At 44.5% G+C, this 57671-nt stretch carries 59 protein-coding genes and 7 pseudogenes; 12 read left to right on the forward strand and 54 right to left on the reverse strand.

What is annotated here, in order from left to right; translation table 11 throughout:
* The 33 genes from DW931_RS10935 to DW931_RS11090 all read right to left on the reverse strand — a co-directional run.
* Positions 1-463, reverse strand: a 463-nt coding sequence (locus DW931_RS10935; RefSeq protein ID WP_243036941.1) for a hypothetical protein, incomplete at its 3' end; no start/stop codon positions are given.
* An 80-nt stretch (positions 464-543) separates the two neighbouring features.
* Positions 544-2805, reverse strand: coding sequence for a glycoside hydrolase domain-containing protein (locus DW931_RS10940; RefSeq protein WP_007884642.1), 2262 nt, complete (start codon positions 2803-2805; stop codon positions 544-546).
* A gap of 170 nt (positions 2806-2975) precedes the next feature.
* A complete protein-coding gene (locus tag DW931_RS10945) occupies positions 2976-4667 on the reverse strand; it encodes a lysozyme family protein (protein ID WP_118626974.1) in 1692 nt (563 codons plus the stop codon).
* Positions 4668-4696: 29 nt separating this feature from the next.
* Positions 4697-5044 carry a hypothetical protein gene (locus DW931_RS10950; protein ID WP_242999577.1) on the reverse strand — a complete coding sequence of 116 codons (348 nt, stop codon included), beginning with the start codon at positions 5042-5044 and terminating at the stop codon, positions 4697-4699.
* Positions 5044-7380 carry a VirB4-like conjugal transfer ATPase, CD1110 family gene (locus tag DW931_RS10955; RefSeq protein ID WP_117739211.1) on the reverse strand — a complete coding sequence of 779 codons (2337 nt, stop codon included), beginning with the start codon at positions 7378-7380 and terminating at the stop codon, positions 5044-5046. Before DW931_RS10955 ends, DW931_RS10950 begins: the two co-directional genes overlap by 1 nt.
* Positions 7367-7807, reverse strand: coding sequence for a PrgI family protein (locus DW931_RS10960; RefSeq protein WP_117739212.1), 441 nt, complete (start codon positions 7805-7807; stop codon positions 7367-7369). The genes DW931_RS10955 and DW931_RS10960 overlap by 14 nt, the downstream gene beginning before the upstream one ends.
* 3 nt (positions 7808-7810) lie before the next feature.
* Positions 7811-8242: a DUF4313 domain-containing protein gene (locus DW931_RS10965; RefSeq protein WP_117739214.1), complete on the reverse strand. Its 432-nt coding sequence runs from the start codon at positions 8240-8242 to the stop codon at positions 7811-7813.
* Between the two features lie 4 nt (positions 8243-8246).
* On the reverse strand, positions 8247-9089 hold the full coding sequence (locus DW931_RS10970; protein ID WP_173689660.1) for a hypothetical protein: 843 nt from the start codon (positions 9087-9089) through the stop codon (positions 8247-8249).
* Between the two features lie 85 nt (positions 9090-9174).
* Complete coding sequence (locus tag DW931_RS10975; protein WP_117739280.1) at positions 9175-9492, reverse strand: glutamyl-tRNA amidotransferase; 318 nt, start codon at positions 9490-9492, stop codon at positions 9175-9177.
* An 88-nt stretch (positions 9493-9580) separates the two neighbouring features.
* Entirely contained in the window at positions 9581-11305 is a 1725-nt protein-coding gene (locus DW931_RS10980; RefSeq protein ID WP_242999589.1) for a VirD4-like conjugal transfer protein, CD1115 family, read from the reverse strand.
* Positions 11306-11328: 23 nt separating this feature from the next.
* Complete coding sequence (locus tag DW931_RS10985; RefSeq protein WP_243036942.1) at positions 11329-11583, reverse strand: DUF4314 domain-containing protein; 255 nt, start codon at positions 11581-11583, stop codon at positions 11329-11331.
* Positions 11584-11623: 40 nt separating this feature from the next.
* Positions 11624-11935, reverse strand: coding sequence for a hypothetical protein (locus DW931_RS10990; protein WP_117468885.1), 312 nt, complete (start codon positions 11933-11935; stop codon positions 11624-11626).
* Positions 11936-12017: 82 nt separating this feature from the next.
* Positions 12018-12992: an ArdC family protein gene (locus DW931_RS10995; RefSeq protein ID WP_181977198.1), complete on the reverse strand. Its 975-nt coding sequence runs from the start codon at positions 12990-12992 to the stop codon at positions 12018-12020.
* Positions 12993-12997: 5 nt separating this feature from the next.
* The gene (locus tag DW931_RS11000; RefSeq protein ID WP_117468888.1) at positions 12998-13804 is read right to left on the reverse strand and encodes a PcfB family protein; all 807 of its coding nucleotides are present in this window, start codon (positions 13802-13804) and stop codon (positions 12998-13000) included.
* Between the two features lie 2 nt (positions 13805-13806).
* Complete coding sequence (locus DW931_RS11005) at positions 13807-15090, reverse strand: relaxase/mobilization nuclease domain-containing protein (protein ID WP_117739217.1); 1284 nt, start codon at positions 15088-15090, stop codon at positions 13807-13809.
* A gap of 6 nt (positions 15091-15096) precedes the next feature.
* On the reverse strand, positions 15097-15405 hold the full coding sequence (mobC, locus tag DW931_RS11010; protein ID WP_024852688.1) for a plasmid mobilization relaxosome protein MobC: 309 nt from the start codon (positions 15403-15405) through the stop codon (positions 15097-15099).
* Positions 15384-15554, reverse strand: coding sequence for a hypothetical protein (locus tag DW931_RS15950; protein WP_171054422.1), 171 nt, complete (start codon positions 15552-15554; stop codon positions 15384-15386). The genes mobC and DW931_RS15950 overlap by 22 nt, the downstream gene beginning before the upstream one ends.
* 138 nt (positions 15555-15692) lie before the next feature.
* Positions 15693-16016 (reverse strand): hypothetical protein, encoded by a 324-nt coding sequence (locus DW931_RS11015; RefSeq protein ID WP_015513330.1) that lies wholly within the window; start codon positions 16014-16016, stop codon positions 15693-15695.
* Positions 16017-16097: 81 nt separating this feature from the next.
* On the reverse strand, positions 16098-16910 hold the full coding sequence (locus DW931_RS11020; RefSeq protein ID WP_118288688.1) for a site-specific DNA-methyltransferase: 813 nt from the start codon (positions 16908-16910) through the stop codon (positions 16098-16100).
* Positions 16911-16921: 11 nt separating this feature from the next.
* Positions 16922-17515, reverse strand: a complete 594-nt coding sequence (locus DW931_RS11025) for a hypothetical protein (protein ID WP_118375693.1) — start codon at positions 17513-17515, stop codon at positions 16922-16924.
* A gap of 10 nt (positions 17516-17525) precedes the next feature.
* The gene (locus tag DW931_RS11030) at positions 17526-18119 is read right to left on the reverse strand and encodes a hypothetical protein (protein ID WP_118626975.1); all 594 of its coding nucleotides are present in this window, start codon (positions 18117-18119) and stop codon (positions 17526-17528) included.
* Between the two features lie 11 nt (positions 18120-18130).
* Positions 18131-18877, reverse strand: coding sequence for a hypothetical protein (locus tag DW931_RS11035; RefSeq protein WP_118626976.1), 747 nt, complete (start codon positions 18875-18877; stop codon positions 18131-18133).
* A gap of 6 nt (positions 18878-18883) precedes the next feature.
* Entirely contained in the window at positions 18884-19861 is a 978-nt protein-coding gene (locus DW931_RS11040; protein ID WP_118626977.1) for a DUF3991 and TOPRIM domain-containing protein, read from the reverse strand.
* On the reverse strand, positions 19861-21021 hold the full coding sequence (metK, locus tag DW931_RS11045) for a methionine adenosyltransferase (RefSeq protein WP_182430028.1): 1161 nt from the start codon (positions 21019-21021) through the stop codon (positions 19861-19863). The genes DW931_RS11040 and metK overlap by 1 nt, the downstream gene beginning before the upstream one ends.
* Before the next feature lie 88 nt (positions 21022-21109).
* A complete protein-coding gene (locus tag DW931_RS11050) occupies positions 21110-25474 on the reverse strand; it encodes a SpaA isopeptide-forming pilin-related protein (protein WP_118626979.1) in 4365 nt (1454 codons plus the stop codon).
* 73 nt (positions 25475-25547) lie between these two features.
* Positions 25548-26030 (reverse strand): gamma-glutamylcyclotransferase family protein, encoded by a 483-nt coding sequence (locus DW931_RS11055; protein ID WP_118626980.1) that lies wholly within the window; start codon positions 26028-26030, stop codon positions 25548-25550.
* A 12-nt stretch (positions 26031-26042) separates the two neighbouring features.
* Positions 26043-26999 carry an amidoligase family protein gene (locus DW931_RS11060; protein ID WP_118626981.1) on the reverse strand — a complete coding sequence of 319 codons (957 nt, stop codon included), beginning with the start codon at positions 26997-26999 and terminating at the stop codon, positions 26043-26045.
* A 2-nt stretch (positions 27000-27001) separates the two neighbouring features.
* Positions 27002-28363: a DNA (cytosine-5-)-methyltransferase gene (gene dcm / locus DW931_RS11065; protein WP_243036943.1), complete on the reverse strand. Its 1362-nt coding sequence runs from the start codon at positions 28361-28363 to the stop codon at positions 27002-27004.
* 4 nt (positions 28364-28367) lie between these two features.
* A complete protein-coding gene (locus DW931_RS11070) occupies positions 28368-28976 on the reverse strand; it encodes a hypothetical protein (RefSeq protein WP_118626983.1) in 609 nt (202 codons plus the stop codon).
* A 104-nt stretch (positions 28977-29080) separates the two neighbouring features.
* Complete coding sequence (locus DW931_RS11075) at positions 29081-29362, reverse strand: hypothetical protein (RefSeq protein WP_182430029.1); 282 nt, start codon at positions 29360-29362, stop codon at positions 29081-29083.
* A 55-nt stretch (positions 29363-29417) separates the two neighbouring features.
* Positions 29418-30335 carry a ParM/StbA family protein gene (locus tag DW931_RS11080; protein ID WP_347559445.1) on the reverse strand — a complete coding sequence of 306 codons (918 nt, stop codon included), beginning with the start codon at positions 30333-30335 and terminating at the stop codon, positions 29418-29420.
* A gap of 177 nt (positions 30336-30512) precedes the next feature.
* Positions 30513-30845 (reverse strand): DUF5720 family protein, encoded by a 333-nt coding sequence (locus DW931_RS11085; RefSeq protein ID WP_118357214.1) that lies wholly within the window; start codon positions 30843-30845, stop codon positions 30513-30515.
* Between the two features lie 40 nt (positions 30846-30885).
* The gene (locus DW931_RS11090) at positions 30886-31326 is read right to left on the reverse strand and encodes a hypothetical protein (RefSeq protein ID WP_007884587.1); all 441 of its coding nucleotides are present in this window, start codon (positions 31324-31326) and stop codon (positions 30886-30888) included.
* 81 nt (positions 31327-31407) lie between these two features.
* Here DW931_RS11090 and DW931_RS11095 point away from each other — a divergent pair, with 81 nt between their 5' ends.
* Positions 31408-31644: a helix-turn-helix transcriptional regulator gene (locus DW931_RS11095; protein ID WP_055246992.1), complete on the forward strand. Its 237-nt coding sequence runs from the start codon at positions 31408-31410 to the stop codon at positions 31642-31644.
* A 329-nt stretch (positions 31645-31973) separates the two neighbouring features.
* Here the strand turns inward: DW931_RS11095 and DW931_RS11100 are convergent.
* The 7 genes and pseudogenes from DW931_RS11100 to DW931_RS11135 form a co-directional block, all read right to left on the reverse strand.
* A pseudogene (locus DW931_RS11100) lies at positions 31974-32225 on the reverse strand (flavodoxin); the annotation flags it as partial.
* Between the two features lie 127 nt (positions 32226-32352).
* Positions 32353-32490, reverse strand: a pseudogene (locus DW931_RS16275) (LysR family transcriptional regulator); the annotation flags it as partial.
* 316 nt (positions 32491-32806) lie between these two features.
* Positions 32807-34807, reverse strand: a complete 2001-nt coding sequence (locus DW931_RS11115; protein ID WP_117796834.1) for a heavy metal translocating P-type ATPase — start codon at positions 34805-34807, stop codon at positions 32807-32809.
* Positions 34808-34905: 98 nt separating this feature from the next.
* A complete protein-coding gene (locus tag DW931_RS11120) occupies positions 34906-35124 on the reverse strand; it encodes a cation transporter (RefSeq protein ID WP_107000734.1) in 219 nt (72 codons plus the stop codon).
* Between the two features lie 247 nt (positions 35125-35371).
* Positions 35372-35476 (reverse strand): annotated as a pseudogene (locus tag DW931_RS11125) (DNA-3-methyladenine glycosylase I); the annotation flags it as partial.
* Positions 35470-36306 carry an NAD-dependent protein deacetylase, SIR2 family gene (locus DW931_RS11130; protein ID WP_118481839.1) on the reverse strand — a complete coding sequence of 279 codons (837 nt, stop codon included), beginning with the start codon at positions 36304-36306 and terminating at the stop codon, positions 35470-35472. The gene DW931_RS11130 and the pseudogene DW931_RS11125, both read right to left, overlap by 7 nt.
* A 60-nt stretch (positions 36307-36366) precedes the next feature.
* Positions 36367-37332: an NAD-dependent protein deacetylase gene (locus DW931_RS11135; protein ID WP_118481840.1), complete on the reverse strand. Its 966-nt coding sequence runs from the start codon at positions 37330-37332 to the stop codon at positions 36367-36369.
* A gap of 116 nt (positions 37333-37448) precedes the next feature.
* Here DW931_RS11135 and DW931_RS11140 point away from each other — a divergent pair, with 116 nt between their 5' ends.
* The 4 genes from DW931_RS11140 to DW931_RS11155 all read left to right on the forward strand — a co-directional run bounded on the left by DW931_RS11140 (position 37449) and on the right by DW931_RS11155 (position 39958).
* A complete protein-coding gene (locus DW931_RS11140) occupies positions 37449-37892 on the forward strand; it encodes an Rrf2 family transcriptional regulator (protein ID WP_118481841.1) in 444 nt (147 codons plus the stop codon).
* Between the two features lie 244 nt (positions 37893-38136).
* Positions 38137-38499: a CGGC domain-containing protein gene (locus DW931_RS11145; protein ID WP_107000739.1), complete on the forward strand. Its 363-nt coding sequence runs from the start codon at positions 38137-38139 to the stop codon at positions 38497-38499.
* A gap of 53 nt (positions 38500-38552) precedes the next feature.
* On the forward strand, positions 38553-38939 hold the full coding sequence (locus tag DW931_RS11150; protein WP_107000740.1) for a metalloregulator ArsR/SmtB family transcription factor: 387 nt from the start codon (positions 38553-38555) through the stop codon (positions 38937-38939).
* Positions 38936-39958 (forward strand): AraC family transcriptional regulator, encoded by a 1023-nt coding sequence (locus DW931_RS11155; protein ID WP_118481842.1) that lies wholly within the window; start codon positions 38936-38938, stop codon positions 39956-39958. The genes DW931_RS11150 and DW931_RS11155 overlap by 4 nt, the downstream gene beginning before the upstream one ends.
* Positions 39959-40084: 126 nt before the next feature.
* On the opposite strand, the gene DW931_RS11160 is transcribed toward DW931_RS11155, so the two are convergent.
* From DW931_RS11160 to DW931_RS11170, 3 genes are all read right to left on the reverse strand, one after another.
* Positions 40085-40696: a sugar O-acetyltransferase gene (locus DW931_RS11160; RefSeq protein WP_015553463.1), complete on the reverse strand. Its 612-nt coding sequence runs from the start codon at positions 40694-40696 to the stop codon at positions 40085-40087.
* 65 nt (positions 40697-40761) lie between these two features.
* Positions 40762-40872, reverse strand: coding sequence for a DUF2200 domain-containing protein (locus DW931_RS16280; protein ID WP_147341939.1), 111 nt, complete (start codon positions 40870-40872; stop codon positions 40762-40764).
* Between the two features lie 142 nt (positions 40873-41014).
* Positions 41015-41410: a pyridoxamine 5'-phosphate oxidase family protein gene (locus DW931_RS11170; protein ID WP_118481843.1), complete on the reverse strand. Its 396-nt coding sequence runs from the start codon at positions 41408-41410 to the stop codon at positions 41015-41017.
* 119 nt (positions 41411-41529) lie between these two features.
* On the opposite strand from DW931_RS11170, the gene DW931_RS11175 reads away from it, so the two are divergent.
* Positions 41530-41868 (forward strand): helix-turn-helix domain-containing protein, encoded by a 339-nt coding sequence (locus tag DW931_RS11175; protein WP_107000743.1) that lies wholly within the window; start codon positions 41530-41532, stop codon positions 41866-41868.
* A 411-nt stretch (positions 41869-42279) separates the two neighbouring features.
* On the opposite strand, the gene DW931_RS11180 is transcribed toward DW931_RS11175, so the two are convergent.
* Both DW931_RS11180 and DW931_RS11185 read right to left on the reverse strand, forming a co-directional pair.
* Complete coding sequence (locus DW931_RS11180; protein WP_333489793.1) at positions 42280-42594, reverse strand: hypothetical protein; 315 nt, start codon at positions 42592-42594, stop codon at positions 42280-42282.
* Positions 42595-42606: 12 nt separating this feature from the next.
* Entirely contained in the window at positions 42607-42870 is a 264-nt protein-coding gene (locus tag DW931_RS11185; RefSeq protein ID WP_347559446.1) for a hypothetical protein, read from the reverse strand.
* 324 nt (positions 42871-43194) lie between these two features.
* On the opposite strand from DW931_RS11185, the gene DW931_RS11190 reads away from it, so the two are divergent.
* Positions 43195-44955: a diguanylate cyclase gene (locus tag DW931_RS11190; RefSeq protein ID WP_118481863.1), complete on the forward strand. Its 1761-nt coding sequence runs from the start codon at positions 43195-43197 to the stop codon at positions 44953-44955.
* 370 nt (positions 44956-45325) lie between these two features.
* On the forward strand, positions 45326-45616 hold the full coding sequence (locus DW931_RS11195; protein WP_182429113.1) for a hypothetical protein: 291 nt from the start codon (positions 45326-45328) through the stop codon (positions 45614-45616).
* Here the strand turns inward: DW931_RS11195 and DW931_RS11200 are convergent.
* A complete protein-coding gene (locus DW931_RS11200) occupies positions 45602-46753 on the reverse strand; it encodes a HAMP domain-containing sensor histidine kinase (RefSeq protein WP_118481844.1) in 1152 nt (383 codons plus the stop codon). The two genes, DW931_RS11195 and DW931_RS11200, sit on opposite strands and share 15 nt — an antisense overlap.
* Positions 46750-47427, reverse strand: a complete 678-nt coding sequence (locus DW931_RS11205) for a response regulator transcription factor (protein ID WP_118481845.1) — start codon at positions 47425-47427, stop codon at positions 46750-46752. The genes DW931_RS11200 and DW931_RS11205 overlap by 4 nt, the downstream gene beginning before the upstream one ends.
* Positions 47428-47574: 147 nt before the next feature.
* Between DW931_RS11205 and DW931_RS15955 the strand changes: the two genes are divergently transcribed.
* From DW931_RS15955 to DW931_RS11215, 3 genes are read left to right on the forward strand one after another with little or no spacing between them, the layout of a single operon-like run.
* Positions 47575-47721 (forward strand): CD1871A family CXXC motif-containing protein, encoded by a 147-nt coding sequence (locus DW931_RS15955; protein WP_182426666.1) that lies wholly within the window; start codon positions 47575-47577, stop codon positions 47719-47721.
* Between the two features lie 25 nt (positions 47722-47746).
* The gene (locus DW931_RS11210) at positions 47747-48640 is read left to right on the forward strand and encodes a 4Fe-4S binding protein (protein WP_182429118.1); all 894 of its coding nucleotides are present in this window, start codon (positions 47747-47749) and stop codon (positions 48638-48640) included.
* Positions 48641-48651: 11 nt separating this feature from the next.
* The gene (locus DW931_RS11215) at positions 48652-49602 is read left to right on the forward strand and encodes a TlpA disulfide reductase family protein (protein ID WP_182429119.1); all 951 of its coding nucleotides are present in this window, start codon (positions 48652-48654) and stop codon (positions 49600-49602) included.
* A gap of 609 nt (positions 49603-50211) precedes the next feature.
* Here DW931_RS11215 and DW931_RS11225 read toward each other — a convergent pair.
* The gene (locus DW931_RS11225) at positions 50212-51528 is read right to left on the reverse strand and encodes a hemolysin family protein (protein WP_118481848.1); all 1317 of its coding nucleotides are present in this window, start codon (positions 51526-51528) and stop codon (positions 50212-50214) included.
* Between the two features lie 388 nt (positions 51529-51916).
* Between DW931_RS11225 and DW931_RS11230 the strand changes: the two are divergent.
* Positions 51917-52780 (forward strand): annotated as a pseudogene (locus DW931_RS11230) (ATP-binding protein); the annotation flags it as partial.
* 72 nt (positions 52781-52852) lie between these two features.
* Here the strand turns inward: DW931_RS11230 and DW931_RS11235 are convergent.
* The 6 genes and pseudogenes from DW931_RS11235 to DW931_RS11275 all read right to left on the reverse strand — a co-directional run.
* Positions 52853-53014, reverse strand: a pseudogene (locus DW931_RS11235) (CD1845 family protein); the annotation flags it as partial.
* Positions 53008-53301, reverse strand: a pseudogene (locus tag DW931_RS11240) (AAA family ATPase); the annotation flags it as partial. The pseudogenes DW931_RS11235 and DW931_RS11240, both read right to left, overlap by 7 nt.
* A gap of 632 nt (positions 53302-53933) precedes the next feature.
* Positions 53934-55145, reverse strand: coding sequence for a site-specific integrase (locus DW931_RS11255; RefSeq protein ID WP_118482284.1), 1212 nt, complete (start codon positions 55143-55145; stop codon positions 53934-53936).
* Positions 55146-55292: 147 nt separating this feature from the next.
* Positions 55293-56501: pseudogene (locus DW931_RS11265) on the reverse strand (site-specific integrase).
* 71 nt (positions 56502-56572) lie between these two features.
* Positions 56573-56803 (reverse strand): DNA-binding protein, encoded by a 231-nt coding sequence (locus DW931_RS11270; RefSeq protein ID WP_118471502.1) that lies wholly within the window; start codon positions 56801-56803, stop codon positions 56573-56575.
* Positions 56796-57218 carry a type II toxin-antitoxin system PemK/MazF family toxin gene (locus tag DW931_RS11275; protein WP_117484750.1) on the reverse strand — a complete coding sequence of 141 codons (423 nt, stop codon included), beginning with the start codon at positions 57216-57218 and terminating at the stop codon, positions 56796-56798. Before DW931_RS11275 ends, DW931_RS11270 begins: the two co-directional genes overlap by 8 nt.
* Between the last annotated feature and the right edge of the window lie 453 nt (positions 57219-57671).

Raw genomic sequence — 57671 nt, forward strand, 5'->3', positions numbered from 1 at the left:
CATCCGACTCCATATCTGTCGTTTTAAATATAAATATTTTCTTTTCATTTGTTATGAAAAAAAAGAAGTTTTTATATAAGAACATTCTATCAATATTTTTAAATTCATAAATTTGATCTTCATCTATTTTAATTGCGTTTTCATCGATATCCACCGTTTCATATCCTGATCTACCCCAGACAAATTCATGAACATTTTTTTCAAAATTTTTACCAATCATTTGATACCAAATAATCCAAGCCACACAAGCCACACAAGTTCCAATCCCTATTCCAAACATCAAATAACTTTCCGACAGATAACAATTAATCGACAGTAAAAATTCTACAGGTGTAAAAATATAGATAATCATTCTACTTTTCTGTCTTGTTTTAAATAATTGATTAGGAATTATAAACCCAAGCGAAAGCATTCTTTCTAATTCTTCCCTATCCTCATCTGACACAATTGATTTAATATGCATTCTTCTTAATCCCCCTTTTGCCAGAGGTCCTCTTTATAAAATCGAACCTCTGGCCATTGTCTCTTTTATTCTTTTACAATTTACAGCGCTTGAATCAACAAACCAAAAACAGTACCTGCTCCAGCTGAAAATAAAGCAATAATTGACGGAATTGCATTTACAACTAATGCACCCGCAAGAACTAATATTACGGCTCCTGCCAGTATATTACTATGCTCTTTTGTGAATTCTACAACATTAAATTCAAGACCACTATTAGAATTTAATGTCATTGTAAAAATCAAAGCAACCGATATTGTCCACTCTTTTTCCTCTTCTGGCAGCAAATCTGATGTACTAAATACAATGGAAAACTCTACACTATTGGCAAAAACATTATTTATTTCAAAAGCAATATTACCAGATTTAACCGATAAAGCAATTTTTTCTATCGTATTTCCAAAGTTATCTGCTCCCTCTATACCTGTATCTGATAAATTTGATGAAATCTCCATAATTTGATTTTTGCAAGTTTGTGTCAATTCTCCATCATTTCCTATATCCACTTTTATATTATAAATTTTACCAGTTGAACTTTCAAGCGATGTGGATATTTTAGTAGAAATATCAATTGCTCCTTGAGGACTCATCATTGTTCCCAGTGAAATTTCCTTATCATACTCCACACCCACATCCATAATTTTATTCAGATAACCAAGCGGCTCCATTACATTATAGACATATTGATTTCGTGCTATTTTTACCTTTGCCCGAAGATTTTCTTGCGCTATTTCCTCATCTGTTTTTGTCGATACGGCATCGAACTTTTTAAATCCAGTATCTCTCCCTGAATATGCATCTTTATCCAGTGGGAACGAAGGTGATGAAGAAAATGAGTTCAACTCACAAAATTGATCAAATGCCCAGTTCTTCGGCATCGAATATCCCAAATTACAGCTAAATCCAGTTGACATATCTGCCACAAATGATTTACTTGCCAATCCTGCTTCATAAACTTTAGTACATACATATCTTGGTGCATAAATGCCGACTTTATAATTTTTATCATTTGTCGAACTGAAAAAGATCATGTGAATCTGTTCAAAATAAGGTATAATAAATGTATCAATCTGATATGAATAACAATCAAAATCCACTGCAAAGTATATAGTCGTTCCACTTGGTATACCGATTCTCTCGGCTGCTAAAATTGCTGTCTGTGCATCAACACTTCCCTGGGACGGATCCTTAAAATAGTTTAATTCATATCCTCCATCCTGATATATCGGGAATACCGATAATCCTGCATTTTCAATGTTTTTCACTTCTGTTGATGTCAAATATTTCGGTGTATGTTCTTTTCCAACAGAACCTGTCAGATAACGTCCTACATGAGTATACCCTGCATTTTTTATATCTAATGCCTGTTGTTTATTTAATACTGTTGCACAGTCACACGCTTTTGCTGCCCTGTTTGTATCGCCTTTACTCGTAAGCAATGATTTCATAGTAGAAACATTTACTTTTCCTTTTGTTACAAGTCCAATTCCTGTCAGACCATAAAACTCCTGAAATTCTGACACCTTTGACTCTGTAGTCGAATCAAACACGCCATCGAATCTTCCCGGATTATATCCGTTAAAATATAGTCCGTATTGAGCAATCTTATTAAATGGAACATATTTCGTCGAGTTCTGTCCGTTCTGTAATGTACCCGGAAACGCATTTGTTGTTGCATCGCCAAAATTAACTGAATTCAAATCTGTAATTAATTCAGTTGTAACTCCTTCAGCCGCCTGCAATGCACCAACTAAAGACAAAATTGTCTGTCTTGAGGCAATTCCATCACAAGGTCCAACACCAATAACATCTGACCAGTCACTATTTAATTGCTGTTGAATAAGAACAATATTGGAATCCCCACCAGAAACCTTTGTAAACCAGTTTAGGGATAACAATCCAGACCAAACTTTCCAATCAATTTTGCCCGTAACTTCCAGTCCTGCATTTTCCTGCATCTTTTTAACTGCATTTACTCCTGATGTATAATAAATTCCAGTAATTCCTCCAGCAGCATATCCTTTGCAAAACAGAGCACACTGAATCAAGCATACATTAACCTGCGGAGTATCATTCGGATCCATTTTTGTAATAATGGCTAACTTCTTCATGGTATTAATAGTAAGTGGTCCAACCGTTCCTGTAATCGTTGAGATTCCATTCTGAATCTGAAATGCACGAATGATTCCCTGCATCACGGCTGTTCCGGTCTTTCCATCTTCATCCAGTTTTACCCAATCCTTATGTCCACCAAACATCGCATTTAAATATTTTTGTGCTGCTTTTACATTCTGATCACTCATATTCACTACCTCCTAATTCAAGTCAATTATAAAGATTTCTAACTCTTTATATGTCTATCACTAAAAGTTACAATAACAATTTATCAATCAACTGTGCCTATTTTGTGACTATTTTCCAAAGAATTCATTAACTCCCTTATAAAATCCTTAACAAATTATGAAAGAAACCATCAATTTATCACCCCATATCCCATTATAGAACTGTAATCTACTGCATAATTTCTCTGCCGTACCTGATCACTGGAATTTCCCTCAATCGTGTAAACTCTTCCACCTTCACACTTTTCTACTATTCCTACATGATCCGATGTTCCATCATGATCCCAGTCAAAAAAGATGATCATTCCAGCTGTCGGAGTTGTTCCGCCACTCTGCCACTTATTCTTTCCCTGAAACCAGGACACTCCATCACTGCACAATGAGAATTTAGGAACATTCCCACTTGCAATCAGACCGCTCTGATCCGCACACCAGCTTACAAAACAGGCACACCATTCTACCCGACTGTCAAATCCGTACCAGCTCCAGAACTTCTGACCGCCACTGTTTCCAAGCTGCCCCATTGCAACCGACACAATCTGCTGATTACCAAACAAACCAGCAAACAGGCTGCCACCGGAATAATACCGCATCACATGGGGAACGTATTGGGGATCTCCGTAACTGCTCCATCCATGCGAAGCTGCCTGTTCCTGTGAAAACTGCAATGCATTGGCTTCTGTATAACCGCCTCTTTGCAATGCCCATCCTATGTAGCCATTTCCATAGTTATATCCCTGCCATGCAAGTTTCAGCTTGTCCAGATCCTGTGGACTGCTGCATCCTGCCTGTCTGATACAGTCTGCAAAGGTCTGTACTCCAACCTCTATCGAATAATCCGGATCAGTAATAGAACCAGGAGTGTGTGGGAATCTTGTATTATATGGACTTTCCGAACACTGCATCGGGTCTGTTCCCCTGCCTCCAGATTCCTGCATCATGATGGCCTGTATCGCAGACACATATTCCGGAATGCCGTATTGGGATGCATACTGCTGTATCACAGAAGTATACGCAAGCACTTCTTCACTTAGGGATTCGGAGCTTTCCGAATTACTGCTGAAAGCTGCTCCTGCAATGATTCCCACAATCAGAATAAATACCAGAAGAAATGCACTACCTCCGGCAGCAATCCATTTTCCCATTTTTTCAAGAGCTACTACCCCTTTTTGAATCGCTGCTGTAATTCCCTGTACGGATAACTTTGAACCCTTTCCAGTTACCTGAAGGACTGCTTTTCCACTTTCTGCCGATGCCTGTGCTGACTTTCTTGCCATCTGGGCTGCTCTTGCTTTCTGCATCGCCTGAAGACTTTTTTCCATCTGCTGTTTCTGCATGGATGCCTGTGTCTTTATTTTCTCCTGAGACAGCCCGGATACTTTTACCACTCTCGGTGCTGCTTTTACCTGTCGTTTACTGTTCTCCTTGGCAAGTGCTGTCTGTTCCGGTTTCACCTTAATTAATGTCTTTCCGCTTTCTGCCCCCTGCTCCATTGCTTCTTCGGCAGCTTTCACTTCTTTCTGTCTGCTTTTTCTTTCCTTTATCTTCCGATAAGTCACTCCGGCAAGTTTTTTTCCACCTTGATATGTTCTTTTCCCTACCGTTTTTCCTGCCACACTCGCCGCCCTGTACTGTACAGATTCTATTTTTTCAGCACCATACTGTGTCAGGGATTCTGATTGGTTGCCAGTTTTTCCCGGTAGTTCCCTTGGCTTTTCTTTTGCCTCCAGTACCGTCTGGCGAACCAGCTCTTTCGGAAGCCGGGCAGCCGGATTACGAATCTTCGGATTCTTATCCCTTACCCGTTCCTTGATATCTCTCATCCGGTCACCCTCTTTCCGTATCTTTTATCTCATCGGGCTGTGTCCCTGTGTTTCTTCTTTTCCTGCTGTTTCTGTAACTGTTCTACTTTTCGGATGGCTTCATTTACTAGTGGATGCTCATTGTAGTATGGCACAAGCTCCAACAATTCCCTGTCTTTCGCAGATAGTGGCAACGGATATTCCAGATCCGAGTAAAAAGAGTCTGGATCATGGATGGAAAATTCAATTGCCGGACACATATTGGCAGATGTTCTACAATACTTCTGGTACTTTTTATATGCCTCTTCCAGCGTTTTGCATTTTGTATATTCTCCAAAGTCATGGAACTCCCCACACTCTGCAGCATAAAAAGTGATCGTTACTTCTTCTTTCTTCATTATGATTCTCCCGGTTTCGTTGTCATTAATTTATAAAGTTCTGTATTCTTTGGAAACGTATTCTCAAATGGTACGATATTTCCAGAGCAACGGATTAGGCCACTACCAACCGATACATTTGTAATATAAGACAGTTGGTTTTCGGAAATATTCAAAAGAGCTGCCAGTTCTTCCCTGTCTGTACTTGCCTGATTCAACAGGATCAGGAATTCACTGTTGGCGAGCATAAGTCTTGCAGTGTCCGATTTCAGAAGTTCCTCAACATTTTGGGTTAAACCTGTCACGAATCCATTGTATTTTCTGATTCTCTTGTACAGTCGGTAGAAGAAATTTGCACTGTATTCATAACGGAATAACAGATAAAACTCATCCGCAAAAATCCATGTGGTTTTCCCTTCTTTCCAGTTCTGGATCACCCGGTTGAAAATGCTGTCTAAGGTAACCAGCATTCCAAGCGGCATCAGCTGTTCCCCTAGTTCCCGGATATCATAATCCATGATCCGATTCTTCTTGTTCACATTGGTCGGCTGTGCAAAGGTGTTCAGGCTTCCATTAATAAAAAGTTCGGATGATAATGCCAGTCCTCTTGCCTCTTCTTCCGGCTGTAACATCAGCTGTCGGTACATATCTTTCAATGTCGGAACTTCTCCGGTATAACCACTTCGGATATAATCCCGGTACACATCTGCAGCACAGCGGTCCAGAATCGACTTTTCTTTTGCCGACAGATTTCCTGCTCCAACCAACTGCTCGAACACAGACAGGATAAACTCCGATTTTTCAATCAGTGGATTCTTTTCATTGCCGTAGGCTGCGTCCATATCCATTGCATTCAGATGATTGTCTGATGTCGCAGATACTTTTACAACCTGTCCGCCCAGAGCCTCTACTAATTTTGTAAATTCGGACTCCGGATCAAGAATCAGGATATCGTCATCGGTACTCAATGCCAGATGCACAATCTCTTCTTTTGCCGAAAAGCTCTTTCCTGACCCACTGACGCCCAACCGGAAACTGTTTCCATTCATCAGTTTCTTCCGGTCGGCTACCAGAAGGTTCTTGCTAACTGCATTCTGCCCATAATAGATACCGCCCGGCTGCAGAATTTCCTGTGTATGGAACGGAATTAAAACAGCCGTAGATTCCGTTGTCAGTGTACGCAGCGCATTAATCTTTCGCAGTCCGTAAGGAAGCACTGTATTGAGTCCGTCCACTTGCTGCCACTTTAATGTTGCCATCTGGCACAGATGCTTTCTTGCGATTGACAGAATCAGTTCCGTATCGGAATCCAGTTGCTTTTTGCTGTCTGCCAGATGTACCATTGTCAAAATCCCGAACATCATACGCTGGTCTCTGGTTGTCAGATCATCGAGCATTTCCTTGGTTTCTTTTCTCTGAAGTTCCATATCGTATGGTACGATTGCCGAGAAGTTATTATTAGCGTTCTGCCTTCTCTGCCAGTTGGTCACGTTAGTTTCCACACCAAGCAGTCGGTTCTGGATTTCCCTTACCGCTTCATCCGTAGGGACTGGCAGGATGTCAATCGACAACATCAGATTCCGGCTGAAGTCACACAACTCCGAGATCATGTCATCTTTCACATAACTGGCATAGTCCTGCATATACAGAACCCTTCCGTACCTGTCCCCGATCCGGAAATGGTCCCGTTCAAACTCCATTGAGTCTGGGCACATCCAGTCTTTGAAGCTTGTCCCCTTCTTGGCAAATTGTTTCAGGTCAAAAGGAAACGCCTGTGGGACATCTCCTTTGAAAAAGTCCCGGAAGATCTGAAGCCGGCTTTCTGCATCCAGTCCTTCTGCTGTGGATGACAGCTTTGCCAGATGTGTCACGATGTCTGTTCCGATTCGTGCAAAGTAGGTTCTCGCTTCGTCAATGGATTTTTTATGCACACTGACAGTCAGATACCGTTCCTGATAGATGCTGTTATTCGTTCCTGTAATCTTAGACAGGAGCATTTCGTTGTATTCTTCCCGATAGTGGTCCAGTCCATCTTCCTTCATTGGAAGCAGAATAGACTTTTCGAATTCTTCTTTATTGATTCTCCGGTTATTAATGGTAATTTTGGCAGAAATGCCGGAATCCAGTGAGTTTAAGAGTTCCGAATAATCCAGAAACATCTCGGTCTTATTGTCTTTACTCGCAATGTAATAATTGATATCGGTAAAACGAAATGTTTTCGAAAACTTCGTTCCCTGTTGAAAGATTCCATCCGGCCAGATCCGCTGGATAGGAATCGCCTGTTGAACGGATCTTGGAACTTTGAACCGTTCCTTGTCCATCCGCAGTGCCTGACTTAAGGTTTTAATCAAGGGCATCACTCCTTCCCTTTTGTTTCTTTCCCTGTTTTACTTCTGCTTTCCGTTCCCGTTCTTTTAAGATTTCTGCTCCATCCTTTTGGTTCTTTTCTCCCAGCGAGATGGTCTCCTGCATACAGGAATGGTAGAGATCTTCCGACTGAAACACCAGTTTTTTCGGATACAGAAGTTCTGATTTGATTACTGCCCACAAAAACTGCTCGGCCGTCATCCCATGATATTTGAAGAACCCACAGGCAGCAAACGGAGCCGCCCCGATCACACACAGCCATCCGGTGACTTCCTGCCCGGTAATGTCACGCATCCCAAAGTAGATCCCGATTGCTGTAAGGATGGCAAGAACCGAACACATGCATTGCCGCAGGTCCAGTCCCATAAACATGGATTCCTGATAGTCCCGGATTTCTTTATTCATCTTGACTTCCATAACTTATCGCTCCTTTCCTCTGTTTTGCTTTTTCACTTTCTTTGGTTTCTCTCTTGGCAGTTCGATTCCCATCATTTTGCAATGTTCTGCAACGCCCTCCGGATCAAATTCTGCAAGCCTTGCAAGGTCAAATGCCACTTTCTGATAGGTTCCATATCCAGACTTTGCTGTTTCATCTAATACTTTGCCAAGCTTATGCGCCTTAATAAAACGAATCATATCTTTGGTAAAGTCTCCGGTTATATATGCTTCATTTGGCTCTAAAAAGGAAAATGGTAAGTTGATCGTTACATCTCCAAAATCTTCCCATTCTCCCTCTTCCCTGTGGCAAAGTCCTACATATAAATTCCCATTATTCCTGTAAGAGCTTACTCGAATCGCTACTTCCTCATGTCCATATTCCCAGTCGTATCCTAACGTCTTATTTGTATCCATCTTCTTAACCTCCAAGTCCCATCATTTCTCTTACGATTCGGTCAGATGCCTTGATTGCTCCGACCAGAACCAGTAAATTAAATACCAGTTCCCCTACATAGTTCCACACGATTGTAACTGCACTCAGCCCTGTATCCCCCACTGCCGGAGGGCTTGCGGCATAGGCGGAATAGATGATACATGCCAGTGCAATGATCGCCCCTTCCAGACACACACCCACATAAGAACGGAGAAAGTTCTTTCCGATGGATTGTGTAGGTTCTCCTGCAAAAGAGGAGATCGGGATCGGGGCGATTGCGGTATACATATAGATCTTGAACATCCTGCCATACACCGTCAGGATCATGACAAACGACAGTACTGTGATCAGCAGACTGCCAAGCAGTGTCACGATCCATAACGGGATAGATTCCAGCATTCCCACACTTTCAATCTTATCTACGATCTCTGTCGGCAGTTCGGTCACGCTTCCTGCCATGCCGGAACCACTCATTACCGTGGTCACAATTCCCTGCACAATCGAAAACAGCGCCTGCATCAGCTCCATCCCATAGGTGATTGCCCCCTGCGCCAGTGCAAACCGGATAAATGCTTTTAATACGTGTTCTGGTTTCTTAATATCCGTAAAACTCCCACAGGTTTTTATGATCCCGGCTGCGAAAAACAGCACCAGCAGTCCATAAGCGATGGCTGTCAGTGCATCATTGATATTGGTCATAATGCGCCAGATGCCGCCGCCTTTAAAAGTTGCCGGATTTTCGGTAAGCAGCGTCCACAGTTCTGCCATCTTTTCACTCCATGTGGATAGTGCCGAGTTCAGATTCTGTACAATCCAGTTATCACTCAAAAATTCTCACCTCCTAGAAAATGGTTTTGAATACAGGAGCACCTTCCGGTACTCCTGCGGTTTCCTTCTATCTTTTTTCAGAGGCTTACGCCATGATCAGGTCCAGGATCTCTTTGGCGAACGTAATGATCACGCCTCCGGCCAGTGTCAGAAATCCATTTGCCCTCTGGCTTGGATCATGGCTTTTTAAGGACAGTCCTACCTGCACCACTCCAAATCCAAGCAGGATCAAGCCGATGGCACGGATCAGTGAGAAGATGAATGTAGACAGGTTATTGATCACCGACAGCGGATCTCCGGCTGCAAACACCGTGGTTGTCCCTACGGTTGCAATAAGAACCAGTGTCATATAAAACCCCATCCATTTCTTCTGCTTTCTCCCCATCGGCATCGGGGGTGTCATTTTTTCCGTTGCATTCTTTTTCGTTCTATTTTTTTCTCCTGCGAGAAGTTTCTTCAATACACATCACTCCAATCCATAAGAAAAACTGCTATTCACCAAGGATGTCCTCGGTAGAGAGCAGTTCATAATCGTCTAATCTGTTAATGTCAATGTTTAAATCGTCGTGAGCCAGTGGTGTTTTCGCATAGTCATAAGGCGATGCACCACCGTCCTCTGTGTATCTGAAATTCACATGCTTTTTTAAATCATATTTATCGTCCATGATCGGACGTTCCCCACGAATAAACAAAATCGCTTTGCGATTATCTAAAAGCCGTATTTCATCCGGTGTTAAAAGTTCCCTTCCAGTCTGCTGATAATTCACCGAATAGCTGCCGCTACGCCCTTTTGTCTGTCCGTAGGTATTGGTATCCAATGTCTCTTTTCCCAATAATTCCGAGACATACTTATGTCCTTCTTTTTCATTTCCACCCAGATATAAAAATTCATCGCAGTTGCCGATCAGACTCTCATACGAGTCTTTAAACAAGGCTTTCATCTGTGCAATGTTCTGGATGATGATACTGCAGGAAATCCCTCTGGAACGCATGGTTGCCAGAATTTTGTCAAAGTCATCCGGCAATGCTACGTTTGGCCATTCGTCCATAATGCAGTGTACCGGAATCGGAAGCCTTCCTCCATACTTCCGGTCTGCCACATAATACAGTGTTTGAAACAGATTGCTGTAAATCATGCCGACCAGATAATTCATACTGGTGTCCGCATCTGGAATACAGCAAAACAGTGCCACTTTTTTCTCCCCGATACTGTATAAGTCCAGTTCGTCTGTACAGGTCAGATTGGCGATCTGTTTCAGATTGAACGCTGCCAGACGGACACCAACAGAAATCAAAATCGACTTCGCAGTCTTGCCGGCCGCCTGCTTGTAAATCGCATACTGCTTGACCGCAATACTCTCTGGGTCCCGCATTTCCAGTCTCTCAAACAAAATATCCAGTGGGGACTGGTAATCCTCATCATCTTCTTTTACCTGTGCACTGCCAAGCATTTCCATGATCATCGGGAAGTTCTGTTCTTCCGGTGGTGCCTCATGCAGCAAATACAGCATAAGTGCCTGTAAAAGTGCAGTCTCGGACTTTTCCCAGAACGGGTCTGAACTCTGCGCTCCCTTCGGTGTTGTGTTGCGGATCAGGTTATTGATCAGCTTCAGTACATCCTTATCATCCCGGACATACGCAAACGGGTTATAACACCAAGAAGTCTCCGGATTGATTAAATCAAAAACCCGGACTTCGTATCCATTCCGTTCCAGAACACCTCCGGTTTTACGCAAAAGTTCTGCCTTGGGATCAGTAATCACCATCGAACAGTTGCACTGCATGATATTTGGGATTGCATACGTCCGGCTCTTTCCTGCCCCGGAACCTCCGACTACCAGCACATTTAGATTTCGTTTGTGCTTATAACCGTCCAGCCCCATGCGGAAATGCTGTGTTAAAAGCAGATTCTGGGTGTACTGTTTTTCGCAGTAACGTCTGCAGATTTCGGACACATTGCCCCATTTTGCGGAGCCATGTTCCACACCTCTTCTATAATTTCTTTTTTGGGATTCATAAATACCAATGCCTAAGAAATAGGCTGCTGTGAATATCAGAATACATTGGAACGTATACGGTGTATACGTGATAAAAAACGGCTGTTCGAGTTTTTCGCTCAGCGTTTCTAAGATTTGAATAAAATTCTTATCCGGTGTAATAGCACAGGCAGTGATCGCTGCCGCCCACCAGACAAATGGCAGAAAGACAAGATACAGAACCCAGTCCTGCTTTTTTGTACTTATCTCTGCAAGTCAGATTCTCTTTTCTTGCGTGGCTTTTCTTCTGGATGTCCCTGTCCTTCTTTCTTATGAAAGGAATCCACTCCCGGTATCAGTGAGAGACTTCTGCCGTTGTCCCACTTAACACCGAGCTGGCCTGCATCATCCACATACTGCACAGTTCCTTCCAGTCCCTGCGGCATACCCGCTTCTCCGTCCATCGCATCCAGACAGATTCTTGTTCCTGCCGGATACTGTTCTCTAAGTCTTGCCACTTTTTCTCTTGAATAAATGACCAATCAACCACTCCTTTCTCTACCAGAACATGTGCCTGCTAGTATTCGGTTTTGCAACCTGAATAATAACTTTATCTATTCCATCACTGTATCTTCCGGCTGCAAGATATTTACTTCTGAGTCTGTTCAGTGCCTTACGGATCTGCCTTTGTTCCCCGGCTGTAATCTGCAGTCGTTTCTGGGCGAGGTCGTATTCACTTACTTTTTTCAGAAGAGCTTTCGTTTCTTCCAAACATTCATCCTGCTCACTCTGTGTCTGCAGCTCATCATTCAGTGCCACCACGAACATATTTTTCATAATGTTATCCATCTTCAAATAGTATTTTGTCATCTGGCTGACCTCCTTTTTTATTACACCAACCATATCACAAGACCTCAGTAATAGCTACTCCAACCGTCCAACTTTTTCACTTTTATCGTTCCGGCTGGCTCTTTGTTTTTTTCTCTTTCCCGGACGGCTTTTCTGTTTTGGATTCCGGTGTTTTGATCGGATCTGCAATGGCAAATTCATCGGTTGTAAACTCCTGTTCCTTCGCCCCGAAATTACGCTCCACATGGTTTCGGATGGTGTAAGAAGCCTGACGGATATCATTTAAGAAGTTTCGAAGTTCCTGCGGATCTTTCTTTCCATATTCCTGCATCTGTGCAATACGCTCCAGATTGAATCCGGATACATCGATCCCATAACGTCTGGCTATCACATAGGCTGTACAATACGCCTGTGCATTCACTTTTTGTCTGCTGTAAGTTCCGGTATGCTGGTCCATCGCTGCACATGCCAGTTCCCGGTTCAGTGCATGGAAGGTCGTCACTTCACTCATCCCATTTCGGATAAAGACAGTCCGGTATCTGGAATTGTACTGTGCCTGAATTCCTTCCGGCAGGGTATCTTCAATCTGCACACGTACCGGCTGATCTTTTAAGACCGCCTCGATCAGTTCCGGCAGAGTTCGCTGTGGTCGTTCTTCCAATGGTTTCCCGGTCATCTGGCTGATATCAAATCCTTTTCCAATCGTATATCCCCTTCTGGTTTCCCCATCCTTTTCATATTCGGTGGAGATCATATAAGTCATGCCATGCTCCCCGGCTCTGACCGAACGGTGTTCTTCCCTCCAGCGTTCATAAGACCTTACCACTTTGGAATCCGGCCTCTGTCCATAGATCAAAAGTAGATTCGGGGTACGCTGGGTATTGCACTCTGCCATAAAATCGAGAAATCCCTTTAGTTTTTCTCCCTTCTGGAACACGTCCTGTGCCTGTGCATCTACCTCGGCCCATACTTCTTCCCTTTCCTGCTGTTTCTTAGCTGCATATTCTTCCTTTGTCAGCTTCTGTTCCGGAACCTGTGTTTCTTCTGTTCCATTTGAAATCATATTTGTTAAATCCATTTTCATTACCTGCCTTTCGTTTTCATGTTCTTACGTTTCTTCCGTCTCTCTCTGGCATTTTTCCGTCTGTCCGGCCGTTTACGTTTCTCTTCCTGCTCCTTGCGGATATCTCCGAGTTCTTTCCGCACAGATGGTTTTTCATTTTTTTCTTCCCAGCTAGTTTCCCGACCGGAAGAAGTATTTCTGTTGCGCGAGAAAGGTTCGGATGGATTCTTTACTTCCCCCTCCTGCGCCTGTGTAAAATTTCCTTCTGGGAAAACTTCATCTCCAATCTGAAACATTTCTTCCGCATCGTCCAGTTCAAATTCTATCTTGCCTTCCGGCAGGACAACGGTCTCTGTCCGTACATTCTCCCCGGATGCTTGTTCCATCTGGTTCTCTGCCTGTTCCGGTGCAGTCTCTTTTTCTACTGTTTCTGTAACCATAGAGCCTGATTCTGCTTTTACAAAGTCCAGATTCATACGGTCTAATACCCGGTTCATCTTTGCTGCGTCATCGGCAAATACCATCACTTCTGTCTGGTCCGGATTCACCTTATCCTTGATGACAACATATAAGATACCTCTCGCTTTGGCTTCTTTCGCAAACTCTTTCAGTCTGTCACCCGGTACTGTAAAAAATTTCATCGGACGCTGTTCTTTCAGCATTCTGGTAAGCCTCGTTTTTCCTCTTGTCTTTTTCTGGTCCTTTAAGGCGGCAGCAATAAAGACTGCCACATGCTTTGCTACATTCCCGGTGATCTTCAGCGAATACTCCATCCCTTCCAGACTGTACCGTACCACCTGATCTGCCGGTTCTGCTCCGTAATTCATACTTATCTCACCTCCTGACTCTCTTTTTCTTTGTGTTCCACACGTTTCTCATTCTGGTTTTGTTCTTCTGCCTTTCGAAGTTTTTCTTCGATTTCCAATGAATGCTTTTCAATCCGGACAGTCATACGGACTTCTTTTCGGAGTTTTTTTAATTCCTCATTGATTTCGGACAACCGCACTTTTCCACTGTCTTCGCTGCCATTCCGATAGAGCTTTCTGCGTTCCTTCATCAGTTCTGAAATCTGCTTTTGCAACGGCTCACGGTATGTGGAAAGCTGTTCTCTGGTCGTAATGTCATGTTTCATTAAAAACTCAATCTGTTCGATCCTCTGATCCAGTTTCCGGATATCCTCTCTGACGGCATACGGACTTCTTCTCGGTCTTTTTGGCAGTACTCCCATCTGATATAAATAGGAATAATATAATGCCTGTATCCCGTTCAGTTTCTTCTTTGGATGAATCTGCACCGGCTTTTGATAGATGCGTTTTACTTTTGGCTGTAAGATCTGTCCACGGATCTCCTCTTCGGAATAGTTTTTTCCAAGAGATCGTAGCCGGATGTACCGTTCCATTCCCGGAGCCTTTAAAGCGATATATTTCCGGTTCAGTTTCCATGTGTATCCACGCTTTTCCATTTCTTTTAAGAATTGTGACCAGGAGTAGCTTTCCTGTACAGACTCCCTGATATCCAGACGGATCGCACTTCTCCATGTCGGTTTCCCTTCCTGCTCTGCTTTCCACTGTACATAAGGGATTGATTTTTTCTGGTCGGATTCAATGATAGACAGACCATATTTTCTGCACAGCTCATCGGAAATCTTCCGGATCTCCGTATAATAACTCTTTGCGTTGCTGTGGTACTTACGCCCGTCTGCCATGCTCACAGAGTTCCAGACAATGTGGTTATGATAATGTCTGGTATTCAGATGCGTTGTGATAACAACTTCATACTGTCCCTTTAAGAGCCGGTCTGTCAGTTCCTGTCCGATGAGATGTGCCAGTTCCGGTGTCACCTCACCTTCTGCAAAACTCTGTACCAGATGGTATCCTTGCACACCGCCCATCTTATGAAATCTCTTTTTTGTTGCCACCATATCTGCATACGCATTTTCATTGGTACATCCGATGGTATCTTCGAAGACTGCCTGTTCCGTCTTTGTCCGGTTCATGGCATAATCAATGGCAGCCTCCAGAGAGTCTGCTTTCTGTGTGGTTTTTTCTTTGTCTTTCACATATTCGATAGAACGGTCCAGGCGGTGGACGGGGATAACACTTGTATAAGCCATCTGTCATTACCACTCTTCCTTTACCAGATGCCATGTCTCTTTGGTAAGCCGGAGCATTTCCTGCACACTCTGCTCACTTGCCATTCCCGAAGCGTTCGCAACATGGGCAAGCTGGTTCGCATTATTGCACAGACCCGCTATCTTCCTAAGCAGTTCCGGGTGATGCTCACAGGGTTTTGCGTGTACCTGTGCTCCTAAGATCAGCGAACGCATAAACTCTTCCCGGCTCAGTCCGCTTTTTTCCACCTGTTCCTCCAATTCCCTGAGTTCCCTTGCATTTAACCGCACCGGGATCACATGGTTTCGTTTTCGCATTGCATCACCGTCCCTTCTCTTTTCTCTTTCATCATATCGCCAAGCTCCTGATCCGACCGTTTCGCAGTCACCATGCAACAGGTCACCACGACTCCGAAACAACCTCCAAACATCAATGCGATCATAATCATGACTCCGTCTCTTAACATAGCTTATCCTTCCTTTCCATGTTCATTTTATATTCGGGGGATTGGGGTTCTCCCCAAAGTGCGTTTGGATATCCAAACGCTATGCTTGCAATACGAGTACCGCCAGTTTCTGTAGCACTGGATTGACTCGATTCTGATTTATTTTGATTCTTTTATCTGTACCAGTCCATCGAGTGTCGTACAAATGATATGGAGTCTGTCTGCCATACTGATTTCGGTATTCATTGTTCCTGTCACTTCTTTTCCACATACGACTACCATCCGGCACCTCCGCAAAAGGATATGTGACATTCTTCCATATCCCTGCATATCTTCTGCATCGGACTCTTCCAAGAATGGTGAGAATACAAATCTCGGACAGATTGGTACATACCCAAGTTCATAGATTTTTCTGCAATATTTCTGCACCTTTACCCGGCTTTCTTCTGCTGAACAACACACATAAGCCAGAGCCTGTTCCATACGCTCCATCTCCTTCCTGCATCCAGTTGGATGCCACTGATTTTCTCTATAAAAAACAAGATGTCCAATTGGACATCCCGGCTACTTTTCATCCTCTTTCTGCTCTGCTTCTAATGCAATTTTCACTCTGTCACTTCCCAGTTTGTAGTAGGCATCTGTTACCTCAATTCCCACTGCACGATAACCTGTCATAACCGCTGCAAGGACAGTTGTTCCTGCTCCGGCAAACGGGTCCAGGATCAGTCCTCCCGGTTCACAAATCTGGATGACATCTTTCATAAGCTGCAACGGTTTCTCTGTCACATGAATCCGGTTCTGCGGATTTCCATATCGGAAAACACCCGGCAGACAAGATACCGGACGGTTGATCGGCATCGGTCCGTTACTGCCCCACACAATGTATTCAGCCTGCTGGCGAAAACGGCCTTTCTGTGGACGGGAGTTTCCCTTATCCCACACCGCTGTTCCTCTCCAGATCCATCCTGCCCACTGCAATGCATCGGTAATCGATGGATACTGGCGCCAGTCAATGAACAGGCAGATCGGAGCACCTTTCTTGCAGGCTTTCCGCACATCATAGAGCCACTCAGCCATCCAGTGTGTCCAGGATCTCTGGTCTTTATTATCTCCATCGAAATCCGGAAGTGCATTCGCAGCACTCATACTGCTGTATTTCTGGTTTGTAGTACGATTTCTTTCATTCTGCTTTGTTCCACCGGACGCATACGGTGGATCGGTAATGACTGCATCAAAGATTCCCGGCTGGAATGCTTTGACCAGTTTTAATGTATCTCCATGTAATATTTTCCAGTTTTCCCCTTCAGTATATTCCTCCGGGTATGTTCCCTCTTTCATAAGTTCTTCCAAACTCAGGCCATTTGTCATAGGCATCATCCTTTCTTTTCTCAGCGTTCCGGCTGATTTTTCTTCTTTGTTTGTCTTTTCTGGTAGGACTGTGGCGGTTTCAGTTTCTCAGGAACAGAAAAAGCTCTCCACTTTCCATTTTCATATAAGAACATATCTTTTGTGTGGTTATTAAATATATCCCAAGGGAAAATATCCCCTTTAATATAGATATTTCCTCTTACTTCTCCATACACATGGCTTTCTCCACCGATAACAGGTGCATTTACTCCTACCGTATCAATAAATGCTTTTCCACTGATTATCGCATTTTCCTTTATCTCACCGCCACAGATATAACAGTCTCTCTTTGCAACTGCTCTGTCATAAAAAGTAGTATCTCCGGTAACAACAGCATAACCTCTGACCAAGCTGCCATCATAAAGTGCAGCTTCTTCCTTTACCTCACCGTTTTCGCAACAGATTGCATCATCATAAATCCAGCAAGTTCCTTCCTGTGACAGATTGTTTTCATTCTCTACAAAACCGCCCAGTGTTCCTTTTGGTACTTTCTCATTCACATCGATCAATGCCTGTATTCGATGGAGCCATGGATATTTTGGATGTTCAATTTCTGTAATTTTATACTTACTCATGCTGTCTCCTTTATCGTTCTGGTGGATTTTTCTTTTTGGTCTTCTTTCTAGGATAATATAATGGTGGCTGTAATTTTTCGATTGCTGGTGAAATACTCCATTGTCCATGTTCAAAAATATGTGTGTCCTGCGTATTCGCTTCAATTTTTTCCCATGAAAAAATATTACCATTAACATGGACATTCCCTTGTACCATCCCATAAACACGACTATCCCCACTAATCAAAGGCTTTTGCAAACACAATGAACCAATAATGGCTTTTCCAGCAATTACAGCATCATCTTTTATTTCACCACTACTTATATAACAACTGTCTTTTGCGACTGCATGATCATAAATTCTTGCTTTTCCGGCAACTACTGCAGTTCCTCTAACCATACTGTCATCGTAAATTTCAGCCTCTTCTCGTACCAAACCGCCTTCACAACAGATCGCATCATCATAAATCCAACACCCTCCTCCCTGTGACAGATTCGTTATACTATCTACAAAACCACCTATTGTTCCCTTTGGTACTTTCTCGTTCACATCGATCAATGCCTGTATTCGATGGAGCCATGGATACTGCGGATGTTCAATCGCTGTAATCTTATACTTATTCATATTCTCTCCTTTCACCGTTCCGGCTGATGTTTCTTCTTTGCCTTCTTATTTTCTTTTGGTGGTGGACTCAACTCGGTTTCCACATATTCACTGATAATCAAAAGTGCTTTGTAATAGTCCCCTCTTTCCAATACCCTTTTACACATTTCTTTTGCTTCTGCTGTCTGTTTATTCTTTTTCAAAAGAGTTGAGGCATTGCCCATAATGGAAAAAATATTCCCATCATGTCCAAGGAGTTGTAACTTGGGACGTTGTTTCTCAGGCTTTATCGGGATCTGCTCTGTTTTCTTTTCATAGATTTTCGGCTGCTCCATATCTGGATGCCAGAAATGCACATTCAGCATTCCACCATCTACCTTGATATCCCTCTGCTCAAATCCTTCACCCCAACCGTCACTGTACTGCCCTGTAATGTATTCGGTGAATTCCTGTAGTTCTTCCTGACTTAAAAATTCATTTAATTCCAGTTTGGTACAGCCGTACAGGATTCCATCTTTGTTTTCTATCGTAACAACTGCACTTTGTATTTTTCCATGAATGGACTCACTTCCGTCAAAATACTGCATGAGATCATCTTCCCCATAGCGTTCCAGCTCTTCTCGGATGACTTCTTCATAATCGGCAAGTTCTGTTCCATCTAACGGCATTCCATATTCATCACTCTCCGACCAATCTTCTTCCCATTCGGATTCTTCTGAATAAAGATTTCCAGTCAGCTCCGTCAATAGCTGTACGTGCATCGTTCCTTTTTCTTCCATTCTCTATCACCTTCTTTCCAATGGTCTGTCCCTGCATTTATTTGCCTGCTTTTTTTCTTTCGCAAGGTCTGCATAATCTGCCCCTTCTTTTTCCGGCAGATTGCAGATAATCTGATACGTTCCCTCATAATGTTTTTTCATCTGTTCTTTCGCCCATCTTCCTGCAAAGTCATTATCGGTACAGATTTCAATTTCTTTGATTTCCGGATGGTTCTTCAGAAACTCTTCCAGTGCGTCCGGCGGCTTTTTAAAACGTTCACTCTGTATCTGTGCGTTTTCTTTCGGAGCAGCGATTCCCCCAAGGGAAAGCCGATATTTATCCCTCTTTCCCTCTTCCAATGTCATGTGTGCCAGTGCATCAATACACGCTTCATATACGGCAACTCGCTTTGTTTCTCTTTCAGGTGGAATACAAAAGCTGTACTTTTTTTCACTCCCGGTCTGCTCCATCTTGAATCCCTTCCCGTTTTTTTCATAGATTCCTCGCAGGAATGCATATCTTGCTTTTCCAGATTCATCTTTCCCAACAAAAACAGCGTTATGATACGGGACACTTTCATAAAGGATTTCATGCGAAATACAATACGTGATCACTTCATCGCTGATTCCTCTGTGGTTTAAATAAGCCCTGATTCGTCTGCAATTACAATACCTCTCCGGCAGCTTAAATGGCAGTTTTTCCCTTTCCACAGACTGTGTCGGAATAAAAGACGGACTCTCTTCGCACAGCAGTTTTACGGCATCTGTAAATTTCATCCCATCCACTTCAATCAGGAACCGCAGTGCGGACACACCACCGATATCTCTGGATTTCCAATGCCATTTACTGGACAGTTCATTGATTTTAAAACTGTCATGGTCCGTCAACTGCCATTCATTTCTGGTTCTTGTCTTTTGCAGTCTCTGTGCCTGATGTGTTCGCAAATACTCATACGCAGTCATATTTTTTGCTGCCTGAATCTCTTCTTCCGTTACCCAGGGCATTACAGAATTGCATCCTGAAGAGCCAGAACCTTATCCGTCCGCTCCCAAGGGAACTCCTTTCTTCCAAAATGACCAAAAACTGCCGTCTGACGGAAAATCGGACGGTTCAGTCGAAGGGATTCCATGATCTGAACGGGTGTCACTCCAAACACCAGTGGGATTGCTGCCGCCAGACAATCATCTGCACACACTTTTCCTGTACCAAAGGTATCTACCTCAATCATAACCGGCTCTGCTACTCCGATTGCATAAGCCAGAGACACCTGACACTTGCTTGCAAACTCAGCAGCTACTATATTTTTGGCGATATACCTTGCCATATAAGCCGCCGAACGGTCTACTTTCGAACAGTCTTTTCCTGAAAATGCACCGCCACCATGCGGAACCATACTGCCATAAGTATCCACCATCAGCTTTCTTCCGGTCAGTCCGGTATCTGCATCAAACCCTCCACACACAAATTTTCCTGACGGATTGATCAGAATCTTCGTATCCTCATCCGGAGGCAATAATCTGAGTGCCGGGCGAAGCACCTTCTCTCTGATCTCGGCATCTAACTTTTTCAGACTCTTTTCTGTACCATGCTGGCAGGAAACAACAACACTTTCCAGTCTCACTGGCTTTCCATCTTCATATTCTACGGTTACCTGTGCCTTTCCATCAGAAAAGATATCTTTGATATATCCACTTCTTCTGCAAGCCGAAAGTTCACGTGTGATCCGGTGTGCCAGAACAGTCGGCATTGGCATAAGCTGCGGAGTCTCATCGCACGCATATCCGACCATAACACCCTGATCTCCAGCTCCCCTGCTTCTGTCTCTTATCTTTGCGCCGATATTATCCCGAAATTCTTTCGACACACTAACTGCTTTTGCAATATCTGGACTCTGCTGGTGTACAAACGTATCCATTTCTATCCCATCTGTACAATATCCACACTCCTCTAAAACCTTTCGGATCACATCAAACACTGGCGGCTCATATCCGCTGCTGATTTCTCCTGCTACAAACACATTTCCTCTTGTAGCAAGGACTTCACACGCCACTCTCGAAGATGGATCGTAACGCAGACATTCATCTAAGATTGCATCTGCTATCTGATCGCATACTTTGTCTGGATGTCCTTCTGTTACTGATTCTGCTGTATAAAAACGTCTCATCATTCTTCTCCTTATAGACAGACAGGACAGAAGCTGCCTTATGCACATCTCCTGCCCTGTCAGATTGGTTTATCCTGTAATTCTTATTTTATTTTTCTTCTGTTTCTTCTTTGTTGTCTGTCATTTTTGACTTCTTTCTGCGGTATACAGTCACTCCTGTAGCTGTTCCGACAGATGCCAGTGCAAGCAGAACAAACGGCCATACTTTCTGGTTATCACCTGTTTTTGGTGCATTTGTTTTTTCTGTTGTTTTCTCCGGTGTTCTGGCGTCTTTCATTTCTACTTTCTGGACTTCCATTGTATCTTTCAATGTGAATGTAACATCTTCCGCAATCTCGTAACCATCCGGTGCGGTGATCTCACGCAGAGTAAGTTCTTCATTGACTGGGAGCTTTTCAACGGAATGTGGTTTTCCGTCCGTAATCCACTCTTCCAGAACAGTTCCGTCTTTGCGGATAATCTGAAGCTTTGCCCCTTCCAGTTCTTTTCCGGTTGTAAGGTCTGTTTTTGAAATTTCCACTTTGGAATATTCATCTTTCATCTCAACCTTTGTCACACTGCCATCTTCTTTGACTTCAAACATCACATCGCTGGCAGACACATAGCCTTCTTCATAAGGAGCCAGTTCCTCATGTAAGGTATAACTTCCTTCCGGCAGTCCGTAAATGACATGTTCTTCCTTCGTACTGATCCACTCTTCCACAACAGTTCCGTCTTTATCAATGACCTGCAGTTTTGCTCCTTCCAGCTCATTTCCGGTTGTTGCATCTGTTTTGGTAATGCGTGTTTCTGTCGGCTGATTCTCAACTTCTTTGTTCAGTTCAATCTTTGCAAGATTCTGGTTTTCGTAAGTTGCATCTACATTCCATACTTCCTCATTTGGAAGATATCCGGCTTTTCTGACTTCCTCTTTGACATAGTATTTTCCATGTGGAAGATCACTGTCGAAAGTAAGTGTTCCCTTTGCATCCGTTGCTTTCTTTTCCAGCAGGGTGTCTTTCTCTACGAGAACCTCTCCCTGATTAGAAAGAATATCTTCCGCAGCATACAGCCCAAAAATAACACCTTCCAGCTTTTCACCTGTGACAGAATCTTTCTTTTCTACTGATACGGAAACTTTCTGTCTTTCATTTTTATAAGTAACGCCTTCATAAACAACTGCCTGTGTATCATCCTCTGCTGTCAGGGTAAATTCTTTCTGTTCTGTATTCAGGACAAAATTCTCTCCTGCTACAACTTCTTTCAGATAATACGTTCCCAGTGGCAGATTGTTGATAGCTGCTGTTCCATTTTCATCTGTAGTCAGTTTGGCTACCAGGTCATCTTTCTCATAACGGACAACTGGATTTCCTGCTTCGTCCTTTGCTCCGTCCGGTGAATAGATGGTATCTTTGGCATATACTTCGAATTCAGCACCTTCTACTCCGGTTTCTTCATATTCAAAACCTTTATAAATACCTGTTTCTTCTTTACCAGATACGGCATTTCTTACTTTAGAAACCAGTGCTTCTACTTTTGCCAGAACAGAATCTCCGGTTACTTCGGTAAGCTGTTCTCCCTTTTTCGTCAGGAGCAGGCTTCCTACCTGTTCGTCATTTTTCTGTTCTACCTCTACAATCGCAGCTCCTGTATCCGGATCAATCTGATGTGCAGTGTTTGAAGATACTGTAATTACAATACCGCTCTGCGGATTTTCTTTATATGTTCCTTTTGTAGTCTGCTCTAATGGTGAAATAATCGTTGTTCCATCATACAGGGACTCTTCGCTTCCCTGTCTTACAAATCCTTCCGGTGCTTTTACTTCTTCGATTCGATAGGTAGCGCACTTCAGTTCCTGCGGTGTGATCAGATATCCTTCCTCATTTGTTTTGAATGCACTGATCTTTTCTTTCTTCGGATACTGAACAACCTGTTCCACATATTTCTTATTTGTCACATCGTAAATCTTATAAGAGGCTCCGGCCTTTAAAACCGTATTTCCAGTCTGTGCATCCTTCTTTACGATTTTCAACAAAAATTCAAACGGACGGTCATCAAATACTCTCCACTGCATTGGTTCTCTGCTGTCATTTTCCACATTTACAACAAATGGATCAATGGTTTTCAGATTCTCCGGGGTAGTGCTTTCCACTACAACATAACTTCCATACGGCAGTTCCGGGCTGACTGCATATCCTTTGGTATCAGTGAGCAGTTCCGGTACTGGTACGGCGGTTCCATTCTCATAAGTAACTGCAACCTGCTCTTTGCTGAAGTCATAATTCTTGAAATCACTTGCTGTATAGCTTTCTCCATTGGACGGTTTCAGTTTCCCATTTTTCACCTGTGTCAGGTCGCTGATCAGATATACCTTAAATCTTGCTCCTGCAACCAGGTCCGTTTCTGTCTGCTCTCCATCTTCACTGATTTTGATTAACTGGAATGCCTGTTTCTTTACCTGCTCTTTTACCGTAAGGTCTCTTGTCACTTCGGCAACATCCTGACCTTCATAAGTTACTGATACCTCATATTTGGTAGTATCCAGTGTATATCCTTCCGGTGGAGTGATTTCTTTTAGATACATTTCTCCAAGGTATAATTCTGAAAATTCCAGTGTTCCGTCATCTCCGATGACTCCCTGTGCAATCAGGCTGTCCTGTTTATACAGAACTCCTGTTGTGCCATCCGGATGCACGATATCTTCTTTGGCATACAGACCATACACAGCACCTCGAAGAGCGCCGTCTCCCTGTGGCTGGAATGCAAGTGTTTCCTTATCAATCTTTGCGATCTTTACTTTTCCGGTGACCCTCTCATCCGTTGCTGTTACCGTCAATGTCTTTCCGGCTGCAACATCCACTTTATATACTTCTGTATTCAGTTTGTACCCTGTCGGAGCAGTGATCTCTTTCACGTACACTGTTTTCAATGCGGAATCAAAATAATCGCTGACTGCTTTTCCGTCTGTTCCGGTTGCTGACATTGTCATCAGCAGGTTTTCACACTTCTTATCGGTGTAAATACCATAAACTGCTCCTGACAGTGGATTCTGTGTATTGACATCTTTCTTCATAAGTTCAATGCGTGTCATATTCAGCCACTGTACACTGAAACTTACCGGAGCTGCTGTTTCGCTTTCAAATACACCGATATCCTGCTTGGAATTTCCGGTTGTCAGCACCAGTGTTCTCCATGTCTTTCCGACAGAACCATATAAGTTGCCGGAAGCATAACTGCCTGTCAGTAATAAATCCGCAGACAGATAGAATGTATCTCCACCATAAATCTGGATTTTTCCATTTGTAACACTTGTTCCTTTAGAAAGATTATGTGCAGTCACATTTTCCGGTACACTCAATGTCACATAGTTTCTGTGATCTCCAGACAGTGTGATATTTGGTGTTTTCTGGATGTTTCCATCCCGTACTGCATTCAGCTTTGTGCTTGAAAAGCTCAGTTCACCTTTTGGCGGTTCTTCCTGTCCGAACAGATAATTGATATATGCGATAACCCCAGCATTTACAAGGTCATTATAATTACATCCGGTAAATCCGGCTTCTCCTGCGTAAGCGTAGCTGGCTGCAATGTGTGTATACACATATTTTTCATCTGCCGTTTTTCCAGACAGATAACTTCCTGTCAGATCTCCTGCCCCGCCATAACCATAATAAAGGACTTTCTGCAGATTTTTATTGCTGTCCAGTACCTGTGCTACATAACTTCCACTCGGTGGGGATGCTTTCTGGGACTGAAGGCAGTATGCAATTTTTCCATTGACTGTAAACAGGCAAGTAAGATAATTTCCAATATAACTTGGATAATAAATGGTTCTCCCCTTTGTCAATGTAACTGTGGAACCGCTGCTTGTAGCTCTTTCAGCCGCAGACAATACCATCACATTTCCCTCTTCGATGTCCTCTTTCAGTTCTTTGACTGCCTGTGCAGATGCATCTTCTTCGGATGTTTCAATTTCTACATCTGTATAGTTCTGCACAGGCGAATCCGAATCATCTTCAGATTCTGTATCTGACTTCTGTTTCTCTCCACCATTTTCTTTAGAATGTGCCTGACCTTCTGTATCCGTCAGAGTCACTTTCCGGGTGATGGTATAGCTGTCACTCTTATCTTTTGGAACGACCATATAAGTGGCAATATATGTTCCTGCTTTGTCAGAATGATACTCTCCACCATTCTCATCTTTGATACTTACAAGCGTAACATCTTCTTTTTCTGCCTCATAATGGATTCCTTCCATACAGGTTTCCACTGCAAATGTTTCATCCGAAACCGCTTTTGTGATATCATCTGCTGTAACCGATGTATCTTTCTGGCTTGTTACCGCCTGTACTTCCGTCTGCTGTTCCGAGCCTGTCCGTTCAGCCGCAAACGCATTCGCACTGCTCAAGGTACTGACGCCCATCAGGACAGCCAGTCCAAAAGCAGCAATTCTGGTCTTTAATTTTCTAACCTTCATGTGCTTTTCCTTCCTATTATAAATAGATTTTTTCATTAAAATACCGCAGAAGATGTTTCCTCTGCGGTACGTTTTATCTTGTATATCGTTTTTTTTCTTTTTTCACTTCCTGTCTGGTACGCTTCACCGCTTCCATGACAGACTCTGTTGGAATCTGGTTATCCTTATATCCTTCCAGAATTCCATCCAGATAAAACTTCGATGGTCTTGCCGGAACATCTTTGTGCGGAGCGTTCATAATATATACAAACACCTCTTTCTCCACACCATCCTGATTTTTTACCTGAATCAATTCTTTCCCATAAAAACTTGGGAATCCTTCATAAAAATCCAGACTCTTCTCACACGCTTCTGTGATTTTCCATAAGACTCCTTCGACACAGCTTCCTTTTTCCGGCAGTACCGTTGCTACTCCGTTACCCGGAGCCCTTCCTCGAAATGCCAGCCGATAATCTTCAAGTCGGACATTTTCCACAACTTCCGCAGCCGGACACCTGTACTTCATCTGCTCCAGATTCATGTTGCTGCCATAAGCAAAGTAATATCTATCTTCCATTCTTTCTCACCTCTATCTGACTCCTTCTGTCCTTTGATTTTTCTTCAGACACTCATACGTGCTTTTATCATATCTCCACGCAAGATCACCATCCAGATTTGCCAGCAGATGTTTTCGGACATTTTTATATTCATCTCCAATTAACCCAAGTCTCAATAAAAATGTACGAAATGTAAATGCCGGATTTTCTGATATCAGTGTCTTTTTCATCTGTGTAGATCTCTGATTGATCGCCTGTGCGGAAATGGCTAATGCCAATGTAATGTTTGCTCTTACCTTTCCTGCATGAAGTGTGCTTTCAAAACAACGCCATTCCAAAGTTCCCTTGGAAAACACAGCATGAAGATTCAGAGCATAATAACGGGTATCATCATAATGGATGTGACTTCTATCCCTGCCTCCATACCAGACATTTCTTACTCGGTCCATAGTGATTGACCTATTTGGTATTTTTCGGATTTTCTCCAATACCTCCGGTTGCACCCTCTGACAATAACTATTTGCTCTTCTCTCCTGCACTTTCAGTGCTTTGAACAGGATATCTTCCTTTGCATACATAATTGTTAATGCATTTTTCAGGCTTTGCGGTGTATGATTCGATGCATCTACATGAACATGCTGACCACAGGACTCATTTACAAAACCTCCATGCTGTCGCAGACAGCGTACTACTTCCTGTAACTTACCCATTTCATCATAGGATAATTTCGGAGATACCATTTCTGTTGAATATTCTCCACTTGCATCTACAATTCGACCGTATACTTTCCGTTGTGTATAAATGCTTCCATCAGACATAAATTTCCACTTTTTTCCTTCCAAATCTATCACTGACCAGATTCCGTAAGTCGTGCCGTCATAATATGCTTCTGTTCCAAACATTTCAGCAACAACTTCTGCAGCACGTTGTCTGGTAATCCCTGTCATTTCGATTTCTGTTCCAAAGTATTGATCTTTTATACCGATCATGCCTAATGGATTCCTTTCTCAGACACTTCCTGTTCGTTGAGTCCGGAGTCTGCCTTTTGTAATAGTTTGCCAATTGCCTCGATAACATTGACAGTCACCCCGTTTCCAGCCTGTTTATAAAGCTGTGCGTCAGAAGTGCTGTCTATGATCTTATCAATCTGCCAGTCATAATACCCCTGCAGACGCAAACATTCCCTCGGAACTAACCTTCTTATTCTGCCGTGATACAAGATGCCATGACGATCGGTTGCAGTAATTGTGAACATCGGTTCTTCTGGTTCTTTCATGCGTCTGCCATTCTGACGGACATTTTCTTTTGCTGGTGTAAGGACTGCTCTTGCCCCTTCTTCCCTTAATACACCGGAACATTCTCCTTTGTATTTGTGGATTCCGCATTGTCTGGTATTAAGGCTTCTGCATTCTTCAGTAACCAGTGGCGGCGGAGACAAATCTACGAAATGAAGTGTTCCCTGTTGGATACCTGTGGTCAGGGTGTGTGCTATCTGATGTCCGACTCTTCCTCTCCTGCTGTTGAGATTCGCATAGCCCAAATCGATGCTGTCACCCTCTCTTGCAAGTTTGTAACCGAGCTTTGTATTTTCTTTAATTGGAACACCCACATCATATAATCCTGTCTTTCCACCCATTCCTCCGGCTTGTGATGTCAGGGTACAGCTTAATCCTTTTGGACTGTAGACTCTTTTCCCCTGACTTCCTGCCCGGATTTGAACAAGAGCTGCTCCATTTGTTTCTGGTTCAGGTAATACTTTTCCGGCACATCGGAAATCAAGATATCCGACAATATACACCCGTTTTCTTGCTTGGGGGACTCCGAAATCCTTGCTGTTAAGCACTTTCCATTCGACATGATACCCCAGTTCAGAAAGCGTACTGAGGATGGTGCAAAACGTCCGGCCTTTGTCATGCGATAACAAACCGGGAACATTTTCAAGGATAAAATACGAGGGTCTTTTAGCTTCAAGAATCCGGGCAATTTCAAAAAAGAGAGTTCCTCTAGCATCTGCAAATCCTTCTCGCTTTCCGGCGATAGAGAATGCCTGGCAAGGAAATCCTGCACAGAGTAAATCAAAATCTGGCATTCGTTCTGGTTCGATTGTTCTTGCGTCATTACAATACCACTCCCCTTCTGTATCAAACAGCAATCGGTAGTTCTTATCCGCATAAGTATCCACCTCGCAATGTCCGACACAGACAAAGTTTCCTGCCCGTCTTAGGCCTTCACGGAATCCCCCGATTCCGCTAAAGAGATCAAAAAATTGAATGGTTGCGGCTATCAACCTCCTTTTTGCTGATAAAAACAGGCGGCATGATTTCTCATACCGCCCTTCGTTATTCTGTATCAATTACTTACCATTCTGTTGGTTCTTCTGCTTTGGTTTCTTTTTCCAGATCAGTTTCTCTTTCTGGTTCAGTTTCCTCTTCCGGTTCGCTTTCCCCTTCTGGTTCGTTTTCCTCTTTCAGTTCTCTCTCTCCATCCAGTTCGTTTTCCTCTTTCGGTTCGCTCTCTCCATCTGGTTCGCTTTCTACTTCTGGCTCGCTTTCCTCTTCTGGTTCGCTTTCCCTTTCCGGCTCAGTGCTTTCTTCCGGTTGAGTTTCTTCTGTTCCCGATTCTTCGGTTGTCTGTTCGGATTCTTCAGGCTGATCTTTGCTTTGCCATTCGGCCTCTGCCTTTTCCAGTGCTTCTTCTATAATCTGAATTAAGAAGTCTTTCTGTTTCATGTGTTTCTGCCCGATGACTACTTTTAATCTCTGGAATAATTCCTCTGATACCTGTACTGCTACTGTTCTTACTGCTCCCATGCTTATTTCTCCTTTTCCTTCCAGTCTGTTGAAATGTTCTTCAATGACCTGTTGTAAAAATTTTTGTGTGCTGCTTTCTGTGAGTTCAATCTCTTCTCTTACTTTTTCATGTAAGTCCATCGGGATCTTTCCGCAGATATTTTTCATCTCTGCCATAACTTTTCTCCTTTCTCTTTCGCTACACACAACATACTCCAAAGCCGCATGGAAAGCTATTCACAATACCCACCAAAGATAACGATGCATTTCTTGCCTTACCCCTAGCAGATCCAACAATGTATGTATCGTGCAATCATAGGCCTCACCCCCTTTACAAATTTTCCATTTGAGATAAAAAATCCATCATCTGAGCTGGTATTTCTTCCGATGATGGTTTCGTTTTCAATTGTTCCGTAGTGCCACATATTCCTAATTCCCGAACACTTTCTTTTATCGTCTTTTGAATAACTTCTTCCAGCCATTTTCGATCCTCTTTTTCCAGAATTGCCTGAACCAGATACTGGCTTTTCTGCCCTTCTGGAACACTTTGAAATTTCTCCCATGCCCTCTGGTGTTCTGGATTTTTCAGGTTTGGGCGGAACGAATATACCGGACGTGTCATCTCGCCCACATCTGCTCTACAATCCGTTCATACCCTGTTGCGTTGGCATGGACGTCCTCTATAAAAACGGGGCGGCAAATCGCGTCCTGTGCGGTCACGTGGCGTTTTAAAATTGCGGAGCCTCCACCCATAAATACGGTTGGTACTGCCCGGAGATCAAACCCAGATTCTGTCACCGCAGACAGTATTCTTTCTATATATTTCCGTCCGCTTTCCTGTATGATCCGTCTGGCCTCCTCTGCCATACTGCAAGATTCCCCCCGAAGCACACGCTCAATTTGAGTTTCTGTTACAGACAGTCCGGTATTTCTACGCACCTGTTCTGCTGTCTCATCAATACATCGGATCACTCCAAGCTCCAGACTCCTGCACGTTGCTGCATTCGGAACAGCATTGTCCAGCCTCATAAGGTCAACGGTCCAGCCACCAATATCAACAAGCAGAACAGACGGTTCATTCTTCAGATACTCTGGATGCAGAGCAAGCGCAGAGTATCCCTGTGGGAACAGTTTCACATCTTTTATTGTTATCTCATATAACTCACTTTCATATAAAAATCGCACTGGCTGCTCTTTCCGCAACAGATACTCCCTGAATCCCTGTTTCTCTCTTCCAAAACTTGAAAGTGGAAGTCCGACAGCCAGAATTACCTCTGTCTTTCGTTCTGCTTTCCGGTGCTTGATTTCTTCTGCAATGGCTGCCAACGTCAGCAGATAATAATTATCATTGGACGTTTTATTTTTTACCAGCGTCTGTCTTCCCGTACCGCAGACATAATACTTTCCCTGATACTGCAGAACATTCTGCATGGTATACGGCTCGTAATCATACCTGATAATTCCACTTGGGAAAGACACTTGTTTTGTTTTTATTGCATAATAGCCATGATCAATTCCTATGATTATCGCAATCACATCCTTTCATTTTTCTGTTTAACGTAATGTCAAAAATGCTTTCACTGCTGCAACGGATCGTTGCAAAAGTGCCATTCGTGAACACTTTTCTATGTTCCAGTGTCCCAAAACCTGCGGAAAATCTGGCTTTTTTATACCACTATCGCCAGAGGAACACTACTGTTCCTTCCCAGCCGGTTATAAAAGATCCCTCTCCCGGCGGCGGTTCGGCCTGTCCGGGGGAGGGATATATCGCAAGTTTCCTTTTTGAACAATTGCCTGTCTTTTTATTTTTATGAGATGTTTTTCCTGCTTTTGTAAAATGGGAAGATACTCCGGTTCTGACAAAAACTTCCGTATATAATTCCCCTTTTCTCCCAGCCTGTTATCATTTTCTAACAGCTCCATTTCCACCATGTAATGGGTATCTGGATGAAATCTCTTCTCACACAAAATGCTGTCCCCTTTTATATAATCAGATTTAGCCGATTCTCTTGCTGCCGCCAAGAGTTCATAAATACTTACTTCCACCTCTTATCACCTCCCAAAAGACCAGAAAAAAGCAGACCTCTTAATCGAAGTCTGCTCCTGTCGGATATGGTAATCCTCTTTCTTCATATTTTTTATCGATATAATTTCGAATCCATTCCCTGTATTCTTCCGTTAATGCCAGTTCCTGAAATTCTAACAACCACTTTTCCCCTTTTGCTTCGTCATCAAGCCATCGATCTTCTATGCACTCCGGCTCATCTAACATTTTCATCATCGCTTCAAATGGCTCTTTTACATCATCACCAAATTCTTTCCATAAGGCGATTCCATAGTTCTCCAGTTCAAAAAATTCTGTCAGATATGTCAATCGTTCCATATCCCCCAATGTCATTCTTTTTTCACCTGACAATAATGCTCGATCTCTTTTGCCACATAGATTTAAAAATTTTCTCTTTTCCATCTCCACATCCATTATACTTTTACCTCTTCCTGTTAAAAATAATTCCTTATTACGAAACATTATAAAATTTAAATTCTTTAGAATCAATATATATGTTTCTGTATTACGAAACTTTTTATTTTATAAGGGGAGTTCATCATTATGCAAAAGATTAGACCAGATATGGATATTGGTAAAAATATCCAAGCAATTCGATATAAAAACAACATGACTCAAGACCAAGTAGTTGCAAAATTAAATCTTATTGGTATCTCCATCACCAAAAGTACCTATGCCAAACTGGAAACAAATCGAATGAATATTAAGGTATCTGAATTAGTTGCACTTGCAAAAATCTTTCATACCGATATCAATGCATTCTTTTCCGGCTTGCTATAGTTCGACATTCCCCGACTCCCTGTGTATATAATAGCATATAAAAAATAAGAACCAGTCTATATTCTTGTCGGATATAAACCAGTTCTTTTTTCTTATCAAATAATATAAAAGTGACAGGGAATTCAGATTCTTATCTTCTGTCACTCATGTAATTATTATTCTATTTTAAATTTAATGAATTTACCCATTCTTGAATTCCTTTTTTCAATGTTATTTTCTATATAAACGTCATACACATTTTTCCACATTATCTGTGTATACTGTTATTTTCAACCTCATAATTATAACTTGATACACGCTATACACTACTATAAACTGTACTCCATTTTAGGGAATCCCAGAAGGATTTCATCATAAGAGCTCATATCTATCTCTTTCTTCATGATCTCCGGTCTGTATTTCTTATCACTCATTTCCACACTGCTCCGGGATTTTTTATCCATCCAGTCAAGATCAGCCTTTGTATATGGAACTTTTGGCTCAATCTCAAATAAATCAGCTTTTGCTTCCTCTGCAACCATCTCTGCTACTTTTTTTGTTGTTCCGCTTGCACTGAAAAATGCTACTAATTTTTTACTCATAATAAAAAGCCCCTTTCTTTGCAAATTTCTTGTATAAAAATAGATGTATAAGATTTGAATTTCTCTTATACATCTATTTTATACCCATTATTTTATTATGTCTAATGCTTATATTGAATTCTATTCTATCTACAAGTCCTTTTTTCATCATCTCATAAACCGTATCTGCTGTTGCGGTATGAAGTGCAATCTGAATCAGTGGGTATTTTTCTTTATACGTTTTACATATCCTTACCAAGGTCTCTACTGCCGCAAATTCACCGCATAGCTCAAATTTTATGCTGTAATGCCATTACGATTTCTTACAATACAAATTCCGTCATTTCGGTCATATTCATCCAGCAGTTCCGGATAATGCGTAGTGAAAATAAGCGTTTTAGAACATAGTAAATAGCCTTTCCACTCCTGCGCCAGCGAACCAAACCTTTCATGCGTAAAATACGGATATGGTGAGAAACAGCGGACTCTGACCTATTCAGTTTGTCTGCAACTTCACTGACACATGCTTCTGAGGGACCAATTTAAAATAAAGCCTTCATGCGGGAAGGGTCCCCCCTTTTGTTTTTGTTTATTTCTGAACTTTAAAGATTTTTCACAAACAGTGCCCGGATAGCGTTGAGGACGGCTATAATCATCACGCCCACATCCGCAAACACGGCCAGCCACATATTGGCGAAGCCCAGAGCGACCAGCACGAGGCAGACCAGTTTTACGCCGATGGCCACCACGATGTTCTGATAGACGATGCCAAGGCACTTGCGTGAGATTTTGATTGCTTTGGAAATTTGCATTGGATCGTCATCCATCAGTACTACATCCGCAGCTTCAATGGCAGCGTCAGAACCCATAGCGCCCATAGCAATGCCGATGTCTGCCCGGCGAAGCACCGGGGCATCGTTGATGCCATCTCCCACAAAAGCCAGTTTTTCTTTCTCCGGCTTGTTCTGAATCAACTGCTCCACTTTCTCCACCTTGTCGGCAGGAAGCAGTTCACTGTAAACCTCATCCAGCCCCAGTGCGGAGGCTACACTATCAGCCACCTTCTTGGCGTCACCAGTAAGCATCACAGTCTTGCGAACCCCAGCCGACTTTAATGTCTGAATGGCTTCCTTGGAGTGAGGCTTCACGATATCGGAAATAACAATGTGCCCGGCATATTTCCCGTCAATCGCCATGTGAATAATGGTGCCTACGCTGTGGCACGGAATAGCCTGGACCCCCAGACGATTCATGAGCTTGTCGTTTCCAGCCGCGACCTGATGATCATCCACTGTGGCGATGACACCGTTGCCGCTGAGCTCCTGAATATTGGTTACACGGCTGCGGTCAATTTCCATGCCATAGGCTTTCTGTAAGCTCTTGCTGATGGGATGACTGGAAGCGCTCTCTGCCAGGGCCGCGTACTCCACCAGCTTGCGTTCGTCCATCTCGTTGTGGTGGATGGCGTTGACCTCGAACACGCCCTGGGTCAGAGTACCGGTCTTGTCAAAGACCACGATCTTAGCCTGTGACAGGGTCTCCAGATAGTTGGACCCCTTCACCAGAACGCCCGCCTTACTGGCTCCGCCAATTCCTGCAAAGAAGGACAAAGGAATGGAAATGACCAAAGCGCAGGGGCAACTGGCAACGAGGAAGGTCAGCGCACGATAGATCCAGGTCTCCCAGCCTGCATCCAGCCCCATGGCAAACATCCGTACCAGCGGCGGCAATACAGCCAGCGCCAGCGCGGCATAGCACACCGCAGGAGTGTAGATCTTGGCAAAGCGGGAAATGAAGTCCTCCGACTTGGACTTCCGGGAGGAGGCGTTCTCCACCAGATCCAGAATCTTGGAGACAGTGGACTCGCCAAATTCCTTGGTTGTCTGAATATGGAGCAAACCTGTCATGTTGATACAACCGGAGATGATCTCATCGCCAGTCTTGACCTCACGGGGCAAACTTTCACCAGTGAGAGCGGCAGTGTTCAAAGTGGATTCTCCCTGCACTACGGTACCGTCAATAGGAACTTTCTCACCGGGCTGTACCACAATAATGGTGCCGATACCCACTTCGTCCGGGTCTACCTGTTCCAGTTTTCCCTCCCGTTCGATATTGGCATAATCAGGACGGATGTCCATCAGATCACTGATGTTCCGGCGGCTCTTGCCCACAGCGTAGGACTGGAACCATTCGCCCACCTGGTAGAACAGCATCACCGCAATGGCCTCCAGATAGTCGCCGTTTTCATATACAGCCAGTGCCAGAGCCCCCAGCGTAGCCACCGCCATCAGAAAGTGCTCATCGAACACCTGACCGTTACGGATACCTTTTCCGGCTTTTTTCAGAATGTCGTAGCCAATAACCAGATAATCCACCAGGAACACAGCCAGACGTACCCAGCGGCCTGCCGAGCCAAACACTTCAAATGCGCCTGCGCCCAGGACCTGCAAAATTAACAGTAGAACCGTAGCAGTCAGAATCCGCCACAACATCACTTTTTGTTTTTTGGTCATACCGGCGGAGGGCCGCATGCCGATGATCTGAAGGATCACGGCCAGCAGAGCCACCACGATCAGCAGACCGTTGATGATATACTCCTGCATTTCGTTTTACCCCTTTCACAATTGCTTATTCGTTTATTTATCTAAGAGAAAAAATGCCCTGCAAGCTGCCGCTCGACAGGGCATTTCGTTTCGCTGGCTTACAGAAATATCTCGCAGTCGGGTTCCACCTTCTTGCAGGCTTTGCGAACCTCCTGCATAACAGCCTTGGGATCCTGATCTTCCTCGAACTCCACGTTCATCTTGAGGGTCATAAAGTTCACCGTAGCACTCTGTACGCCGCTGGTCTTGCGGGCGGCATCTTCCATCAGGTTGGCGCAGTTAGCGCAATCCACATCGATTTTGTAAGTCTTTTTCATTTTGAAAATCTCCTCTCTTAATTTGTTCCTGTTGTCAGAACAATTAAATCATTGTTTAATTGTATCTTCATCATACGCAGGAAAACCGTCCTCGTCAACGCTTTGAACCCATATCCTGCTATTCGGGAAAAGGGTTCTTCTGTTTGGGCAAAATGCAGCTTTTATCGGCACATTCCAGTACCCGGTAAAAAGCCGGGAGGCATTGACAATTTGAGTCAACTTCCCGGCGTTTTATTTTCTGCATTTTCTACTGCTGCAAAGGATTCAGAAAGCAAATTGATTCATGAGAGTTGATAGCTCCCACCGCCTGCAAATAGGCATAGATGATTATGGTCCCCACAAACTTCATGCCTCACACGCCTCCCGGAGAGCAGGCAGCAGCTCATCCAGCCGCCCGTCCAGTCCGAAGGACTTCTCTTTGATATTGTCCGCAATGTAGATCTCCCCCAGATTGATGGTCACATAAGTGGCGTTTGGCTCGCCGGCCACCAGGCGCATCATCGGGGCCTTGATCAGCTGATTGCGCCAGCCAATGCCCAGCTCTAGAACCACCAGTTTCTTTCCGTGGTAGGTTTTCAGAAAGTTTTGGAACCGTGCCTGGGCAGCGGTATCCGGAATCATTCTCTGACCCGCGCCCATGTGGATGTCCATGGGACCTCCGCACTTGGGACAACGCGGCACCAACTCTGTAGGCACATGGCCGCCCTGTTCGGCAGCCGATAATTTTTCGGCCACCTCTAAACTTGAATAGAGGGTGTCGTGGCAGGGGCGGGCACACTGCATCGTAAACCAGTTGCCCTCAATCTCATAGATTTTCGTCGGATCGAAACCACACCGTTCAAAGTGACCTTCTCCGTTTGATGTGACGACAAAGTAATCCTTCTCTCCCACAATGGCCTTCAAATCGTTCATCACCGGCGTAGGCTGGTATTGCCCGCAGTAATGATGGATGAGCCGGGCCCAGAAGGCCCATTTTTTCTCCTCGCTGGGCCATCCGGCCATCATTCCCTGCAAAATACAATGTAAGCCGTATTTTTGTTTGAAATCTCCAAACAATTCATCAAAGGCTGCATTATCTGCAAACAAATGCAGTCCTTCGGTGATGGACAGGCCGTTACTGGCCCCGATCAGGATAGCGTCCGCTTCTCTGAATTTTTCGGCAATGGGTTTCCAATCAATCATATTCGTTCGCTCCTTTCTATTTTATGGTTGCTGCGATGGATCGCGCCTGCCGGAGAGCAGCTAGAGTTTTCGTGCATCCCGTAGCACTTGAGCAATGTCGGCCACAATGGTCATGCCCTTGTCCTCCAACTGTTTGGGCAGGAAGTCATACTTGTTGTTGACAGCAATATACCGGGCATGGGGAAAGCTGAGGGTCAGGTTCCAGAAAGGCTCCTGAATAAACATGGGAGTCATTCGGCCAACGCCCAGTTCCAGAAACAGAATTTTGCTGTCTTTGTGTTCCAGCACATAGCGAGAAATTTTTTCGTACTGTTCTTCGTATTTCTTTCCTTGCAGAAAATTCCCATATCCTCGCACCCAGGGGAATGCCTCACCGCCGCAGTGGGGGCACCGGGGAATGAGATCCGTAGGAATCTTCGTGCCATCCCCCATAGCGGCTACCATATCAGCCACCGGCTTTACCGCATCCCAAGTGTCATCGGTACAACAGGCGGCACACTGGAGGAAGCGGTGATCCCCCTGGACCTCCGCCACCTTCTCCTCCGGGTAGAGTTTGACAAACTGGGTATCCTGGTTAGTGGTGAGGATGAAGAAGTCCTTGCCTTTCAGCAAAGCGTCCAGATCCAGATAGGGATGACGCACAGGTGCGGTCTGGGTGGTGTGAAGGAAGGTGGCGAGATACCCCCAATACTCTTCCCTTGTCTTCCATGGGTGCATCATCCCTGCAAAAGCACCTTTGAAGTGGTACTTCTCGGCAAAAGGTCGGAAGTATTTGCGGTAGGAGTCGCTGTCCTCGTAGTAAAAATCTCCGCCACCGGCAGCGGACAGGCCGGAGGCCCCGCCCACTACCACACAGTCAGCTTCCTTTACCTCCTGTACCAAACGATGGATCTGTTCGCTATACGGCAGCGGCTTTTTGTCAGTCAGCTGATAAGGCGTACTGCCGGAAGCATAGATAGGATAGTGCCTGGAGTAATTCATCTGGGTCTGCATGACCAAATCATCATAGAAGTTCATTTTCACCATTCCTTTCGAGTGGGTGTTATTTTTATTCTTACTTCAAATCATCTTAGCATCCTCTTGCATCGCTGTCAATATGCTGTTATAATAAAAATAACATCAAGCAAAAAGGAGATCCGTCCATGAAATATCCAACCCGCCTTAGCGATGCTGTTCATATTCTGGCTTTTATCGCTCTGTACCCAGACTGCGATCTGACCAGTAACAAGCTGGCAGAGAGCATTCAGACGAATCCTGCCTATGTGCGCCAGCTCATGTCCGCCCTGCGGAAGGGTGGACTGCTGATCAGCGTGAAGGGACATCCCCGACCTGCTCTGGCTCGTGAGCCGGAGAAAATCACTCTGCTGGACGCCTATCGGGCAGTAGAGGGCAACAAGCCCCTGCTCCATCAGGACATCCACACCAACCCCGCTTGTGGCGTGGGTGTAAATATCCAACTGGTGCTACGGGATTTTTACTTGGACATTCAAAAAACAGCGGAACAAAGAATGCAAGAAATTACACTGAAAGATGTACTGGAACAATATCACATGAAGTTAGAAGGGACGCTCTTGCAGCGTTTATGACGGATTGATTTTCAGAAACTCTTCCATTTGGGAGAAAAATTCTTCTGAACGGGAAATACAGAACCTCCTTGCGGAGCTATACTGAGAACCGGAGAGACCTATACCCCGTATTTTGTGAATGATTAAAGAGGATCGCTACTACGAGGACATTTCCATCCAGCTGTTGGAAAATCTGGTTACATAATAATAGACAATGGACCGGCCAAATCTGAATGGCAGGCCCTAAATTAAGGAGGAAACTAATATGAAACTTGGCATTATTCGTTGTATGCAGACAGAGGATTACTGCCCCGGAAGCCGGGATTTTCGGACAATCCGAGAGAGAAAAGGCGCTTTTATGGGAGAGGATGATATTCAGTTAGTGGGCTTCATCAACTGCGGCGGCTGCCCCGGAAAAAAAGCGGTGCTGCGGGCCCGTTCTCTGGTAGAACAGGGCGCTGACACCATTGCTTTTGCTTCTTGCATCAGCAAAGGGACTCCCATTGGTTACCCCTGTCCTTTTGCTAAGCGTATGCGAGAGCTGGTGCAGAAAGAGGTAGGCGATGGTGTCCGTATCTTGGATTACACCCATGACGCTGGCCCTGAACCAGAAACATCTCAAAAGTAAAGTTTCTTTTCTCTCCGGTCTATGATAAGATAGACTTCAAGGAGGAGTGCTAAATGATTCAGAACCACTTACCCCACGACCACGGACAAACTATCGAGCATGAACTGGAATATATGCCCAGCGTAGAAAACTTTCAAACCGTAGCTGATATTTTCAAGCAGCTGGGAGATGGCAGCCGTATTCGCATTTTTTGGTTGCTTTGCCACTGTGAGGAATGTGTTATCAATCTTTCAGCCATGGTAAATATGAGCAGTCCTGCAGTTTCTCACCATCTCAAGCAGTTGAAATCAGCGGGTCTGATCGTTAACCGCCGGGACGGAAAAGAGGTCTATTATAAAGCAGCTGATACCGAGCAGGCCCGAAATTTCCACCACATGATTGAGTGGCTTGTAAAAATCGCCTGTCCGTCGCAAGTAGAAAAACAAAAAGGAACGCCATGAAAAAAGAAGAATCCAAAGTTATCGCTCAAAAACTTCAAAAGATCCCAAACGGCACCCTCGCCTTGAAGCATTGCCGGGCTGGTGGAACGGGTACTACACTCTTTGGAGAACAGTTTCGAGCGGTTACCGCTGGAAAAGGGTGTATGGAGGCATATGAAACTTTTCCTGGAATAGAGGTATCCTTCAATGTTTTTCTTGCTTCAGAGGTCAGGTTTCGGCATGATGCTTCGGATTCTGTTTTAGAAATTTACTATTGTCGCAGTGGTCGCGTGGGTTGGAATATGCACGGCGGTACTGCCGTCTATTTAGGTACAGGTGATGTGACAGCACACAGTATGGCCTGCTGCGCGGATTCCGCCATGATGTTTCCCCTAGGATATTCAGAGGGAATTTCCATTTCCGTGGATCTGAAACAGCTCTCTTCCATTTGCCCGGAAGCTTTAAAGAATGCCGGTGTGGAAGCAGACCAGTTACAGAATCGATTTTGCTCCGGAAAGCCATCCGCAATCCCGTCTTGTTCCGATTTAGAGCATATTTTTGCCCCACTCTTTTCTGCTCCTGTGTCCGTTCGAATTTCCCTCTTGAAATTGAAGGTGCTGGAAATTTTGATTTATTTGAGCAACATGAAATCGGAGCATAAAGAATTGACTCAATACTTTTCCCAGCAAACCGAATTGATAAAAGAAATTCATCAACAGTTGACAGAGCACTTGGAGCAACGATTTACGATTGCAGAACTTTCCAAACAGTATTTGATAAATACCTCCACTCTAAAGGAGATATTCAAGGCAGTCTACGGTCAGCCTATCGCCACCTATATGAAGGAATTTCGAGTGCGTCAGGCTATGAAATTATTACGGGAAACAAATGACACTATCGCGGATATTGCTTCCCAGGTAGGCTACCAAACCCAGGGAAAGTTTTCAAGCGCTTTTCAGTCTATCGTCAAAATGTCACCCAGAGAATACAGAAAAATCCAGGGTATAGCTCCATTGGATTCCTTTAGCAAAACACTGTAATGAAAAATCCCGAATTGTCATTCCCAGTATAACATGCCTTCTCCCCGCAGAAAAGCATGGCGAAAAACAAAAATGTCCCCGGAGAGCTTGTGCGTATGTTTTTTCAGCGTTTCCGATCTGAATTTCTCAGAACAGAATATCCTCCGGCTTGAACTTATCTTTTTCGGTAATGGGGCGGATCACCTTGCAGGGCACCCCTGCTGCGATGACACCGGCGGGAATGTCATGGGTGACGACGCTTCCCGCCCCGATAACCGAGCCTGCCCCGATGGTAACGCCGCCGCAGACGGTGGAATTTGCACCGATCCAGACGTTTTCCTCCAGCGTAATAGGTGCTGAGGTTCCAATGCCGTGGCTGCGCTGCTCCGGGTCGATGGCATGACCGGAGCAGGCAAGGCATACGCCGGGGGCAATAAAGGCACCTGCTCCGATGTTTACCGGAGAGGTATCCAGAATGACACAGTTATAGTTGATGACCGCCAAGCCGTGGGTATGGATGTTGAAGCCATAGTCACAGTGGAAATCCGGTTGAATGCCGGTCATGGGAGAGCAGGTGCCCAGCAGGGTCTGCAGGATGCTGCGCCGCTTTTCCTGTTCGTTGGGAGCGGTGCGGTTGTACTCCCAGCACAGTTGCTTTGCACGGTTCTGTTCCTCCGTGGGGGTGTTTTCATAGCCGCTTACGTAGGCGGCAGGGCGTTTCATAATATCCAGAGCGTTCATCGTGTTTGTCCTTTCCATACAATGTTTCCTCAAGGATTATACCACATTCTCTGTCGGTGTGTAATAGGCTGCTTTCCCCTCCCTCATTTGTTTCTCCGCTTGATCTTCTCCATCACTTTGCCCTTAGCCAGCTCATCCACCAGCATGGGATATATTTTTGCAAATGGCATGGCATATACTTTTTCAGTTTCCATTTTCGTTCCTCCCTCAGGTGCGTCTATGTGCAGCGTATACCACGCTTCCGGATAATAAAGAATATGTGCCGCCGCCCGCAGCGCCAAACATCAGCCGGGGAATTTCCAGTCTGACAAACCGTAATGTACATTACTCAAAATTTTACAGATTGATAACCTTCGGTTCTTCTGTGAATGAATAAATAGTTGCGATGACACTTTCAAAAACGAATACCGTCATCAAATTGTCATCAACCGTATACATAGACTGGAGAGCATTTTTATTTGCTTCCATCATGGCTACACGAGCTTCACGGCGAGTATCTTCTTTTACTGCACCTTTCACACGAATCCAAGTACCTTTGTTCATTCCACACATTTCAACTTTTCCATTTACTTTCATCTGGTTGTAAACATCTTTTTTATTATTCGTTACAATATAAAGTTTTCCTTCAAATTCACATACAGCACCAAATGGGCGTACATGTGGCTGGTCTCCTTCTACCGTGGCAAGATAAAAAGTTCCGCATTCCTGCAAATATTTTACTACGTCATTCATTTCAAAATCCTCCTGAAAACAAATTGTATTTCTATTTTTTATGCGTATAATTATATATCATAGGAGAAAACAAACAAGTACGATATTTTACGATACTGGTATCAGAAAGGAACGTATATATGGAAAAGAAAAATCTATTTGGGCTTTGCCCGTATGTGACTTCGCAAAAAGTTTTAACAGGTAAATGGTCTATGTATATTATGTATTTGTTAACAGATGGCCCCATCCGGTTTAATGAATTACAAAGAAAAATGCCAGAAGAAATGACACATACAACGCTATCAAGACAGCTGAAAAAGTTGGAAGAAGAAGGCTTGATTGAACGCATAGAATATCAGCAGATTCCACCAAAAGTAGAATACAAATTAAGTGATATTGGAGAAAAATTCAGGAAAGTACTGAAGGAGTTGGAAATATGGGGAAACGAGTATATTCAATATTTAAACGATAAAGAATGATGAAATATTCTCCTACGAATATGGGTAGCATATAAGCTATTCAGTTTTCAAGGAACATCCGTTTTCGCGTTGGCCTCGTAGGCGCGCTTTGGTTGTCCTTGCAGGACTACCTAGGGTTCGTTTTGACTTTTTTAGTGTCCTATGCAGTCGGATTGGGGCAAAAAAATACCCCGTTGGTTTCCCAACGAGGCATCGAAGACGATTCTATTCTGTTTTCTGTAAACCGGTACCCGTTTATCTCCTGGTGACCATTTGAGTCACGGCCAATGTATTAAAAAAGCAAAGCTCATCTCAGCAAATCAGACAAGCTGTATTCTCCTTTGGGGATATTTGCTGTTCTGCGATACTCTTTTATGGCTTTCACCAAGAGCTGTGGGTTACTGAAATACTGCTTCACAAAATCATACGACTTCACATCATGCATCCGAAGATTTGTTTTACAAAATTCGCTTGTTTTTTTCCAGAACGCTTAAACTGATCATATGCTTTACTCAATCGAAATTCCTCTCTGCGAGAATCCAAAATCCGTATCACAGAAATCTGCTCATCAAATCCTTTCCGTAAGTATCGCTCCTCGAATCGTTTAGCACTTCTGCAACGGATAACACATTCTTCCAACATTTCTTCTCTTTTGAAAATCAGAAGATCATTATCAACCAGTATGTCGATAATAGCTTCTTCGGCAGATCCTTCACATATACACGCCTTATATTTTGCTAATTCCATTCTGCTGCCTCCTTAATTGATTGAAGCAGCCAGGCTTTTCTTCAAGCGCATATACGCTTCATATGCTGGCATTGTTCCCTCAAGGAAACCGCTCTGGTAGGCATCACTCTTTTTAATATCATTACGTTTCAATATATGGCTCAAATTTTCTGCTGTAATGCCATTACGGTTTCTTACAATACAAATTCCGTCATTTCGGTCATATTCATCCAGCAGTTCCGGATAATGCGTAGTGAAAATAAGCGTTCCGCCATTCTTGTTCAGTCGGCTGTCCATAAAGAAGCGTAACCGCCATGTTGAATTCCAAAAGAAAAGATGCCATAAAAACAAGCAATCCAACAATCAAACTGTACTTTTTTTATTTGTTTAGGAGCACTACTTCTCTTTTCCATTGTACGCAAGGAAAACGTTATCAGTACACTGGAAAAACGTTCTATAACTTTTTGGGCAAAATTTATTCAATTTTTTTACTTCCGTGATATAATGCTTAATTATAAAAACATTAGTCAGAGACCCAACTCCCACTGAGACAAATTTGCTATTACTCACCACCTGAAGAGGTGGGAGTCTTCTCGACTGAGATAAAACGAGGTGAATCAGGTGAAAAAAAAGACACTTGTGCCTCTTCTCGTTTTTTTAATGGGCATATGCCTTGTTAGTTTAGTCGTATACAACACAGATACTCATGAAAAAGAGCAGAGCCGCACAACAGCACAATTAAATGCAACAACCTATGGAGAACGTATAGAGAATGAGATTATAAATGGAATAGAGATTACAGATGTTCTGAAACAGCTTTTGATCAGCGGAACTGGAGAAATCAATCAATTTGACACAATTGCAAAAAATATTATGTCGGATTCTGTTGAAAGCGTACAGCTTGCTCCGGCTGGTATTGTAACGGATATTTATCCGGCCGATGGAAATGAGGCAGGTAAGATTAATCTGATTCATGATAAAGAACGTGGTGAAATTTCCATATATGCAAGAGATCATCATACAATCGTTACACAGGGACCTTTTGAATTGAAACAGGGTGGATATGGAATTGCTGTCCGCAATCCTATTTATCTGAAAGATGAAAACGGGCAGGAATATTTTTGGGGATTTACCATTGTTATCCTTCGTGTTCCGGATATTTTTTCAGATGCGACAAGTGCGCTTTCGAAATTTGGATATGAATATAGTCTTTCCAAAACGGATAATCCATGGAGTGATAATTATAAAATTATTTATCAGTCAGATCGTCAATTAACGAATCCTGTTTCCTATGACTTTACGATAGGAACGGAGAACTGGAAGTTTGAAGTAATGCCTGAAAATGGCTGGGGAAACAATACATTAATAGCAGTAATCAGTGTTTTCTTTATTGCGATTACCATGCTTTTGGTAACTCTTACCCGGATGTGGCTGGTATCAAAAGAAAATAAAAACAAATTTCAAATACTGGCACACACAGATTCTCTTACAGGTATTTACAATCGCTATGGATTCGATGAACTGGCAGAAAAGATGATTAATAAAAATCCGAAAGCGAAATTTGTGGCTGTACTTCTTGATATTGATGATTTTAAATTTATTAATGATATCTATGGACATGTTTACGGAGACAAAGCATTAAGGAGTCTGGCAGACAGTATGAAAGCTTTTTTCCCGTCTGATGCGTTACTAGGAAGAAATGGTGGAGATGAGTTCTGTATTCTTTTAAAAAATTATTCCTACGAGGATGTAAAAGAGAAGCTACAGCAATTCACTATGGCTCCAAAGACATTTTCATATAAGGGAAAAGAATATCCATTTTATATTTCTCTTGGATATTCGGAATATCCGACATTTGCGTCTAACCGTTCACAGCTTATGCGCTGTGCAGATGCAGCCCTTTACGAAATAAAACTTCATGGAAAAAATGGCTGCATGGCTTATAGGGAAGGACTTGAATTAAGGGTTCGTAAACAACTGGGATTTGCATTTAGGGATATCTCCGAGCACCTTCCAGGAGCATTTATCATATACAGAGCAGACAAAGAAGATGACGAACTCTTTTATGCAAATCAGGAGTTTCTTCATATGGCCGGATATAAAGATATGGATGAACTATTCAGACTTACAAAGAAAAGTTTCAGCAACCTGATACGGGAAGATGAGAAGAAGAAGATAGAATCAAGCATTTGGAAACAGATTGATAATGGCAATGGAAATGACTATATCCACTTTCATTTACAAAGAGCGGATGGATCGTATCTGTCTGTGCTTGACCATGGGAGAATTGTTGAGAGCCAGCAATATGGCAAAGTATTTTATGTATTGTTCATGGACTGGGAGGATATGAAAAGTCATTACAGTGAAAAATTTTCCGGATAATCGAAGGAAATATTGTAAAAAATATCGTTGTAAATAGAAAAATCCTGCTCATATTCATATATTGAACAGGATTTTTTTTAAATCGCATGTGGAGCTTCTATTTTATTTGCCAAGCTATGATCTGTTTTCTCCACTGAATTAAGCAATGCCCGCATCTTTGGATTCAGATTCTTTTTCTCATAAAATGCTTCTTCAAAACCCATGATAACTTAGAGGATGACACCCATCAAGGTATCCACCAAGTTAGCTACCAAGATTCTATGCCGTCAGCAGTTATACTGCTCCTAATAAAATTGTGTTAATAGGGTTATTTAAATACAGCAGGTCAGCATGAGCAAAAAGTGGGATTCCAAGCCCGCGCTGGACGAGCATGGTTGCCGTGGAGCGTGAGGACTTTGACCGACTTTCCACTCTGGCAAAGAAGTACGTTACAGCAGAGAAAAAGGAATCCAAACTGCAAAAGGCGGTGGATGCGGCAAACAAGCTAATTGCAAAGCTCAAGGCTGAGATTGACAGTTTGAAACAGGAAATTTCTGATTATAAGTCTGTCCACAGCAAGCTCCGTGCGGCGGAATTGGAGCGTGAAAATACGGATAGGGACGCCGCAGGGCGGCAAGCGAAGCAGCGAAAAACGAATAAAAGTGTTTTAGGGCTTCGTTGATTGTTGCGTTGGCAACCCTACCGCAATGGTCGTGCCCTTCTCCGAACTTTTCTCCACCCAAACGGAGCCGCCGTGGAGGTCGGCGATCTCCCATACCAGTGAGAGCCCCAGTCCTGCACCACCGTATTCCCGGCTGCGAGACTTGTCCACCCGGAAGAAGGGCTGGAAGATACTGCGCTGATACACCTCCGGGATGCCGCAGCCGGTGTCGGAGACGCGGAGCAGGAGCTTTTCCAACTCCTGAGTGACAGAAACCCGTACCGAGCCGCCCGGCCGGTTGTACTTGACAGCATTCTCCGTCAGGTTGAAGATCAGCCGGTAAATCAGTGCATCGCTGCCGGTCATAATGCCGTCGCCCTCCGCCGTCAGCGTGACGCCGAGCTTATCTGAGAGCGGCGCAAGATCTGTGAAGATCTCCTCGATCATGGGAGCGAGCTGGATCCGCTCGTTCCGCGCCACCTGCTTCAGATTGCTCATCTCCAGCAGTGTCCTGGTCATCTGTATCAGCCGTTCCGTCTGCTCACGCAAAAGCGTGAGGAACTCCGCCGTCTCCGGTCGCACATCAGGATGCTCCGCGGAAAACAGCTCCAACTGCGCCTGCATTAGTGCCAGTGGCGTGCGCAGCTCGTGGGCGGCGTTGCCGGTGAACTGCCGCTGGGCGGAAAAGGCGTTGTTCAGCCGCTCCAGCATCTGGTTGAACGAGCGGCTCAGCTGCCGGAACTCCGAAATAGCGTCTTCATCGATCCTCATATCGGCAAGATTGTTCAGCTGCACCTGCTCCACCTGCGAGGTAAAGCTGCGCAGGGGCTTGAGAGCGCGTCCGCTGACGAAATAGGCGAGGATGCCGCTGAGCAGCGTTATCGCCGCCGTGATGTACCAGTTGGTGGTGCGGAAGCGCCCCTGCACCCCATCGACAATGATCGTCAGATCCTCGCCAGGGGCTATGAGCTGTGGGTCAAAGCTCGCCGCTCCGCCATCATTCAGGATCACCGTGCCGCCGCCTTGTAAGTTGTCCGCAATGGTGTCCATATAATACATACCGGAGGAGCACAGCAGCAGATTCATGGCCACGCAGGTGACACCGATGAGCAGGACGGACATCAGCGTGATGCGCCACTGCAGGGAAAGCCGCTTCATTCCGCCTCACCTCCCATCAGATAGCCCTCGCCGATGCGGTTGCGGATGGGGTCATAGCCCAGCACGGCGCGGAGCTTTTTGCGCAGGGCGGAGATGTGGACGCGAATGGAATTGCTGAAGCTGTCCACGCTATTGTCCCAAACGTGATCCATCAGCTCCTCCTGACTTACTGGCCTTCCTTGATGCACCATCAGGTATTCCAGGATTCCTGTTTCCTTCCGGGTGAGCGTCAGCGTCTGCCCGTTAACGGTGGCGGTACGGGAGCGGGTGTCAAAGGTCAGGCCTCCGCAGCTTAGCAGCACATCCTGCTGGGTAAACTGCCGCAATGTCAGGCTGCGGATGCGGGCCTCCAGCTCGGCGAGGTGGAAGGGCTTCGCCAGATAGTCGTTCGCCCCGGCGTCCAGCCCCTGCACCTTGTCCTCCACTTCGCTGCGGGCGGAGAGGATCAGCACCCGCGTCTCCCGGTCGGTCTGCCGCAGGGTGCGCAGCACCGTCATGCCGTCCTTTTTCGGCAGATTCAGATCAAGAAGCACCAAATCGTATCGTTCCACGCCCAGAAGCGCCAGCGCTTTTTCCCCGTCATAGCAGTAGTCCACGCTGTAGGCCAGCCGCCGCAGGCTGCGGACGATGGTTTCGCACAGGGCGCGTTCATCTTCAATTACTAAAAGGTGCATGAGAGCCCTCCTTTTTATTTCTTCGTTTTTGTGTTGCTTTTATTATAGCAAAAACAGATAAGGTTTGTGTTAAGTTTTCGTTCTTAACAGAGACTTTAACTCTCCCGCGCTATGATAGGGACAGAAAATCGGAAAGGGTGATGAAAAATGAGCTGCGAGAAAAAGGCAGCGGCGCAGATCGCGCTGCTGATGGCCGGAGCCGCCATGCTGTGCTTCGGTGTCTGGCGGGGCGAGGCGGCGACAGTGCTGAGCAAAGCAATCAAATTATGTCTGGAGTGTGTGGGCATTGGGTAAAAAGTTTTCAGGCGTTTCACAGACCATGTCCCGCTTCCGGGGCTGGATTCAGGCGGGGGCGACGCTGCTGACCAACCTGCATCTGCCGAACTTTCTCAAGGGCGGACTGTATCAGGGGGCGGGGAAGACCGTCTGCGTGCCGGGGCTGAACTGCTACTCCTGTCCGTCGGCGTCCGGGGCCTGCCCCATTGGGGCGTTTCAGGCGGTGGTGGGGTCTTCCAAGTTCAGCTTCTCCTACTATATCATAGGCTTCCTCATTCTGCTGGGCGTGCTGCTGGGGCGCTTTATCTGCGGCTTTCTATGCCCCTTCGGCTGGTTTCAGGAGCTGCTGCACAAAATCCCCACTAAGAAGCTTTCCACAAAGAGGCTGAAACTGCTGACATACCTGAAATACGCTGTCCTGCTGGTGATGGTTTTCCTGCTACCGGCATTCCTTGTGAACGATGTTGGCATGGGAGACCCGTTCTTCTGCAAATACCTCTGCCCCCAAGGCGTGCTGGAGGGAGCCATCCCGCTGTCCCTTGCCAATTCCGGCATCCGGGCGGCGCTGGGCAAGCTGTTTACATGGAAATTCAGCATCCTGCTGTCGGTGATTGCGCTGAGCGTACTGTTCTACCGACCGTTCTGCAAGTGGCTCTGCCCGCTGGGCGCGTTCTACGCGCTGTTCAACCGGGTGTCCCTCTTCCAGATGAAGGTGGATAAGAATAAGTGCGTTTCCTGCGGGAAATGCGCCAGAGCCTGCAAGATGGATGTGGATGTGACGAAAACGCCCAACCATACCGAGTGCATCCGCTGCGGAATGTGCATCCGCGCCTGTCCGACGAAAGCCGTGTGCTTCCGCTACGGCTTCGGAGACGGTAAAGATAAGGCAAAATCAGCGGAAACACTACAGACAAACAACACTAACAGGGAGGAATAAAACGAATGAAGATGAATAGGACGAATACTGCCGGCAGAATTCTGGCTCTGCTGCTTACTGCACTGATGGTGCTCTCTCTGGCAGCCTGCGCCACAAAGGGCGGAGACAAAATGGACGGAATGAGTAGCGAACCGAAGAATGCCGAGGAAGCGGTTGCCATGCACAAGGAGCTGATGGCGCAGGAAAATGCCATTCTCTCGGAGAACACAGCGCTTTGGGAAAAAGTTTTCATAGCGGCCGACAAGGGCATGACCATGCAGGAGAACGGCAAAAACTATGGTGAGTTCTTGTTGGACACCATCGAAGGTTCCAAAGATCAGTTTACGGAGGATGAGCTGAAGCTGCTCAAGGAGGCGGCAGAGAAGATCCGCGAGATTGAAAACAAGCTGACCATGATAGAGAAAAAGTACCCCGAGGCGGCACAGCAATCTACGGATGGCGCTATGAGCGTGCCCGCGGACAGCGACATGACCACGCCGCCTGATGACGGCAGCATGCAGAAATTCCCCGTCTTTGAGGGCAAGGACCTGGATGGCAACACGGTGAAGAGCGACGAGCTGTTCTCCGCCAACGCCGTCACCGTGGTGAATTTCTGGTTCACCACCTGCAATCCCTGCGTAGGCGAGCTTTCCGAGCTGGATGCGCTGAACAAGGAACTGGCGGAGAAGGGCGGCTCCCTCATCGGCGTCAACACCTTCACGCTGGACGGCGACGAAACGGCAATTTCCGAGGCGAAGGATGTGCTTGCCAAGAAGGGCGCCACCTATCAGAATGTGTATTTTGACTCCGACGGTGAGGCGGGAAAGTTTACCACCAACATCTTTGCCTATCCCACCACCTATGTGGTCGACCGCAGCGGCAATATCGTGGGTGAACCCATCGTAGGCGCCATCACGGAAAAGAAGCAGGCGGAGACTCTGCAAAAGCTCATCGACCAGGCTCTTGCCGCCGATATGGGCTGACAAACGAATTTATCTTCTCCGAAAGGAGGGATACACCATGTATCGGAGAGTATTGCCGCTTCTGCTCACCGCGGTACTGCTGCTGAGCGGCTTTCACAAAGCCCATTGAAGAGACTGCCGTGGTGGAACTGGAGGATCTGAGCCACGGCAGGCGCCGTACAGAGGTCAGAAGCCGTGCCGGAGATTCTCTGTCAAAATGAGCTTGTCCACCAGTAATTTGACCACTATAAACCCATAAATTTCCGTTCAAATTCCATCAAAGCCAAACAGCCCAGACAGAATTTCGGACATAGAAAAAGCCCGGAAAATAGCGTATTTCCGGGCTTTTTTAGCATTATTAAACTGTAGATTATCGCTTGCGTAACTTGGAAGGCTTGATTTTACTGGATTCTTGGAATGTGGTGTTGCAAACACGTTACAAACGCAGGGCTTCTCATTACTCCTCACCACACCTCTGAATTATCAAAGAGGGAGATGGATTAAACAAATGTGTGTCTCCCTCTTTTTTATCGCAACATCATTCTATCCCTGTTGTATTTGAAAATGTATATGTACTCTTCTGATATATCCCCTTGTTTCTAAAATAATTTTCAAATGCATTTCAAAATTTTATTCTAAAATTTCTATAATTGCATGTTCAACTTGATGTTCTTTTATTTTGTCAATGATTATATGCATATTTTCTATTTCTAATTCTATTTTTGTATCCCCATCCTTTGGTACCATACCAAATTTTTGAAATACAAATCCAGTAAATGTGTCACAATCTTCTGCTGTAAATGTAACACCTATAGCGTCTTCAATATCACTTAATCGTATATTTCCTTTCACTTCCCACTTGTTATCGCTTATTCTTATAATAACAGTTTCTTCTTCCGACGATATTGGTTCAATATCGTTTAAATCGCCAACAATTTCTTCTAATAAATCAAAAAGAGTTACTATTCCAACCACTCCACCATGCTCATCTAATACAATCGCCATAGATTGCTTCGATTGTTTCATATTTTTAAAAAGCACATCTGCTTTTGTAGTTTCCATAACAAAGTATGGTGTAGAAATTGCAGAATCTATAACCATATCCTTACTTTTTTCTTTTAATCTAAAATAGTCTTTTGCATTTAAAATGCCAATAACATGATCTATCGAATCTCCACAGACGGGATAAAGGGTATGTCGTGTATTGTGGATTGTTTCATCCCACTCCTTCACATCATCAGACATCCATAATATTGTCACATCTGTTCGATGTGTAGCAATCGTACCAGCCATAATATCATTAAATTCAAAAACATTTTGAATAAATTCTTTTTCTTGATGATCTATTGTTCCTTTTTCACTTCCCGCATCAACAAGCATACGTATTTCTTCTTCACCCACTTGATCTTCCGCTTCATTTGGATCAATACCACAAATCCTCAAGACAATATTTGTTGATATTGAAAGAAATGAAACGATTGGCTTAAATAGGATAGAGATTCCCGTAACCAATCCTGAAATCCCCATTGCCAGTTCTTCAGATTTTTTCATTGCGATTCTCTTTGGAACTAATTCGCCAAAAACCAACGTGAAATATGATAAAATCAATGTAATCAATATAACAGCTATGGTATCTAAAGTAGAACGTGGAATATTCACACCCATCCCAACAACCCAATCAACTAAAGGTTCTGAGAAATTATCTGCTGCAAAAGCACTTCCTAAAAATCCCGACAATGTGATTGCAACCTGAATTGTCGCAAGAAATCGTGCCGGCTCTTGCGTTAATCGTACTAATCTCTTTGCCCGACCATTACCTTGTTCTGCCATTCGTTCTAGCTTTGTTTCATTCATTGATAAAACAGCGATCTCTGCACTCGCAAAAATCGCGTTTAATATAATTAAAATAATCTGCACTACTAAAAGAATAAAAATTGATGTACTCATAAATAAAACCTTTCTACAATAAAATTATCTAAATATCACACTTACTTAAAAGCAACAAAAGACATGGTCTATGTTCCGAATACATAGTCCATGCCTTGCGATATATAAATAAAAATTCTATTGAATTGGTTCGCTTCAGAATCATTATCACTTTCGTCCATGTTAAATATTCCTCCTCTCAAATAGTATTGTAGTACAGTATAACAAAAAGACCTAACATAATCAATTCGAAAAAAGCAAAAGTGTGTTAAATTTATGTAAAACATAAAATCCGATTATTTTTATTTTCTTTGTGAAATTCAATTTTCTTTATCATCACTTAACATCATTTTAAAGTAAAAAGCAAGCCATTTTCAGACTTGCTTTCCACCATATCATCTTCCTTATTGATGGACTCCTGACCAATACCGGAAAACTCATGACCGATCAGCTCACGGTTTATAACTCCCGTATGTTCTGTACCCGGTGGAATGGCTTGGAAAAAGGCTCTATCTTTGATGATGCGCTGGACGATAAAGAATACGAGGGAAATTTGATTTATTTACTGAACAGCGGCAGTGAATTTATTCGCAATAATTCCAAAGTCCGTTTTGTCAAAAAGGCACAGTATCGTGTAGACAAGACGGATTATGCTGAACGAGCTGTGACAGAGGCTCTTGTTAATGCGCTTATCCATCGTGATTATATTGTGCTTGGCAGCGAAATCCATATTGATATGTTTGATGATCGGGTGGAAATCACATCTCCGGGCGGTATGTTTGGCGGCGGCTCAATTCAGGAATACGATATTTACAGTATCCGTTCCATGCGACGAAACCCTGTGATTGCTGACCTGTTCCACCGCATGAAGTATATGGAACGCCGTGGAAGTGGCATACGCAAAATCGTCAGTGAAACCGAAAAGCTGCCTGGATACACAGAGGCATATAAGCCCGAATTTTTCTCAACAGCGACAGATTTCAGAGTCATCTTGAAAAATGTAAACTACAACATGTGCGGTGCTTCCGTACATGATGCCGCACATGATGGCGCACATGATACATCTGTGATCAGCAAGCAAAACTTGCTATTGGAATTTTGTGCAGATCCTAAAAGTCGAGATGAAATGCAAGCATATATTGATGTTTCCAGCCGTTCTCACTTCAGCAAATATTACCTCAAGCCTTTATTATCTTCTGGTAAACTTGAAATGATGTTTCCAGACAAACCCAAAAGCAAAAACCAGAAATACACTACCGTTCATTCCAAATAACCCAGAAGCAGGGCATTGGGTCTCATCTCCCATTGTCCTGCTTCTTTTCATTCCAGATTATATTCACATCATTTACCCATACATCCAATCCTGGATCGCAAATTTCAAATCCTGCGCCTTACCCAACAGCCAGATCGCCGCCAGCGGCAATCCCATCGGGCTAATCAAAAAAGCTATAACCAGCAAAATCGCACCATTCTGCGAGGAATAGGTAATAAGCACAGCCACGCCAACTGGATGTCCGCAGGCATCAGGTCTACACCCTCTGGGTGGTGCAGGATACCCTCGCCGGGACGAAGCGGCTCATCCATCAGGATACGCCCCATAGCGTCCGACAGCGTAAAGGGCAGCTTGTCCGGCTGGGGATGGCCCAGGCTGATTGTCAGGCTCCCTTGCGGGTCCCCGTCGATCAGCAGGACTTTCTTTCCGGTCTGCGCCAGCCCGATTCCCAAGTTGGCACAGGTCGTTGTCTTGCCAACGCCACCTTTCTGGTTGGCAATGGCAATGATTTGCGTGTTCATTGACTTCACCTCATTTCTAATTGTTGCTATTGCTTCTGGAAATAGAAAAAGCCGCCACTTCAAAATCATAAAGTGACCGCCCTTTCTAATGCAGGAATCTTTTTCCCTGAAATGAAAAAAGCACCCAGTTATTTGTTACTGAGTGCCTGCATTAGAATCGTATTTAATTGTTCAGATTTGGTCAGATTATGCCAAACTCTCCGGCGAAAAATTTGGTGTCTGAGAGTGCCAAAATTGCCCTCAAAAATACCCCCGAAATTGCTCTCTGGTTGTCCTACTTTTTAACCACTAAGGACGTTTTTTGACCCCATTTTTGGCGGTTGTCCTATATTTAACCACTAAAAATTGGGTGAAAACGGCTCTCGTTTTGCCAAATTTGGTCAAACTATATCAGCCCATTTAGGTATAAGAAAACCCCGGAAAACCTTGATTTTCCGGGGTTTTTGAACCATTTTGATATAGTCTGAGCAGTCGATTATCGCTTGCTGAACTGCGGAGCGCGACGAGCTGCTTTAAGACCGTATTCACCTGACCTTGATCCCAAAAGTCCAGTATTCATGCGTTTTTTCGGGCTTCCCTCTCTCAGTAAACCCATAGGTAAACCCACGAAATCGCGAGATTTTTGGTGCCGTTTAACGCAGCCCGAATGCAGCATTCACAACGCTGCTTAATTTCTCAGGTTTATTATACTTGCCTTTCGCATAGATGTCCATAGTCGTTTTGCTGTTCTCATGGCCTGCCAAATACTGCACCGTCTTTGGATCAACACCTTTGTAAATCAGATTGGTGATGTAGGTGTGCCGCAGCATGTGCGGAGTCACCTTGAAGTCCATCGTATACACCAGCTTGGGATTGTTCGGCTGATGCTCACCAAGCCTTGGCTTTATTCTATGCTTGATGGACTGCCCATTTACATAGGTGTAATAACAGCGTTCTGCGGTGGAACGGACTGTTATGTACTTCCAGACCCTCACAAACTGTGCTTCCGTCAAAACAGTTCCCTTTGAATTGGAGATCACATATTCCGATTCTGATTTTTCCCTTGCTTCCTTGAGACAGGCTACCAGGCATTTGGGAATCGGAACATCTCGCTTCGCTGCCGGAGTCTTCAAAAGTGTGTTGACCACCGGCTCACCGCCTTCCACATGCCATGCACGCCTTACAGAAATGTACGGCGTTTTTTCATCCAGGAATACGCAGTCCCATTTCAATCCAAGAATCTCTTCTCTACGCAATCCCGCGTACAAGCCGATCATTACGAAAACATACGGTGGTAGCTCACGAATGCTATCCAGCAAAATGGCAGTCTGTTCATCCGTCAAAGCTTCGCGCCGTTTCGCAGGCTTTCCTCCTCTTGCGCAAATCGTTTTGGATGGATTCTCTTTGATCACCTTGCTCTCTTCTGCCGAATTAAAAATGTTCTTAATCAGCATATTGAGCTGACCATACATTCCGGAAGAGCCTTTTGATAGTGGAACCATCAGCAGCCGCAGGTCATCTGTAGTCACCTCGTCCATATACATCTGTCCAATTGGACCCACGATGTACCGATTCACCATCCGCTCGTATCCCTCCAACGTATTGGTTCTTACCGTTCCAGACCGCATCAGCAGCCATTTTTCGCAGTACTCTTCCACGGTCGGATTCTCTCTGTGGAAAACCACTTCTGCAATTTTCTTCTGGGCATCTTCTACCCGGTCATACAATTCTTCGCGTGTCAGCCCATAGATTGCCACTCTCTTTCCGTCTGCATCTGTAATTCGGGTACGATAATACTGTACCCCTTTCATCATCACTGTTCCGTATTCCGGAAGTTCAGCAGGACGCTTTTTTCCTTTAGCCATGTGTTCTCCTCCTCGTCTATCTTCATATATTGCGTGTTGTCACTTTTATTATCATGGCGTACACCACTTCCTTCAAGGATGTCGAATGTATGTAAAAAGGGCAGGGATTTTTGACCATCCCTGCCCTAAGTTTTTTCTGATTTACTCTTAATCCCACGATGCAAAAGCATCTTCCAGCACTCCTGCGAGCTGCTCTGGGCGATTGTATTTCACCTTGGCGTAAATATCCATGGTGATCTTGCTGCTTTCATGACCGGCAAGATACTGAACTGTCTTCGGATCAACCGAAGCATGAATCAGATTCGTAATATAGGTGTGCCGCAGCTGATGCGGAGTCACCTCAAAGTCCAGACTGTAAACCACATTTCCATTGTGTGCCGCCTTTTGCCCCAGAACCGGCTTCACCGTATGCTTTACCCTCTTGCCATCTTCATAGCGATAATAGCAGCGTTCCTTGGTGGTACGGGTTACGATATACTGCCATAATCTCTTGAATTGCGTATAGGACAACGGGTCTCCATCCCGGTTTGCAACCACATAATCCGATGTCGATGTATTCTTCGCCTCTTTCAGACATTCCAGAAGATTGTCCGGCAGAGGGACATTCCGATGCGCTGCCTTTGTTTTCAGCTCTGTCAGAATCACCGGACGATTATGCTCCGTATGCCAGGCTCTCCGAACGGTAAGGTACGGAGCCTCGCAATCAAGATACACCGAATCCTATTGAAGTCCGAGGATTTCTTCTCTCCGCAATCCTGCGTACAGCCCCAGCATTACAAACACATACGGCGGCAAGCCGTAAATGGCATCCAGCAGCTTATCCACCTGCTCATCCGTAAGCGGGAGGCGTTCCTTCTGGGGAATTCCTCCCACATTCTTCTTCAGATAGATGGTCGGATTCTCATCAATGATCCTGCTCTCCATTGCTGCCGTAAAAATACACTTATATATAACGCTCACCGATTTGTACACGGATGCCGACTTTTTTGATGCCGCCAGCAGTGCCAGGCGAATGTCATCTGCTGTTACATCTCCCATATGCATATCGCCCAATGGCTTAATGATGTAGTTCTTCACTTTCGATGTATAGTCAATCAGCGTTGTCATCCTGATCTGTGCCGACTACATCAGCAACCATTTCTCGCAATACTCCTCCACTGTAGGTGTACTGCGGCGATACGTCTTGTTCTCAATCTGCTGGATCGCTTCCTGTTCCTTCTGGTACAGTTCCTCTCTCGTTCTTGCATATAAGGAAACCCGCCGCCCCTGCTGATCTGTTACACGGGTTCGATAATACTGCGTTCCCTTCATACTCACCGTACCATAATCGGGAATCATCATTCTTCTTGCCGCCATATCATTACCTCCAATTCTGTTGTTGCTTTCATTATTGCGGATTCATCGTCCATACTCAACGATGTCGATTTTCACCGCCGAAAGCTTCGAGGTTTGCGATATGTCGCAGCACGTTCCATCGGTTTTGCACGGTGTGTACATTTTGCAATGTACTCCTGAAGCCCCACTTCCGTGAAATAAACGCAGCCGTTTTCCACATACTGAACATAGGAGATCAAACCGTCTGTTCTTGCAGCATCCAGTGTTTTTACGCTGATTCCCAGTATACTGGCTGCTTCCTTCCTTGTAATCAGTTTATCCATCGCCTTCTTCGCCTTCCTTTCGGCATTTGCCCTGTCTTTTTTTCTCTGCCTGTTCCGGAATGTAATAACCAAGCTGAATCCTTACAGCTTCGTCGATCCCACGCATCTGCCCCTTACTTACCCGCCCAAGATAGCGAATCACGCATATCTTGTCGCAGGTGTCGAGCTGTTCTGCCAATACCATAGACGGTTTTGCCAGTCCCTTTGCTTTACGGAGAAAGAAATGCGTTGGCTGCTTTCGCTTCTTCTCAATTTTCGATGTCAGCGGAGCAATCGTGATTGTCGGCGCATAATAATTACCGGCATCATTCTGAAGAACCACAACAGGACGAACACCGCCCTGCTTTGATCCAACCGGAACACCGAGATTGGCGAGATATAAATCACCTCGCCGATAAACCCAGTTTTCTTTCATTTTCTGTTGTCTCCAATCTCCATACACTGATATGGATAAAGCCTGCCAGGTATCATGCTGATACAGCACCCAGCAGTGCTTTCTGAAAATATGGTTTCTCTGTACTTTTTCTTATCACCCCAGAGATGTAGGATTTCTCACAGGCGGCAGTGTGCTTCACTGCTCCATTGGAATTTAACCATCCCGCCTTCCTTATGGCCGGACCGCGAATTACGGAAGTATCATTGTCCCTGTCTGGCTTTAGCACCGCCGCCGGTTGCAATCCGGCATTTGCTTCTGCGAAACCGCTATCGCCCCGATGGGCTTCATGGCGTGCAGTCGATGGCTCGACCAAACAGGAATGTACCTGAAGAATGAGTATTCAGTTTTCAAGGGACATCCGGACTTTCGTCCTTACAAAGTAAGTTTAACAAGAATCCTCCGGTTTCGCGTTGGCCTCGTAGGCGCACTTTG

The sequence above is a fragment of the Clostridium sp. AM43-3BH genome, assembly GCF_003479985.1.
GTDB lineage: Bacteria > Bacillota > Clostridia > Lachnospirales > Lachnospiraceae > Otoolea > Otoolea fessa.

Bases quoted from the DNA above. Each gene is read 5' to 3' on its own strand.
- DW931_RS10940 (WP_007884642.1), bottom strand. From the start codon at position 2,805: ATGAGTGATCAGAATGTAAAAGCAGCACAAAAATATTTAAATGCGATG.
- DW931_RS10945 (WP_118626974.1), bottom strand. From the start codon at position 4,667: ATGAGAGATATCAAGGAACGGGTAAGGGATAAGAATCCGAAGATTCGT.
- DW931_RS10950 (WP_242999577.1), bottom strand. From the start codon at position 5,044: ATGAAGAAAGAAGAAGTAACGATCACTTTTTATGCTGCAGAGTGTGGG.
- DW931_RS10955 (WP_117739211.1), bottom strand. From the start codon at position 7,380: ATGCCCTTGATTAAAACCTTAAGTCAGGCACTGCGGATGGACAAGGAA.
- DW931_RS10960 (WP_117739212.1), bottom strand. From the start codon at position 7,807: ATGGAAGTCAAGATGAATAAAGAAATCCGGGACTATCAGGAATCCATG.
- DW931_RS10965 (WP_117739214.1), bottom strand. From the start codon at position 8,242: ATGGATACAAATAAGACGTTAGGATACGACTGGGAATATGGACATGAG.
- DW931_RS10975 (WP_117739280.1), bottom strand. From the start codon at position 9,492: ATGACACCCCCGATGCCGATGGGGAGAAAGCAGAAGAAATGGATGGGG.
- DW931_RS10990 (WP_117468885.1), bottom strand. From the start codon at position 11,935: ATGACAAAATACTATTTGAAGATGGATAACATTATGAAAAATATGTTC.
- DW931_RS10995 (WP_181977198.1), bottom strand. From the start codon at position 12,992: ATGGATTTAACAAATATGATTTCAAATGGAACAGAAGAAACACAGGTT.
- DW931_RS11000 (WP_117468888.1), bottom strand. From the start codon at position 13,804: ATGAATTACGGAGCAGAACCGGCAGATCAGGTGGTACGGTACAGTCTG.
- DW931_RS11005 (WP_117739217.1), bottom strand. From the start codon at position 15,090: ATGGCTTATACAAGTGTTATCCCCGTCCACCGCCTGGACCGTTCTATC.
- mobC (WP_024852688.1), bottom strand. From the start codon at position 15,405: ATGCGAAAACGAAACCATGTGATCCCGGTGCGGTTAAATGCAAGGGAA.
- DW931_RS15950 (WP_171054422.1), bottom strand. From the start codon at position 15,554: ATGTTAAGAGACGGAGTCATGATTATGATCGCATTGATGTTTGGAGGT.
- DW931_RS11015 (WP_015513330.1), bottom strand. From the start codon at position 16,016: ATGGAACAGGCTCTGGCTTATGTGTGTTGTTCAGCAGAAGAAAGCCGG.
- DW931_RS11020 (WP_118288688.1), bottom strand. From the start codon at position 16,910: ATGATGCCTATGACAAATGGCCTGAGTTTGGAAGAACTTATGAAAGAG.
- DW931_RS11025 (WP_118375693.1), bottom strand. From the start codon at position 17,515: ATGAGTAAGTATAAAATTACAGAAATTGAACATCCAAAATATCCATGG.
- DW931_RS11030 (WP_118626975.1), bottom strand. From the start codon at position 18,119: ATGAATAAGTATAAGATTACAGCGATTGAACATCCGCAGTATCCATGG.
- DW931_RS11035 (WP_118626976.1), bottom strand. From the start codon at position 18,877: ATGGAAGAAAAAGGAACGATGCACGTACAGCTATTGACGGAGCTGACT.
- DW931_RS11040 (WP_118626977.1), bottom strand. From the start codon at position 19,861: ATGCCCTGGGTAACGGAAGAAGAGATTCAGGCAGCAAAAAATATGACT.
- metK (WP_182430028.1), bottom strand. From the start codon at position 21,021: ATGAGACGTTTTTATACAGCAGAATCAGTAACAGAAGGACATCCAGAC.
- DW931_RS11050 (WP_118626979.1), bottom strand. From the start codon at position 25,474: ATGAAGGTTAGAAAATTAAAGACCAGAATTGCTGCTTTTGGACTGGCT.
- DW931_RS11055 (WP_118626980.1), bottom strand. From the start codon at position 26,030: ATGGAAGATAGATATTACTTTGCTTATGGCAGCAACATGAATCTGGAG.
- DW931_RS11060 (WP_118626981.1), bottom strand. From the start codon at position 26,999: ATGATCGGTATAAAAGATCAATACTTTGGAACAGAAATCGAAATGACA.
- DW931_RS11070 (WP_118626983.1), bottom strand. From the start codon at position 28,976: ATGGCAGAGATGAAAAATATCTGCGGAAAGATCCCGATGGACTTACAT.
- DW931_RS11075 (WP_182430029.1), bottom strand. From the start codon at position 29,362: ATGGGAGAAATTTCAAAGTGTTCCAGAAGGGCAGAAAAGCCAGTATCT.
- DW931_RS11090 (WP_007884587.1), bottom strand. From the start codon at position 31,326: ATGTTTCGTAATAAGGAATTATTTTTAACAGGAAGAGGTAAAAGTATA.
- DW931_RS11095 (WP_055246992.1), top strand. From the start codon at position 31,408: ATGCAAAAGATTAGACCAGATATGGATATTGGTAAAAATATCCAAGCA.
- DW931_RS11115 (WP_117796834.1), bottom strand. From the start codon at position 34,807: ATGCAGGAGTATATCATCAACGGTCTGCTGATCGTGGTGGCTCTGCTG.
- DW931_RS11120 (WP_107000734.1), bottom strand. From the start codon at position 35,124: ATGAAAAAGACTTACAAAATCGATGTGGATTGCGCTAACTGCGCCAAC.
- DW931_RS11130 (WP_118481839.1), bottom strand. From the start codon at position 36,306: ATGATTGATTGGAAACCCATTGCCGAAAAATTCAGAGAAGCGGACGCT.
- DW931_RS11135 (WP_118481840.1), bottom strand. From the start codon at position 37,332: ATGGTGAAAATGAACTTCTATGATGATTTGGTCATGCAGACCCAGATG.
- DW931_RS11140 (WP_118481841.1), top strand. From the start codon at position 37,449: ATGAAATATCCAACCCGCCTTAGCGATGCTGTTCATATTCTGGCTTTT.
- DW931_RS11145 (WP_107000739.1), top strand. From the start codon at position 38,137: ATGAAACTTGGCATTATTCGTTGTATGCAGACAGAGGATTACTGCCCC.
- DW931_RS11150 (WP_107000740.1), top strand. From the start codon at position 38,553: ATGATTCAGAACCACTTACCCCACGACCACGGACAAACTATCGAGCAT.
- DW931_RS11155 (WP_118481842.1), top strand. From the start codon at position 38,936: ATGAAAAAAGAAGAATCCAAAGTTATCGCTCAAAAACTTCAAAAGATC.
- DW931_RS11160 (WP_015553463.1), bottom strand. From the start codon at position 40,696: ATGGAAAGGACAAACACGATGAACGCTCTGGATATTATGAAACGCCCT.
- DW931_RS16280 (WP_147341939.1), bottom strand. From the start codon at position 40,872: ATGGAAACTGAAAAAGTATATGCCATGCCATTTGCAAAAATATATCCC.
- DW931_RS11170 (WP_118481843.1), bottom strand. From the start codon at position 41,410: ATGAATGACGTAGTAAAATATTTGCAGGAATGCGGAACTTTTTATCTT.
- DW931_RS11175 (WP_107000743.1), top strand. From the start codon at position 41,530: ATGGAAAAGAAAAATCTATTTGGGCTTTGCCCGTATGTGACTTCGCAA.
- DW931_RS11180 (WP_333489793.1), bottom strand. From the start codon at position 42,594: ATGGAATTAGCAAAATATAAGGCGTGTATATGTGAAGGATCTGCCGAA.
- DW931_RS11185 (WP_347559446.1), bottom strand. From the start codon at position 42,870: ATGGACAGCCGACTGAACAAGAATGGCGGAACGCTTATTTTCACTACG.
- DW931_RS11195 (WP_182429113.1), top strand. From the start codon at position 45,326: ATGGTTGCCGTGGAGCGTGAGGACTTTGACCGACTTTCCACTCTGGCA.
- DW931_RS11200 (WP_118481844.1), bottom strand. From the start codon at position 46,753: ATGAAGCGGCTTTCCCTGCAGTGGCGCATCACGCTGATGTCCGTCCTG.
- DW931_RS11205 (WP_118481845.1), bottom strand. From the start codon at position 47,427: ATGCACCTTTTAGTAATTGAAGATGAACGCGCCCTGTGCGAAACCATC.
- DW931_RS15955 (WP_182426666.1), top strand. From the start codon at position 47,575: ATGAGCTGCGAGAAAAAGGCAGCGGCGCAGATCGCGCTGCTGATGGCC.
- DW931_RS11210 (WP_182429118.1), top strand. From the start codon at position 47,747: ATGTCCCGCTTCCGGGGCTGGATTCAGGCGGGGGCGACGCTGCTGACC.
- DW931_RS11215 (WP_182429119.1), top strand. From the start codon at position 48,652: ATGAATAGGACGAATACTGCCGGCAGAATTCTGGCTCTGCTGCTTACT.
- DW931_RS11225 (WP_118481848.1), bottom strand. From the start codon at position 51,528: ATGAGTACATCAATTTTTATTCTTTTAGTAGTGCAGATTATTTTAATT.
- DW931_RS11255 (WP_118482284.1), bottom strand. From the start codon at position 55,145: ATGGCTAAAGGAAAAAAGCGTCCTGCTGAACTTCCGGAATACGGAACA.
- DW931_RS11270 (WP_118471502.1), bottom strand. From the start codon at position 56,803: ATGGATAAACTGATTACAAGGAAGGAAGCAGCCAGTATACTGGGAATC.
- DW931_RS11275 (WP_117484750.1), bottom strand. From the start codon at position 57,218: ATGAAAGAAAACTGGGTTTATCGGCGAGGTGATTTATATCTCGCCAAT.